General features: G+C 75.3%; 48 protein-coding genes (2 of these 48 running past the window's edge). 30 read left to right on the forward strand and 18 right to left on the reverse strand.

Going from position 1 to position 56,587, the window contains the following annotated elements; all coding sequences use genetic code 11:
* Positions 1-109, forward strand: partial view of an SRPBCC family protein gene (locus tag HTZ77_RS11070; protein WP_175589417.1) — the final stretch only. Its footprint begins 410 nt before the window's first position; only the last 109 of its 519 coding nucleotides appear in the window; its start codon lies off the left edge, out of view; it ends in the stop codon at positions 107-109.
* 25 nt (positions 110-134) lie between these two features.
* Here the strand turns inward: HTZ77_RS11070 and HTZ77_RS11075 are convergent, their stop codons facing one another.
* On the reverse strand, positions 135-1,190 hold the full coding sequence (locus tag HTZ77_RS11075) for an ArsR/SmtB family transcription factor (protein WP_205302488.1): 1,056 nt from the start codon (positions 1,188-1,190) through the stop codon (positions 135-137).
* 227 nt (positions 1,191-1,417) lie between these two features.
* Here HTZ77_RS11075 and HTZ77_RS11080 point away from each other — a divergent pair, with 227 nt between their 5' ends.
* Complete coding sequence (locus HTZ77_RS11080) at positions 1,418-1,705, forward strand: hypothetical protein (RefSeq protein ID WP_175589419.1); 288 nt, start codon at positions 1,418-1,420, stop codon at positions 1,703-1,705.
* Between the two features lie 144 nt (positions 1,706-1,849).
* Here the strand turns inward: HTZ77_RS11080 and HTZ77_RS11085 are convergent, their stop codons facing one another.
* Positions 1,850-3,043, reverse strand: a complete 1,194-nt coding sequence (locus HTZ77_RS11085; protein WP_175589420.1) for an aminotransferase class I/II-fold pyridoxal phosphate-dependent enzyme — start codon at positions 3,041-3,043, stop codon at positions 1,850-1,852.
* 145 nt (positions 3,044-3,188) lie between these two features.
* Between HTZ77_RS11085 and HTZ77_RS48160 the strand changes: the two genes are divergently transcribed.
* Positions 3,189-7,199, forward strand: coding sequence for an AfsR/SARP family transcriptional regulator (locus HTZ77_RS48160; RefSeq protein WP_328808526.1), 4,011 nt, complete (start codon positions 3,189-3,191; stop codon positions 7,197-7,199).
* 221 nt (positions 7,200-7,420) lie between these two features.
* Here the strand turns inward: HTZ77_RS48160 and HTZ77_RS11095 are convergent, their stop codons facing one another.
* The gene (locus HTZ77_RS11095; RefSeq protein ID WP_175589421.1) at positions 7,421-9,715 is read right to left on the reverse strand and encodes a S9 family peptidase; all 2,295 of its coding nucleotides are present in this window, start codon (positions 9,713-9,715) and stop codon (positions 7,421-7,423) included.
* Positions 9,716-9,944: 229 nt separating this feature from the next.
* Between HTZ77_RS11095 and HTZ77_RS11100 the strand changes: the two genes are divergently transcribed.
* Entirely contained in the window at positions 9,945-10,838 is an 894-nt protein-coding gene (locus HTZ77_RS11100; protein WP_175589422.1) for an SDR family oxidoreductase, read from the forward strand.
* 65 nt (positions 10,839-10,903) lie between these two features.
* On the opposite strand, the gene HTZ77_RS11105 is transcribed toward HTZ77_RS11100, so the two are convergent.
* Positions 10,904-13,228 (reverse strand): ATP-binding cassette domain-containing protein, encoded by a 2,325-nt coding sequence (locus HTZ77_RS11105; protein WP_175589423.1) that lies wholly within the window; start codon positions 13,226-13,228, stop codon positions 10,904-10,906.
* 72 nt (positions 13,229-13,300) lie between these two features.
* Between HTZ77_RS11105 and HTZ77_RS11110 the strand changes: the two genes are divergently transcribed.
* Positions 13,301-14,050 (forward strand): MerR family transcriptional regulator, encoded by a 750-nt coding sequence (locus HTZ77_RS11110; RefSeq protein WP_328808527.1) that lies wholly within the window; start codon positions 13,301-13,303, stop codon positions 14,048-14,050.
* Here HTZ77_RS11110 and HTZ77_RS11115 read toward each other — a convergent pair.
* Entirely contained in the window at positions 14,040-14,492 is a 453-nt protein-coding gene (locus HTZ77_RS11115; protein WP_175589425.1) for a MarR family transcriptional regulator, read from the reverse strand. The genes HTZ77_RS11110 and HTZ77_RS11115 overlap by 11 nt on opposite strands.
* Positions 14,493-14,599: 107 nt before the next feature.
* On the opposite strand from HTZ77_RS11115, the gene HTZ77_RS11120 reads away from it, so the two are divergent.
* Positions 14,600-15,478: a sigma-70 family RNA polymerase sigma factor gene (locus HTZ77_RS11120; RefSeq protein ID WP_175589426.1), complete on the forward strand. Its 879-nt coding sequence runs from the start codon at positions 14,600-14,602 to the stop codon at positions 15,476-15,478.
* A gap of 23 nt (positions 15,479-15,501) precedes the next feature.
* Here HTZ77_RS11120 and HTZ77_RS11125 read toward each other — a convergent pair whose 3' ends face one another.
* On the reverse strand, positions 15,502-15,945 hold the full coding sequence (locus HTZ77_RS11125; protein ID WP_175589427.1) for an NAD(P)/FAD-dependent oxidoreductase: 444 nt from the start codon (positions 15,943-15,945) through the stop codon (positions 15,502-15,504).
* Positions 15,946-16,084: 139 nt separating this feature from the next.
* On the opposite strand from HTZ77_RS11125, the gene HTZ77_RS11130 reads away from it, so the two are divergent.
* The 5 genes from HTZ77_RS11130 (at position 16,085) to HTZ77_RS11150 (ending at position 24,782) form a co-directional block, all read left to right on the forward strand.
* Entirely contained in the window at positions 16,085-18,184 is a 2,100-nt protein-coding gene (locus HTZ77_RS11130; RefSeq protein ID WP_175589428.1) for an ATP-binding protein, read from the forward strand.
* Positions 18,181-20,697 (forward strand): ATP-binding protein, encoded by a 2,517-nt coding sequence (locus HTZ77_RS11135; RefSeq protein WP_175589429.1) that lies wholly within the window; start codon positions 18,181-18,183, stop codon positions 20,695-20,697. Before HTZ77_RS11130 ends, HTZ77_RS11135 begins: the two co-directional genes overlap by 4 nt.
* A 139-nt stretch (positions 20,698-20,836) precedes the next feature.
* Entirely contained in the window at positions 20,837-22,480 is a 1,644-nt protein-coding gene (locus tag HTZ77_RS11140; protein WP_205302490.1) for a sugar ABC transporter ATP-binding protein, read from the forward strand.
* A complete protein-coding gene (locus tag HTZ77_RS11145; RefSeq protein WP_175589430.1) occupies positions 22,480-23,652 on the forward strand; it encodes an ABC transporter permease in 1,173 nt (390 codons plus the stop codon). The genes HTZ77_RS11140 and HTZ77_RS11145 overlap by 1 nt, the downstream gene beginning before the upstream one ends.
* A complete protein-coding gene (locus HTZ77_RS11150; RefSeq protein ID WP_175589431.1) occupies positions 23,649-24,782 on the forward strand; it encodes a substrate-binding domain-containing protein in 1,134 nt (377 codons plus the stop codon). Before HTZ77_RS11145 ends, HTZ77_RS11150 begins: the two co-directional genes overlap by 4 nt.
* Before the next feature lie 24 nt (positions 24,783-24,806).
* Here HTZ77_RS11150 and HTZ77_RS11155 read toward each other — a convergent pair whose 3' ends face one another.
* A complete protein-coding gene (locus HTZ77_RS11155) occupies positions 24,807-25,649 on the reverse strand; it encodes a nitroreductase/quinone reductase family protein (RefSeq protein ID WP_175589432.1) in 843 nt (280 codons plus the stop codon).
* A 467-nt stretch (positions 25,650-26,116) separates the two neighbouring features.
* Between HTZ77_RS11155 and HTZ77_RS11160 the strand changes: the two genes are divergently transcribed.
* Both HTZ77_RS11160 and HTZ77_RS11165 read left to right on the forward strand, forming a co-directional pair.
* Complete coding sequence (locus HTZ77_RS11160; protein WP_175589433.1) at positions 26,117-26,461, forward strand: STAS domain-containing protein; 345 nt, start codon at positions 26,117-26,119, stop codon at positions 26,459-26,461.
* Positions 26,462-26,562: 101 nt separating this feature from the next.
* Positions 26,563-27,699, forward strand: a complete 1,137-nt coding sequence (locus HTZ77_RS11165) for a carboxylate-amine ligase (RefSeq protein WP_328808528.1) — start codon at positions 26,563-26,565, stop codon at positions 27,697-27,699.
* A gap of 54 nt (positions 27,700-27,753) precedes the next feature.
* On the opposite strand, the gene HTZ77_RS11170 is transcribed toward HTZ77_RS11165, so the two are convergent.
* The 3 genes from HTZ77_RS11170 to HTZ77_RS11180 form a co-directional block, all read right to left on the reverse strand.
* The gene (locus HTZ77_RS11170; protein ID WP_175589434.1) at positions 27,754-28,089 is read right to left on the reverse strand and encodes a hypothetical protein; all 336 of its coding nucleotides are present in this window, start codon (positions 28,087-28,089) and stop codon (positions 27,754-27,756) included.
* A 52-nt stretch (positions 28,090-28,141) separates the two neighbouring features.
* Complete coding sequence (locus HTZ77_RS11175) at positions 28,142-28,525, reverse strand: STAS domain-containing protein (protein WP_175589435.1); 384 nt, start codon at positions 28,523-28,525, stop codon at positions 28,142-28,144.
* A gap of 102 nt (positions 28,526-28,627) precedes the next feature.
* Positions 28,628-30,007 (reverse strand): sensor histidine kinase, encoded by a 1,380-nt coding sequence (locus HTZ77_RS11180; protein WP_175589436.1) that lies wholly within the window; start codon positions 30,005-30,007, stop codon positions 28,628-28,630.
* 128 nt (positions 30,008-30,135) lie between these two features.
* On the opposite strand from HTZ77_RS11180, the gene HTZ77_RS11185 reads away from it, so the two are divergent.
* The 3 genes from HTZ77_RS11185 to HTZ77_RS11195 all read left to right on the forward strand — a co-directional run bounded on the left by HTZ77_RS11185 (position 30,136) and on the right by HTZ77_RS11195 (position 32,548).
* Positions 30,136-30,810, forward strand: coding sequence for a response regulator transcription factor (locus HTZ77_RS11185; RefSeq protein ID WP_175589437.1), 675 nt, complete (start codon positions 30,136-30,138; stop codon positions 30,808-30,810).
* Positions 30,811-30,936: 126 nt separating this feature from the next.
* Positions 30,937-31,776: an ABC transporter ATP-binding protein gene (locus HTZ77_RS11190; RefSeq protein WP_175589438.1), complete on the forward strand. Its 840-nt coding sequence runs from the start codon at positions 30,937-30,939 to the stop codon at positions 31,774-31,776.
* Positions 31,733-32,548, forward strand: coding sequence for an ABC transporter permease (locus tag HTZ77_RS11195; RefSeq protein WP_175589439.1), 816 nt, complete (start codon positions 31,733-31,735; stop codon positions 32,546-32,548). Before HTZ77_RS11190 ends, HTZ77_RS11195 begins: the two co-directional genes overlap by 44 nt.
* Before the next feature lie 35 nt (positions 32,549-32,583).
* On the opposite strand, the gene HTZ77_RS11200 is transcribed toward HTZ77_RS11195, so the two are convergent.
* Positions 32,584-33,429, reverse strand: coding sequence for a universal stress protein (locus HTZ77_RS11200; protein ID WP_175589440.1), 846 nt, complete (start codon positions 33,427-33,429; stop codon positions 32,584-32,586).
* Positions 33,430-33,724: 295 nt separating this feature from the next.
* Positions 33,725-34,516 (reverse strand): carbon-nitrogen hydrolase family protein, encoded by a 792-nt coding sequence (locus HTZ77_RS11205; RefSeq protein WP_175589441.1) that lies wholly within the window; start codon positions 34,514-34,516, stop codon positions 33,725-33,727.
* A 235-nt stretch (positions 34,517-34,751) separates the two neighbouring features.
* On the opposite strand from HTZ77_RS11205, the gene HTZ77_RS11210 reads away from it, so the two are divergent.
* The 3 genes from HTZ77_RS11210 to HTZ77_RS11220 all read left to right on the forward strand — a co-directional run bounded on the left by HTZ77_RS11210 (position 34,752) and on the right by HTZ77_RS11220 (position 37,204).
* Complete coding sequence (locus HTZ77_RS11210) at positions 34,752-35,939, forward strand: RCC1 domain-containing protein (RefSeq protein ID WP_175589442.1); 1,188 nt, start codon at positions 34,752-34,754, stop codon at positions 35,937-35,939.
* A 145-nt stretch (positions 35,940-36,084) separates the two neighbouring features.
* On the forward strand, positions 36,085-36,627 hold the full coding sequence (locus HTZ77_RS11215; RefSeq protein WP_175589443.1) for a hypothetical protein: 543 nt from the start codon (positions 36,085-36,087) through the stop codon (positions 36,625-36,627).
* Between the two features lie 25 nt (positions 36,628-36,652).
* Positions 36,653-37,204, forward strand: a complete 552-nt coding sequence (locus tag HTZ77_RS11220) for a signal peptidase I (RefSeq protein WP_175589444.1) — start codon at positions 36,653-36,655, stop codon at positions 37,202-37,204.
* 3 nt (positions 37,205-37,207) lie between these two features.
* Here HTZ77_RS11220 and HTZ77_RS11225 read toward each other — a convergent pair whose 3' ends face one another.
* Together HTZ77_RS11225 and HTZ77_RS11230 are read right to left on the reverse strand one after the other, a co-directional pair.
* Complete coding sequence (locus HTZ77_RS11225) at positions 37,208-38,881, reverse strand: serine hydrolase (RefSeq protein ID WP_175589445.1); 1,674 nt, start codon at positions 38,879-38,881, stop codon at positions 37,208-37,210.
* Positions 38,882-38,965: 84 nt separating this feature from the next.
* A complete protein-coding gene (locus HTZ77_RS11230) occupies positions 38,966-39,391 on the reverse strand; it encodes a VOC family protein (protein ID WP_175589446.1) in 426 nt (141 codons plus the stop codon).
* 117 nt (positions 39,392-39,508) lie between these two features.
* On the opposite strand from HTZ77_RS11230, the gene HTZ77_RS11235 reads away from it, so the two are divergent.
* Together HTZ77_RS11235 and HTZ77_RS11240 are read left to right on the forward strand one after the other, a co-directional pair.
* The gene (locus HTZ77_RS11235; protein ID WP_175589447.1) at positions 39,509-40,522 is read left to right on the forward strand and encodes a helix-turn-helix transcriptional regulator; all 1,014 of its coding nucleotides are present in this window, start codon (positions 39,509-39,511) and stop codon (positions 40,520-40,522) included.
* A 38-nt stretch (positions 40,523-40,560) separates the two neighbouring features.
* Complete coding sequence (locus HTZ77_RS11240; RefSeq protein WP_175589448.1) at positions 40,561-41,004, forward strand: amino acid-binding protein; 444 nt, start codon at positions 40,561-40,563, stop codon at positions 41,002-41,004.
* 39 nt (positions 41,005-41,043) lie between these two features.
* Here the strand turns inward: HTZ77_RS11240 and HTZ77_RS11245 are convergent, their stop codons facing one another.
* Complete coding sequence (locus HTZ77_RS11245) at positions 41,044-41,799, reverse strand: nucleotidyltransferase domain-containing protein (protein WP_175589449.1); 756 nt, start codon at positions 41,797-41,799, stop codon at positions 41,044-41,046.
* Positions 41,800-42,174: 375 nt separating this feature from the next.
* On the opposite strand from HTZ77_RS11245, the gene HTZ77_RS11250 reads away from it, so the two are divergent.
* Genes HTZ77_RS11250 through HTZ77_RS11260 form a run of 3 tightly spaced genes read left to right on the forward strand, consistent with a single transcriptional unit; the run spans position 42,175 to position 47,080 of the window.
* A complete protein-coding gene (locus HTZ77_RS11250) occupies positions 42,175-42,411 on the forward strand; it encodes an ABC transporter permease family protein (protein WP_175589450.1) in 237 nt (78 codons plus the stop codon).
* On the forward strand, positions 42,408-43,214 hold the full coding sequence (locus HTZ77_RS11255; RefSeq protein WP_175589451.1) for a DeoR/GlpR family DNA-binding transcription regulator: 807 nt from the start codon (positions 42,408-42,410) through the stop codon (positions 43,212-43,214). The genes HTZ77_RS11250 and HTZ77_RS11255 overlap by 4 nt, the downstream gene beginning before the upstream one ends.
* The gene (locus HTZ77_RS11260) at positions 43,211-47,080 is read left to right on the forward strand and encodes a glycosylhydrolase-like jelly roll fold domain-containing protein (RefSeq protein ID WP_175589452.1); all 3,870 of its coding nucleotides are present in this window, start codon (positions 43,211-43,213) and stop codon (positions 47,078-47,080) included. Before HTZ77_RS11255 ends, HTZ77_RS11260 begins: the two co-directional genes overlap by 4 nt.
* A gap of 8 nt (positions 47,081-47,088) precedes the next feature.
* Here HTZ77_RS11260 and HTZ77_RS11265 read toward each other — a convergent pair whose 3' ends face one another.
* Both HTZ77_RS11265 and HTZ77_RS11270 read right to left on the reverse strand, forming a co-directional pair.
* Positions 47,089-47,637, reverse strand: coding sequence for a TetR/AcrR family transcriptional regulator (locus HTZ77_RS11265; protein ID WP_205302491.1), 549 nt, complete (start codon positions 47,635-47,637; stop codon positions 47,089-47,091).
* Positions 47,634-47,957: a DMT family transporter gene (locus HTZ77_RS11270; RefSeq protein ID WP_175589453.1), complete on the reverse strand. Its 324-nt coding sequence runs from the start codon at positions 47,955-47,957 to the stop codon at positions 47,634-47,636. Before HTZ77_RS11270 ends, HTZ77_RS11265 begins: the two co-directional genes overlap by 4 nt.
* Before the next feature lie 145 nt (positions 47,958-48,102).
* Here HTZ77_RS11270 and rbsD point away from each other — a divergent pair, with 145 nt between their 5' ends.
* From rbsD to HTZ77_RS11295, 5 genes are all read left to right on the forward strand, one after another.
* Positions 48,103-48,492, forward strand: a complete 390-nt coding sequence (gene rbsD / locus HTZ77_RS11275) for a D-ribose pyranase (RefSeq protein ID WP_175589454.1) — start codon at positions 48,103-48,105, stop codon at positions 48,490-48,492.
* Between the two features lie 49 nt (positions 48,493-48,541).
* Positions 48,542-48,931: a PPOX class F420-dependent oxidoreductase gene (locus tag HTZ77_RS11280; protein ID WP_175589455.1), complete on the forward strand. Its 390-nt coding sequence runs from the start codon at positions 48,542-48,544 to the stop codon at positions 48,929-48,931.
* 114 nt (positions 48,932-49,045) lie between these two features.
* Positions 49,046-51,307 carry an NACHT domain-containing protein gene (locus HTZ77_RS11285; RefSeq protein WP_175589456.1) on the forward strand — a complete coding sequence of 754 codons (2,262 nt, stop codon included), beginning with the start codon at positions 49,046-49,048 and terminating at the stop codon, positions 51,305-51,307.
* 210 nt (positions 51,308-51,517) lie between these two features.
* Positions 51,518-51,988: a GbsR/MarR family transcriptional regulator gene (locus HTZ77_RS11290; protein WP_175589457.1), complete on the forward strand. Its 471-nt coding sequence runs from the start codon at positions 51,518-51,520 to the stop codon at positions 51,986-51,988.
* 228 nt (positions 51,989-52,216) lie between these two features.
* Positions 52,217-53,215, forward strand: coding sequence for an ArsR/SmtB family transcription factor (locus HTZ77_RS11295; RefSeq protein WP_175589458.1), 999 nt, complete (start codon positions 52,217-52,219; stop codon positions 53,213-53,215).
* 51 nt (positions 53,216-53,266) lie between these two features.
* Here the strand turns inward: HTZ77_RS11295 and HTZ77_RS11300 are convergent, their stop codons facing one another.
* Positions 53,267-54,160 (reverse strand): AraC family transcriptional regulator, encoded by an 894-nt coding sequence (locus HTZ77_RS11300; protein ID WP_175589459.1) that lies wholly within the window; start codon positions 54,158-54,160, stop codon positions 53,267-53,269.
* Between the two features lie 279 nt (positions 54,161-54,439).
* Here HTZ77_RS11300 and HTZ77_RS11305 point away from each other — a divergent pair, with 279 nt between their 5' ends.
* Positions 54,440-56,587: the 5' portion of an alpha-L-rhamnosidase gene (locus HTZ77_RS11305; protein ID WP_205302493.1), read on the forward strand. 549 nt of this gene lie beyond the right edge of the window; only the first 2,148 of its 2,697 coding nucleotides appear in the window; the start codon lies at positions 54,440-54,442; the stop codon falls past the right edge of the window.

Consider the following 56,587-nt stretch of genomic DNA (forward strand, 5'->3'; position numbering starts at 1 on the left):
GCTCGGGCTGTTCTTCGGCGAGGCCAAGCTGCGGGCGGCGCTGACGTCCTGGGCGGCCGGCATCAGGCGAGCCGCGGAGGACCTCGGCGGCCCCGGCATCGCCTCCTGACCGCGGGACCGGCTTCCCGGCAGCTCTACAGCCCCCCGTTCTCCGTCCCCCCGTTCTCCGTCCCCCCGTGCCGGTCCGCGCCGGCGGGCCCGCCGGTGGAGCCTTGCGGGAGCGAGCCCTGCAGGAGCGCCGTCCCCAGGCGGGTGAGGGTGTGCAGGACCGCGTTGCCGTCGCGGCGGGTGTCGACCAGCCCGGCCTCGCGCAGCGCGGTGGCGTGGCGGCTGGCCGCGGTGGCCGAGATCCCGAGCATGCGGGCGAGCTGCGTGGTCGTGGCGCTGCGGCCGAGCGCGTGCAGCACGGCCGACCGGTTCGCGCCCATCAGCGCGTCGAGGCCGGCACGGCGGTTCACCGCCGGCCGCCACCGGTGCCGTTGCTCGATCGGGTAGATCAGTACGGGTGGCAGCTCGGGGTCGGCCAGTGTCAGCGGCGCCCGCTGGCAGAAGTACGACGGCACCAGCCGCAGGCCGCGCCCGCCGAGCACCAGGTCCTGGTCGACGACGTACTCCGTTTCCAGGACCGGCGGTGACCAGCGCATGAGCGGCGCGAACCCGGCGAACAGCCCTTCGACGCCGCCGCGGAGGAGGGCGCGGGTACGGCAGGCACGGTCGGCGTCGACGGCGGCGCCGACCAGCTCCCGGAACGGGGCGATGGCCGTCTCGTGGTAGTCGCGCAGCGCGGCTCCCAGGTGCTCGAGCGCGAGCGCGTTCCCCTCGGCGATGGGCCGTACCCAGCGCGGCAGTGTCCGGTGCCGGGCCAGCAGGCGCAGCTCGGCGGCCAGCCGCCGCTTGGGGGTGCGCAGCAACGCCGCCAGGCCGCTGTCCAGTCCGCGGAGCCCTTCGTACGGGGTGAGGAAGTCGGGGAAGTACGGCCCGGCCGGGACCAGCACGTCGAGCACGTGTGCTCCGCGCCGCATCCCGGCCGTTCTCGCCGGTTCGCGCACCTCCTCGAACCAGGGCCGGAAGGTCAGCGAGCGCACCCGGTCCCGGAAGCGGAAACGCGTGAAGATCATTTCCCACAGGGGGTCGGGCTCGTCGGCGAGCGTGACGCGCGTCAGGTCTTCGGCATCGAAATGGATTCTCAAGGTGCCCATTCCGCCCCCGGATCTTCGACGCCCCTGCAATCCGACACGACACCACGGCCGGAATCTACGGTCAAGGCGAATTGCGGCATTTGTCGTTTTTGCGGTAGGGCGCAAAGGCCCTTTCGGCCATCTCCCCCAGCGGTGACCATGGGGGCGTTCTCGTCCCGCTTCTGATCACGCGATGTCCGCCCACGAGAAAGGCCCCGACCATGCAGCACGGCACGATCATGACCAGACTCGCGGCGGCGGCTGTCCTCGCCGGCGCGCTGCTCGTGGCCCCAGCCGCTTCCGCCGCGTCCCCCTCGACCGTGCTCGGGTGCGGCGCGTACGAGGGAGCGGTGAAGAAGGACGTCATCTACTGGTACGCCCGGGTCTACAACGCGTGCGGTTCGGCGAGGAAGATGCGCGCGGTGGTGGACCTCTGGCCGGACGGCCCCTGCGAATGGGTGGGCGCCTATTCGCGGGCGGACCTCTACGCCGGAGTCCAGATCCCGAGCGGCACCGCCGACTGCTGACCGGAGGAATTCCGCTTCGGGGGCGGGCGTCCGGCAGGCAGGCGGCCCGCGCCCGCCTGCCGGACGTTCCTTTTCTCCCGCCCCTTCTTTCCCGCCCTTTTCTCTCGTCGCGACCTCGCGGTGCGATCGGGACGTGAGCGGCGGCTACGTCACGGGAGCGAGCCGCAGCCGGCGGCCGGCGGCGGCGAACGCCGACGCGATCCGGTCGAGCTGGGCCTCGGTGTGGGCGGCGGTGACGCTGACCCGGATGAGGGCCTGGCCGGGCGGGACGCCGGGCGCGACCATGGCGGTGGTGAACACCCCCTCGTCGAACAGTTCCCGCCACAGCCGGAAGCACAGCAGGTCGTCGCCCACCGGCACCGCCATGACCGGCCGGTCGGAGGGGGCGACCGCGTACCCCAGCGCCGCCAGTTCCCCGCTCAGCCGTTCGGCCGACGCCCGCAGGCGACGGCGGCGCTCCGGCTCGGCGGCGACGATTCCCAGGGCGGCCAGCGCGGCCGCGGCGCACCCGGGGGACAGCGCGGCCGTGAACACCATGGACCGCGCGTAGTGCCGCAGGTAGGTGATGATCTCCTCGGGTCCGGCCACCGCGCCCCCGAGGGTGCCCAGCGCCTTGGAGAAGGTCATGGTCTGCACGTCGACCGCGTCCTCCAGCCCGTGCTGCTCGGCCGCGCCACGCCCGGACGGGCCGAGCAGGCCGACGTCGTGGGCGCTGTCCATGACGACCCGGGCGCCGTGGACGCGGGCGAGCCGCGCGATGCCCGGCAGGTCGCACACGCTGCCGGAGGTGGAGAACATGCCCTCGGTGACGATCAGCCGCCCGGCGCCGGGATCGCCGGCGTCGAGCAGCCGTTCCAGATGCCCCATGTCGTTGTGCCGGTAGCGCCGTAATCGCGCTCCGCCCAGGCGCACGGCGTCGATCAGGCAGGCGTGGATCAGCCGGTCGCCGATCACCGTATCGGCGGGCCCGACGAGCGCCCCGAGGGCGAGGTTGGCCAGGTAGCCGGCGCTGGTCACCATGACCGCCGCTCGCCCGAGGAAGACCGCCAGCCGGGCTTCGAGCTCCTCGTGCAGGGCGAGCGAGCCGTTGCTGAGGCGCGAGCCGCCGCCACCGGTGCCCAGCCGGCGCGTCGCGGCTACCGCCGCCTCCTTCACGCGCTCGTCGCCCGACAGGCCCAGGTAGTCGTTGGAGCCCGCCTGGACGAGCACCCGCCCGTCGATCATCACCTCGGCCCCGGCCGAACGCTCCTCGATCGCCTGGTAGTAGGGATAGACGCCGAGGTCCTTGACGAACTGGTACGTCGCGGGCAGCCGGCATTTCGCGAACACATCGGCCATGGATTTCCGCCCTCCGCGGTGGAGCCCGTGTACGACCTTTCGCGATGAAGTCTGCTCGATCAGCCCGGGGGGTGCCGGGCATGCGCGCCTCCACCCGGTGGAGGCGCGCCCGCCGGGCGGAGCGCGGGGACGGCAGAATCGGGGCGTGCGGATCGGGTTGCTGGGGCCGTTGGAGGTCAGGTCGGACGACGGGGCCCTCGTCGAGGTGGGCGGGGCGCGCCTGCGGGCCGCGCTGGCCGTCCTGGCGCTCGACGCCGGGCGGGTGGTGCCCGTGACCCGGCTGGTGGACGGGGTGTGGGGCGAGCGTCCGCCCGCGCAGGCGCTCAACGCGGCGCAGGCGCTGGTGTCGCGGCTGCGCCGGGCGCTGCCGCCGGTCCCCGTCCCGATCGAGTCGCATCCTGCCGGGTACCGCCTGAACGCCGGGCCGGACGACGTGGACGTCCTGCGGTTCGAGCGGCTGGCCGCGGCGGGGCGTTCGGCGATGGCCGCGGACCCGGTGCGCGGGGCGCGGCTCCTGCGGGAGGCCCTGGCCCTGTGGCGGGGGCCGGCACTGGCGGACGTGGCGGGGACGGACTTCTTCGCCGCGCCGGTCGCCCGGCTGTCGGAGCTGCGGCTGTCGGTGCTGGAGGACCGGCTGGAGGCGGACCTGCGCGCGCTGCCGTCCGGAGCCGCGTGGTCGGCAGCCGCTTGGTCCGGAGCGGCGGGATCCGGAGCAGCGGGATCCGGAGCGGCCTGGTCTAGAACGGCGGGGTCAGGAGCGGCGGGAGCAGGAGCGGCGGGAGCAGGAGCGGCGGGAGCAGGAGCGGCGGGAGCAGGAGCGGCGGGAGCAGGAGCGGCTTCGTCCGGCGCGGACTGGCGGGAGGCGGGGGCCGGGGCGGGGCTCGGGGCCGCGCTGGTCGTCGAGCTGACGGCGCTGGTGGCCGAGCATCCGCTGCGTGAACGGCCCGCGGGGACGCTGATGCGCGCCCTGTGCGCGACCGGGCGGCGGGCGGAGGCGCTCGCGGTCTACGAGCGGGTACGGCTGGCTCTCGCCGAGGCCCTGGGCGCCGACCCGTCACCTGAGCTGTCCGCCCTGCACACCGCGATCCTGCGCGGCGACGACCCCGGCCACATGCGCGGCGACGCCCCTGGCCACGCGCGCGGCGTCGACCTCGGCCGCGTCACCGTTCCCCGGGATGAGCGTGCTTCCGCGCGCCGAGGAGAGGCCGATGGCGGCGCAGGAGGAGAGGCAGACCACGGCACCGGAGGAGAAGCGGACGGCGGCGCAAGAGGAGGAGCGGACGGCGGCACCGGACGAGGAACAGACGGCGGCACAAGAGGAGAGGCCGATGGCGGCGCAGGAGGAGAGGCCGACGACGGCACCGGACGAGGAGCGGACGGCGGCGGTCCGGTTCCGGGCGCCGCGGCCCGGACGAATCTGCGCGCGCCGCTGACCGGCCTCGTCGGGCGGGAGAACGACCTGCGGCGGGTCGGCGAGCTGCTCGGCGAACATCGGCTGACCACGCTGATCGGGCCGGGCGGTTCCGGCAAGACGCGGCTGGCCGGAGAGGCGGCGCGCGCGTTCCTCGGCCGGAGCCCCGGCGGCGTGTGGCTGGTGGAGCTGGCGCCGCTCCGTGAGGAGAGCGAGGTCGCGCGGGCGGTGCTGGCGGCTCTGCGCATCAGGGAACAGGCGTGGGGCGGCCCCGCCCCCGAGGACGATCCGGCCGACCGGCTCGCGGCGGCCCTGCGCGGCCGCGACATGCTGCTGGTCCTCGACAACTGCGAGCACCTGGCCGACGCCGTCGCCGCGCTCGCCGACCGGCTGCTCGGCGAGTGTCCGGACCTGCGCGTCCTGGCCACGAGCCGCGAACCCCTGGGCCTCACCGGCGAGGCCCTGTGGCCGGTGGAGCCCCTCCCCCTGCCCCCGGAGGGCGCGGGGGCCGCCGAGGCGATGGCGTACCCGGCGGTGCGGCTGCTGAGCGAGCGGGCGCGGGCGGCGAATCCCGGGTTCGAGGTGAACGAGAGCACGGCCGCGGCCGTGGTGCGCATCTGCCGGGCCCTGGACGGCATGCCGCTGGCCATCGAGCTGGCGGCGGCACGGCTGCGCGCCATGACCCCGCAACGGCTGGCCGAGCGGCTGGGCGACCGGTTCGCGCTGCTGACCGGCGGCAGCCGGGTGGCGCTGCCCCGGCACCGTACCCTGCGCGCGGTCGTCGACTGGAGCTGGGAGCTGCTGTCGGAGGAGGAGCGGACGCTGCTGCGGCGGATGGCCGTCTTCTCCGGCGGCGCGATGCCGGAGGCGGCGGAGCACGTCTGCGCGGACGTCCCCGCGCGGCCCGCCGGCCCTGCGGCCCCGGGCGCGGGTGAGCGCGTGCTCGGGCTGCTGTTCGGGCTGGCCGACAAGTCGCTGCTGGTCGTCTCCGACGACGAGGGGCCCCGGTTCGGGATGCTGGAGACGATCCGGGAGTACACCCTGGAGCGGCTGCGCGAGGCGGGTGAGCTGGAGCGGGTGCGCCGGGCGCACGCGGACTGGTTCGCCGCGCTCGCCGAGACCGCCGACCCGGAGCTGCGCCGCGCCGGCCAGGCGGTGTGGCTGCGCCGGCTGGCCCACGAGCGCGCGAACGTGGACTCCGCCGTACGCGACGCCCTCGCGGCGGGCGACTCCGGGGTGGCGGTGCGGCTGGTGGCGGCGATGGGCTGGTGCTGGTTCCTCGAATGGGCGCTGGGCGGCCACAAGGCGGAGGGCGCACGGCTGGCGGCCGACGTGCTGGCCATGCCGGGTGTGCCAGATGTGCCAGACGTGTCCGGCGTGTCAGATGTGTCTCATGTGTCAGGCGCGTCCGACACGTCAGACATGTCTCACGTGTCAGGCGCGTCCGGCGCGCCTGGCGTGTCCGGCGTGTCCGGCGTGTCTCGCGTGCCAGGCGCTGCCAGCGTGTCGGGCGTGTCGGGCGTGTCGGGGAGTACGGCGGAAGACGACCAGGTGCGGGCGGCGGCGTGCGCGGTTGCCGCGCTGTTCGAGCTCAACGGGCACGGCGACGAGCGGCGGGCCGGGGAGTGGATCCGCACGGCGGAGCGGATCGCCGCGCGGACGTGGTGCCCCCACCCGCTGGCCCGGCTCATCGGCCCGCTGAGCCGCATGCCGGGCACCTCTCCCGACTCGGGCGGCGAGCGTGGTCCGGACACATCAGGCGCGGGGCGCGGACCAGACGAGCCCGCCCTCGGCGACCCGACCATGCACGCGACCGGACCAGGAGACGCCGCCGCGTCCGAGGACGACGTGCTCGCTCCGCTGCTCGCCGACGAGGACCCCTGGGTGCGGGCGATGGCGCGCATGAACCGGGCTCTCACCTGGATCGAGGCCGGTCGCCGGCACGACTGGGCGGAGGCCGTCCTGGAGGAGGCCCTGGCCGGGTTCCGGGCCCTGGGCGAGCGATGGGGCGTCTCCTCCGCGCTAACCGCGCTCGGCGGGCTGGCCGCCTGGCGGGGCGACCTGGCGGCGGCGGCCGGCCGCCACGAGGAGGCGATCGCCGTCGTCACCGAGGTGGTGCCGGCCGAGGACGCATGGCAACTGCGGCTCAGACTGGCCCAGTACCGCTGGCTGGGCGGTGACCGGGACGGCTGCGCGGCGGCCATGGACGAGGCCGAGCGGGACACCGAGCGGATCGGGCTGCCCGCGGGCCGGGTGGCGGTCGCCTACGCCCGGGCGGAGCTGGCCCGGTGGGCCGGTGATCCCGGCGCGGCCCGGGCCCACCTCGCCCGGGCCGAGGAGCTGGCCCGGGGCATGCCGCTGAACTGGGGGTTCCGGGCGATGGTGCTCGACACGCTGGGATACCTCGACGCGCTGGCCGGGGATCTGGAGGCGGCGAGGGCCCATCGCGCCGCCGCGCTGCCCTGGGCGTCGCGTTCCATGAGCGCCCCGGCGGTCGGGCTGCTGCTCGTGGGCATCGCGGACCTCGCACTGCGGCGCGGCCGGCCGCGTGAGGCGGCGCGACTGCTGGCGGCGAGCAGCGCCGTGCGGGGCACGCCGGACCTCTCGCAGCCCGACGCGGCGCGCGTGGAGGCGGCCGTCCGGGGACTGCTCGGCGACGAGGAGTACGCCGAGGCCGCGCGGCTCGGCCGGGACGCGACGCTCGCGACGGTGAACGAGATCGTCGCGCCCACTCTGAGCCCATGACCACGCGCCGCCCTCCCCGTCGGGCGGCACGTGGGCACCGGCCGCCAGATGACCGGCGGCACCACGCGAGCGCCTGGCCAATTCGACGGGCGGCCCGGGCGGACGGGGCGGGCGTGGCGGTCCAAGCGGGCCAGGCGATCCCGGCGGGCCCGGAGGTCCCAGCGGGCGCGACGGTCCAGGCAGGCCGGGCGATCCCGGCGGGCCGGGCGGGCCGGGGTCGGTTACATGCCGGGTGGTACCGGGGTGAGGTGGTAGTCCTCCGGCGGCTCCATTCCCAGCAGGTGCCGTACCAGGAAGTCCCACTTGCGGCGGTTGACGTAGTGCTCGTACCCGGCGAACACGTGCTCCGCCCCCGGCACGATCAGCATGTCGAAGTCCTTGCCCGCGGCGATGAGCCGTTCGGCCAGCCGCAGCGTCAGGTGCGGCGAGACCTGGGTGTCGCGGCCGCCGTGGACGAGCAGCAACCGCCCCTCCAGCCGGTCGGCGCGGTCCACGTTGGACGTGGCGGCGTACGTCTCCTCGTCGTACGGCCCGTTGTACGCCTCCGCCGTGCCCGGGTCCCCGTACCGGAGGTCGTGCATGCCCGCCTCGGCCACCCCCACCGTGAAGACGTCCGGGTGGTCGAGCATCGCCCGGACGGTGGCCTGGCCGCCCGCGGAGATGCCGAAGATCCCCACCCGCCCGAGGTCCATCCACGGCCGGGTGGAGCCGAGCTGTTCGAGCGCGGCGACGTGGTCGGCCAGCCCGGCCTCGCCGAGCCGCCGGTACGACGCGTCGTGGAACTCCTTGTCCCGCCCCGGCGTCCCCCGCCCGTCCAGGGCCACCACGACGAACCCGAGCGCCGCCACCGCCTCGGCGTCGTAACCGTGCCAGCCGGGGTCGAACGACGGGCTCACCCGCGTCACGGCCGGGAAGGGGTACACGTGGTCGAGCACCGGGTAGCGGCGGCCGGGGTCGAACCCGTGCGGCCGGTGGAGGACCCCGTACACGTCGGTCCGCCCGTCGGCCGCCTTGACGCGGAACCGCTCGGGCGCGCTCCAGCCGGTCGCGACGAGCCCCGAGACGTCGGCGCGACCCAGCTCCATGATCACCTGTCCGTCCGGCCCGAGGAGGCTGGTCACGGGCGGGGTGCCGGTGGTGGAGGCGGTGTCGACGACATACCCGCCGCAGGGCGGCACGACGGCCGCGTGGTCGAGGTCGTCCCGGGTGATCCGCTCCACCCCGCCGCCGTCGAGCCCGGCCCGGCACACCTGGCGGCGGTACGGGTCGCCGGGGACGAGCCCGGAGGCGGTGAAGGTGACGACCCGGCGCTCCTCGTCCACGTGCAGGATCTCCTGGACGGCCCACTCCCCCGACGTCACCTGGCGGCGCGGCTCGCCGGCGCCGGCGTCGTACAGGGAGTCGTACAGGTACAGGTGGCCCCAGCCGTCGCGCTGCGAGTACCACAGCACCTCCCGCCCCGACAGGACGCGCACCAGGGGCGGCCGGTCGAGCCGCTGCGACGGCTCCACCCGGGTCTCCCCCGCCTCCTCCACCAGGGTCGTCACCTCGCCCGTGGCCGGGTCGAGCCGGCGCAGCCGCAGGGTGCGCGCGTCACGCGAACGGCTCAGGTAGTGGACGGCCGAGCCGTCCTCCGCCCACCACGCCCACCCCAGCAGGACGGGCGAGAACGTCGGCATCGCCTCCGGCTCCGCCCGCGCGGTCACGACGGCGCCCGTGGCCACGTCCAGCACCACCAGCTCGGCCGCCGGGAGCCGCTCGTCCCCCGGGTACGGCTGGCGCAGCGTCACCAGCCGCGGCTCGCCGCCGTCGGCCGGCAGGGCGTCGACCAGGTGCGTCAGCCGCACCCCCTCCTGGAGGGTGCGGTGCGTGAGCACGCGGGAGGAGTCGGGCGACCAGGCGGCGGCCGGGGGCGCGTGCGGCAGTCCCAGGCGTTGGAGGAGGGGCGAGTACATGAAGAAGTCGGGGCTCGCCCCGCAGTCGTGGTCGGCGTCGCCGCCGGTGGTCAGCGGCCGTTCGGCGCCGTCCTCCAGGGCGCGCAGCCACAGGTCGTGGCCGCGGCGGAACACCGCGAGCCGCCCGTCGGGCGAGCGCACCTCCAGCGGGCCGGCGGGCGGCGGGCCGGGGACGCGCTCGCACGCCGAGCCGTCGGCCGCGCACCGCCAGTGGGCCCCGAACGCGGCGAACTCGACCGCCTCCACCGTCCCGCCCGCCGTGCCGGTGATCAGGTGGACGGCGGCGAACGGCAGGGCGCGGGCGTCCACCGGCTGCCCGGCCGTCTCCGCGAGCGCCGCCGCGACCTTCTCGTGGTCGAACGCGGGCTCCCGCGTCCCGGCGGCCGGATCCACGAGGACGAAGCTCACACCGCCGGGGGTGTCCGCCGCGTACCAGAAGCGGGCGCCGCCCTCGATCCAGTGCGGCGTGACCTCGCCCCCTCGGACGAGGCGGCGGCGGTTGTGGCGGAGCAACTGCTCGGCGGTCCGGTACGCGGAGGCGTCGAGGCGGGGCGTGGTCATCGGCGGAGTTCCTCTCCAGCGGAGTCGAAGGGCGGTCCGGGGGCTTCCGGGGACGCCTGGTCGCCCTGAGACTGGCGGAGAGCGGCGACAGCGGCTTGAGCGATCGCTGACAGATCGCTGACACGCCCGCGATCGCCGCCGCACGCGGATCCCGCGGAGCCCGTACCGGCCTGACGCCGGTGGCGTGCGATCCTGGCGGCAGGGAGACCCAGCGCACCGGGAGCCGGACATGACCCAGGACTCGGACGACTCGAAGGGGACGCACGCCCCGGACGGGACCACGATCGCCGTGACCGGCGCCACCGGGTACATCGGCGGCGGTGTCGCGCGCCGCCTGGCCGCGGCCGGCGTGCCGCAGCGGCTGCTGGTCCGCGACCCCGGCCGGGCGCCCCGCCTGCCGGGCGCGTCCGTGGCGCGGGCGCCGTTCGGGGACCGCGCCGCGGTGCGCGAGGCGCTGCGGGGCGCCGGTCCGGTCCTCATGGTGTCGGCGTCCGAGACGCCCGACCGGGTCGAGCAGCACCGCGCGTTCGTGGACGCCGCCGCCGAGGCCGGCGTGCCGCACCTGGTGTACGTGTCGTTCTACGGGGCCGCGCCGGACGCCACGTTCACCCTGGCCCGCGACCACTGGGCGACCGAGGAGCACATCCGCGCCTCCGGCCTGGCGTTCACGTTCCTGCGCGACAACCTGTACGCCGACTTCCTGCCCGCCATGGCGGGCGACGACGGCGTCATCCGGGGGCCCGCCGGGCGAGGACGCGTGGCCGTGGTCGCCCGGGACGACGTCGCGGACGCCGCGGTCGCCGTGCTGGCCGACCCGGACGAGCACGCCGGGCGCACGTACGACCTGACCGGCCCGGAGGCGCTCACGCTGGACGAGGTCGCCGCCGTGCTGTCCGAGGCGACCGGCCGGCCGGTCGCCTACCACGACGAGACCGTGGAGGAGGCGTACCGCTCGCGCGCCTCCTACGGCGCGCCCGACTGGCAGGTGGACGCCTGGGTGTCCACCTACACGGCGATCCGCGCCGGGGAGCTGGCGGGGGTCAGCGGCGACGTGCCGCGCCTGACCGGTCACCCCGCCACCGCGCTCGCGGACCTCGTCCGCCGCTCCCCCGCCCAGCCGTGACCCACCCGGCCGTCGCCGGGCTGCTCGCCGCCGCCCTCTGGTGAGCCGCCGCCACGGGCGGGGGCTCACGCCACGTACTGCCTCAGGTGCTGCGCCGTCAGGGACGTGCCCGTGGCGACCAGCTCGGACGGGGTGCCGGAGAAGACGACCCGGCCGCCGTCGTGGCCGGCCCCCGGCCCCAGGTCGATGATCCAGTCGGCGTGCGCCATGACGGCCTGGTGGTGCTCGATGACGATGACCGTGTTGCCGTCGTCCACCAGCCGGTCCAGCAGCCCGAGCAACTGGTCCACGTCCGCGAGGTGCAGGCCGGTGGTGGGCTCGTCCAGGACGTACGTGGTGCCGTTGCGCGCCATGTTGACGGCCAGCTTGAGCCGCTGCCGCTCGCCGCCCGACAGGGTGGTGAGCGGCTGCCCGAGCGTGAGGTAGCCGAGGCCGACGGCGGCGAGCCGGTCGAGGACGGCCCGCGCCTGGCCGGAGGCGAAGAACTCCCGCGCCTCCGCCACCGGCATGGCCAGCACCTCGCTGATGTCGCGACCCCGCAGCCGGTACGTGAGCACCTCGGGGGTGAACCGCCGCCCCTCGCACTCCTCGCACACCGACGCCACCTCGGCCATCATCGCCAGGTCGGTGTAGACGAGCCCGATGCCCTTGCAGGCCGGGCACGCGCCCTCGGAGTTGGCGCTGAACAGGCTCGCCTTCACCCCGTTGGCCTTGGCGAACGCCGCCCGGATCGGGTCGAGCAGGCCGGTGTAGGTGGCCGGGTTGCTGCGCCGCGACCCGCGGATCGGCGACTGGTCGGCGACCACGACGCCCTCGCGCCCCGCGACGTACCCGTGGATGAGCGAGCTCTTGCCCGAGCCGGCGACGCCGGTCACGACCGTGAGCACGCCGAGCGGGATGTCGGCGCTGACGTCACGCAGGTTGTGCAGCGTGGCGCCGCGCACGGCGAGGTGGCCGGTGGGAGGGCGGACGTCGGCGCGGAGCTTGGCGCGGTGGTCGAGGTAGCGGCCGGTGAGCGTGCCGGAGGCGCGCAGCCCGGCCAGGTCGCCGGTGTAGCAGATCCGGCCGCCCTGGGTGCCGGCGCCGGGGCCGAGGTCCACGACGTGGTCGGCGATAGCGATGGTCTCCGGCTTGTGCTCGACGACGAGCACCGTGTTGCCCTTGTCGCGCAGCCGCAGCAGCAGGCCGTTCATGCGCTGGATGTCGTGCGGGTGCAGCCCGGCGGTCGGCTCGTCGAAGACGTAGGTGACGTCGCTGAGGCTGGAGGTGAGGTGGCGCACCATCTTGACGCGCTGCGCCTCGCCGCCGGACAGGGTGGAGGACTCCCGGTCGAGGCTGAGGTAGCCGAGGCCGATCTCGACGAGCGAGTCGAGCGTCTCCAGCAGGGTGTCGATGAGCGGCTTGACCGAGGCGTCCTCGACGCCGCGGACGAACGCGGCGAGCTCGTCGATCTGCATGGCCGAGCAGTCGGTGATGCTGCGGCCGGCGATGAGGCTGGAGCGGGCGGTCTCGTTGAGCCGGGTGCCGGCGCAGGCCCCGCACGGGGCGAGCTTGACCGCCCGGTCGGCGAAGGCGCGCGCCCCCGGCTGCATCGACTCGCGGTCCTTGGCCAGGTAGAGCCGCCGGACCTTGGTGACGAGCCCTTCGTAGGTGAACGTGTTGGAACCCATTTTGATCTTGGTGGCGGGCTTGTGGAGGAAGTCCTCCCACTGCTCCGGGGTGTAGTCGCGCAGCCTGACGCCGGGGTCGAACAGGCCGGAGCCGGCCATGAGCTGCCAGTACCACGTGTCCTTGGCGAAGCCCGGCACCTTGATCGCTCCGTCGTCCAGGGACAGGTCGCGGTCCACCAGCTCGTCCACGTCGATCTCGGACGCCTTGCCGAGGCCCTCGCAGGCGGGGCACATGCCCTCGGCCCGGTTGAAGCTGAAGGCGAAGGGCGGCCCGGCGTGCGGGACGCCGAGGCGGCTGAACATGATCCGCAGCATGGTGTGGCAGTCGGTGGCGGTGCCGACGGTGGAGCGGACGTTGGCGCCCATCCGCTCCTGGTCCACGATGATCGCCGCGCTGAGGTTGCGCAGCGCGTCGACGTCCGGCCGGGCCTGGGAGGGCATGAAGTTCTGGATGAACGCGGTGTAGGTCTCGTTGATGAGCCGGCGCGACTCCGCCGCGATGGTGTCGAAGACGAGCGAGGACTTGCCGGAGCCCGAGACGCCGGTGAAGACGGTCAGACGCCGCTTGGGGATGTCGAGCGAGACACCCGCCAGGTTGTTCTCCCTGGCGCCGCGCACCTGGATGACGTCGTGGCTGTCGGCGGCCTGGTGGCCGGGCGCCTCGTGCCCGTCGGGAACGAGGACGGCACCGGCCTGCGTGCTGAGGAGGGGGGAATGCATGGCTTCAAGTGTGTCATTGATGTGCCGGTTGATAGTTTTGGCGCGATCATCCCCCAGCAGGAGGAGGGACGCGTGGCCAACCCTCAAACGCTACGTAACACGCCCGGTGACGGCGGGACGTTGCGGCCGGTCGACCTGGCGCGCCTCGTGGGGCTGTCCACGCAGCAGATCCGCAACTACGCCGACGCGGGCGTCCTGCCGCCGGCCCCGCGGACGGAGGCGGGCTACCGCCGCTTCGGCCCGCGCCACCGGGAGGCGCTGCTGACCTACCGGGCGCTGGCGGCGGGCCACAGCTGGGAGCGCGCGGGCGAGATCCTGGGGGCGGTGAACGCGGGCGACGCGGCGTCGGCCCTGGCGCTGGTGGACGCGGGTCACGCCGCGCTGCACGAGCAGCGGGTGTCGCTCCAGGCCATCGGCGCGGCCCTGGAGGAGGTGGCGGTCGGCGACCCGGACGCCTTCGCGACGCCCCGGCCGGGGCTGCGCGTGGGCGAGGTGGCGGCCCGCCTCGGGGTGCGGACGTCGGCGCTGCGGCTGTGGGAGGCGAGCGGGCTGATCAGGCCCGGCCGTGACCGGGTGACGGGCTACCGGACGTTCGGGCCGGACGACGTGCGCGACGCGCAGATGGTGCGGATGCTGCGGGAGGCGCGCCATCCCCTGCCGCGGATCCGGCTCATCCTCGACGCGCTGCGCCGCACCGGCAGCACCGACGCGCTGCGCGCCGCCCTCGCCGAGCGACGGGCCGAGCTCGAACGGCGGGCGACGGCCATGCTGGAGGGCGCCGCCCTGCTCCACCGGTACGTCACCGGCGACCTCAGGGCTTGAGGCGGGTGAGCGCGTCGGGGCCGAGGCGGGCGGCGAGGGCCTCCAGCAGGGCCGTGACCTCGGCGACCGCGCCGGCGTCGGCGCCGCCCAGCGCGGCGGCCAGGGCGTCCTCGACGGGCGCCGAGCGGGCCGCGGCGACCCGCTCGGAGATCTGCGGCGCATGCCTGATCACGGTCCTGCGCCGGTCGCGGGCGTCGGGCTCGGTGACCACGGCGCCCGCCTCGCGCAGGCGGGCCACCGCACCCGACACGGCGCTCTGCGGCAGCCCGGTGCGGGCGACGATCTCGCTGACCGAGGTCTCCGGATGGCCCCGGACGTCGCTCACGACGATGAGGACGGTGCGCACGCTCGTCGTCTGGGGGCCGATGCCCTCGGTCGGCATGGCCTCCTCGCCGATCTTCATCAGCGTCCGCCCCAGCAGGAACAGGTCCACCGCGTTCATGCCGCCGATAATACATCAGAACAGATGCATCCGGCTTGATGCGTCTGTCACATCGGCGGGGCCCCGCACGTCATGCCGGTGAGCGAACGTGATGGAGGATGTGACCGATGAACGACCACGATTTCCTGGCCGGCCGGTTCGAGGAGCACCGCACGCACCTGAAGGCCGTGGCCTACCGGATGCTCGGTTCCCTGAGCGAGGCCGACGACGCCGTCCAGGAGGCGTGGCTGCGGCTGAGCCGTTCCGGCGCCGACGGCGTGGACAACCTGGGCGGCTGGCTGACCACCGTCGTCGGCCGGGTCTGCCTCGACATGCTGCGCTCGCGCCGGGCACGCCGCGAGGACGGGATGGGGGCGCACCTGCCGGACCCGGTGGTGAGCGCCGCCGCCGGCGGCGACCCCGAGCACGAGGCGCTGGTGGCCGACTCGGTGGGGCTGGCGCTGCTGGTCGTGCTGCAGTCCCTGGCGCCGGCCGAGCGGCTGGCGTTCGTGCTGCACGACATGTTCGGCGTGCCGTTCGAGGAGATCGGCCCGCTGGTGGAGCGCACGCCGGCGGCGGCCCGGCAGCTCGCCAGCCGGGCGCGCCGCCGCGTGCGGGGCGGCGCGCCGCGGCCCGAACCGGACCTGGCGCGCCAGCGGCGGGTGGTGGAGGCGTTCCAGGCGGCGGCGCGCGACGGCGACTTCGAGGCGCTGGTCGCCGTGCTCCACCCGGACGTCGTGGCGCGCGCCGACACGGGCGCGCCGGGCGGCGTCGTCGAGGTGCGGGGCGCGGCGAACGTCGCCAAGGGGGCGCTGTCCTACCGGCGGGTGGGCCAGGACGGGCGGCACGTGCTGGTCAACGGCTCGGCGGGGTACGTCAACGTGGTCGGCGGCCGCGCCGTGTCGGTGCACAGCTTCACGATCGTCGACGGCCTCGTCACCGCCATCGACATCCTCGCCGACCCGGAGCGGCTGGAGGCCCTCGACCTGACGGCCCCGGCCGGCTGAGCCCCCCGGCGAGGGCCCGCGTTTCAGGGCGCGGTCGTGCGCGCGCCCCGCGGCGGGTCGATGCCGAGCTGCTCCGCCCGGACGAGTCCCGCCGCCGCGTCCGGCACCAGGCCGAGGCTCACGGTGTTCCGGCCCAGCAGCGCGTTGAGCGTCCAGTCGGCGGCCACGCGCAGCCGGTTGCCCGCCCCGGGCAGGGCGTACAGGTGGTAACCGCCGGTCACCGCCTTGGCCGCCGCGCCGGTGACGGGCAGGCCGAGGGGCGCGGCGACGGCCTGGGCGGCGCCGAGGTCGGCGACGGTTCCGAGGTCGCGGTGCCGGTACGGGCGGGCCGTGCCGTGGCCGAGTCCGGCGGCGACGTTGCGGGCCACGGCCCGGCCCTGCCGCATGGCGTGCTGCGCGGTCCGCGGGCAGAGCGCGCCGGCGCGGCCGAGGTCGGGCACCGCGGCGGCGTCCCCGAGCGCGAACACCTCGGGGCTGCGGCCGCCGCGGAGGGGTGGCGGCGGGCGATCACGGCCGGGCGGGGCCTAGGCTAGGGTTCATCGGGCTGTTTCCGCAGGTCGTGAGGCGCGAGGGGGCGCCGACCGGGTCACGGCCGGTGGAGCAGGCATGGCCATGGTGTGCGAGTCCACGTTCGTCGGCCGCCGGCACGAGGTGGCCGCGGCCCGCAAGGCGCTGGCCCGGGCGCGGCTGCTCACGCTGACCGGCACGGGCGGCGTCGGCAAGAGCCGTCTGGCGCTGCGGGTGGCCGACGCGGTGCGCGGCGCGTACCGCGACGGCGTCGAGGTCGTCGAGCTGGCCACGCTGGAGGCCGGTGAGCTGCTGGCGGCCAGCGTCGCGACCGATCTGGGGCTGCGCGACGGCGAGTCCGACCCCATGGCGCTGCTGGTGGACCACCTGGCCGAGCGGCGGATGCTGCTCGTGCTCGACAACTGCGAGCACCTGCTGGAGGAGTGCGCCCGGTTCGTGTCCCGGCTGCTGCGCGAGGCGCCGAAGCTGCGCGTCCTCGCCACCAGCAGGCAGCGGCTCGGCGTGTACGGCGAGCAGGTGCTCACCGTGCAGTCGCTGCCGGTTCCGGACCCGGGCCTGCCGCCGCACGTCATCGCCCGGCACGACGCGGTGCGGCTGTTCGCCGACCGCGCGGCCGGCGCGTCGCGCGGGTTCGAGCTGACCCGGGAGAACGCGGCGGACGTCGCGTGGCTGGCGCGGCGCCTCGACGGACTGCCGCTGGCGATCGAGCTGGCGGCGGCCCGGCTGCGCGCGGTGCCGCTGGAACGGCTGGTGAGCGAGCTGGACGACCCCCTCCGCGACGGGGCCCTCACCTCCGGGGCGCCGCCGCCCGCGCTCCCGCCCCGCCAGCGCACGCTGGGCGCCACCATGGAGTGGAGCTACCACCTGTGCTCGCCGGGCGAGCAGCGGCTCTGGGCCCGGCTGGCGATGTTCCCCGGAGGGGCCGGGCTGGAGACGGCCGAGGCGGTGTGCTCCGGCGGCGAGGTGGACCGGGCCGAGGTGCTCGACCTGGTCGCGGGGCTGGTGGACAAGTCGATCCTGCTCGGCGAGCGGGCCGAGGGCGGCGTCAGGTACCGCATGCTCGACACCATCCGCGCGTACGGCTACGACCGGCTGACCGGCGCGGAGGAACGGGAGCTGCGCGAGCGCTTCATCGCCTGGCACCACGACCTCGTGATCCGCAACCGCATCCACGAGACGGTCCCCGACCAGCTCGAACGCTACCGGCTGCTGCGCCGGGAGCTGCCCAACGTGCGCGCCGCGATCGAGCTGTGCCTGGGCGGGGCGGGGCCGCCCGCCGTGGGGCTGGAGATGGCGGCGGAGCTGTGGTCGTTCTGGCTGCTGTCCGGGGCGGCGACCGAGGGCCGCTACTGGCTGGAACGCGGCCTGGAACGGATGCCCGCGCCGAGCCGCGACCGGGCGACGGCGCTGTGGGTGTACAGCATGCTGGCGCTGCGCCAGGGCGACCCCGCCGCGGCGGCGCCCCGGCTGTCGGAGTGCCGCGCCCTGAGCCGGCGCGAGGAGCTCGCCGACGTGCTGCCGTACGCCGTCCGGACCTCCGGCGTGGCGGCGTACTCCACCGGCGAGCCCGAGCGCGGGCTCGCCCTGCTGGAGGAGGCGCTGGCCCTGCACCGGTCCGCGGCCGACCTCGACGGGGTGGTGTTCAGCCTGTACTACGCGGCGGCGTACGGCGCGAACCAGAACCCGGAGCTGGCGGCGGCGTACGGCGCGGAGATGCTGGAGCTGTGCGAGGCGCATCGGGCGCCCGTGACCCGCGGGTACGCCCAGCTCGTGCTCGGCATCGCGCTGTGGAACCTCGGCGACCTGCGCCGGGCCGAGACGCTGGTGGGCGAGGCGGCCGGCTTCACCTGCGACATCGACGACAAATGGTGCCTGACGCAGTGCGTGGAGGTGCTGGCGTGGGCGGCCGGCGCGCACGGCGACCACGAGCGGGCCGCCGGCCTGCTGGGCGCCGCGCACGCCCTCTGGCAGGCCGTGGACGCCTCGCCGAACCGGCTGTCGTACCACGCGCCGTGGCACGAGCGGTGCGCGGCGCGGGCCCGCCGGGCGCTCGGCGTCCGGGCGTACGAGGCGGCGTTCCGCGAGGGCGCCCGGCTGGGCCTCGATCCGCGGCTGCTCGCGGCCGCGCACCGGGCGGGCTCCGCGCGGGTGCGCGAGGGCATGGGGCGGCCGGGATGACCGCGGGGGCGACGACGCGCCGGACCGAGGGGAACCTGCCGGCCGAGCTGACCAGCTTCGTGGGACGCCGCCAGGAGCTGGCCGAGGCGAGACGGCTGCTGTCCGCCGGCCGGCTGCTGACCTTGACCGGTGTGGGCGGGGTCGGCAAGACGAGGCTGGCGCTGCGGCTGGCCGCGGAGGTGGCGCGCGGCCAGCCCCACGGGGTGTGGCTGACCGACCTCGCCCCCCTCACGACCGGGGAGCTGCTCGCGGGGACGGTGGCGCAGACCATCGGGTGCCACCGGCACGATCTGGAGGGGCTGCGCGAGCATCTGCGCGGCAGGCGGATGCTCCTGGTGCTCGACAACTGCGAGCACCTGGTGCCGGCGTGCGCGGCCCTGGTGACCGAGCTGCTCGCCGCCGGGCGCGGCGTGCGGATCGTCGCCACCAGCCGGCAGCCGCTGCACGTGCCGGGCGAGAGCCTGCTGGAGGTCCCGCCGCTGGCGGTGCCGGCCGAGCCGGGGGGCGGATCCGGGGCCGCGTCCGGGCCCGGGTCCGGTTCGGGGGGCGGGCCCGGGACCGGGGCTGGGGCGGCCGACGGGCTGGTGCCCGCCCAGGCGGACCCCGCGTCGCGCCCGGCGCCGGATCCCGCGACCCCGTCCGTGCCGGGCCGGGCGGCGGGTGCGGGCCGGGAGAGGCCCCTGGAGGTGGGCTCGGAGGCGGTCAGCCTGTTCGCCGACCGGGTGGCGGCCGTGGTGCCGGGCTTCACGGTCGACGCGGGCAACAGTGTGGCGGTGACCCGGCTGTGCCGGCGGCTCGACGGGATCCCGCTGGCCATCGAGCTGGCGGCGGTGCGGATGCGGGCGCTTTCGGTCGAGCAGATCCTGGACCGGATCGACGACCGGTTCCGGCTGCTCACGCAGGGCGTGCGGGTGACGATGCCGCGTCAGCGGACGCTGCGCGCGCTGGTCGACTGGAGCTACGACCTGTGCTCGCCCGAGGAGCGCGCCCTGTGGCGGCGGCTGTCGGTCTTCTCCGGCGGCTGGGACCCGGAGGCGGCGGCCGAGGTGTGCTGCTCGGCCGAGCTGCCTCGGGAGGCCGTTCCGGATGTCCTGGACGCGCTGGTCGACAAGTCGGTCGTGCTGCGCAGGGAGGACGGGTGGGGCGTCCGGTACGAGATGCTGGAGACGCTGCGCCAGTACGGCGAGGAGCGGCTGGCCGAGTCGGGCGGGCGCGCGGCGCTGCGGGCGCGCCACCGCGACTGGTGCCGCGGGCTGGCCGCGAGGGCCGAGGACGAGTGGTTCGGCGCGAACCAGATGCGGTGGCTGGGCCGGCTGCGCAACGAGCAGGCGAACGTGCGGGCCGCGCTGGAGTTCTGCCTGAGCGAGCCGGGTGAGGCGTGGGCCGCGCTGGAGATCGGCGCCGCGATGTGGAGCCACCGGCTGTCGTGGACGTCGCCGAGCGAGGGACACCACTGGCTGGAGCGGGCGCTGGCGGCCGGCACGGCGCCGGGGGCAGGGCAGGCGTCCGCGACCGGCGCGGCGGAGGGTTCGGCGCGGGCCAAGGCGCTGTGGGTGGACGCCTGGCTCGTGCTGCTGCGGGGCGACGCGGGCGCCGCGCGGCCCCTGCTGGAGGAGTGCCGGGCGCTTTCGGAGCGGCTCGGCGACGAGGCGCAGCTCGCGGGGGCGGTGCACATCTCCGGGTTCGCGGCGCTGCTGGCGGGCGACTTCCCCCGCGCCTTCGCCCTGCTGGAGGAGGCGCTGGAGCGGCGGCGGGCGCTGGGCTTCCGGGGGCCCGCCTGGGTCACGCTGTTCCAGCTCGCGATGGCCGCGGTGTTCATGGACGACCCGCGCGCGCCGGGCCTGTGCGAGGAGGTGCTGGAGACCGCCAGGCGCGAGCGCGCCGAGTGGTCGGTGTCGTACGGGTTGTGGATCGTGGCCCTGGACCGGTGGCGGCGCGGCGACGCGGAGGCCGCCGTCGCCATGATGCGCGACGCGATCCGGGTGAAGGTGCGCTGCCACGACCACCTCGGGCTCGCCCAGTGCCTGGAGGGGCTGGCCTGGATCCTGGCCGGCCAGGGCAGGCGGGCGCGCGCCGCCGAACTGCTCGGCGCGGCCCACATGGTGTGGCGCTCGATCGGGACGTCGCTGTCGGGCCTCGGCCACCTGGCCCGCTTCCACGACCGGTGCGAGGAGGAGCTGCGGCACGACCTGGGCGACGAGGGGTTCGCCGCGGGCTTCCGGCGCGGCTCGGAGCTCACGCTGGACGCCGCCGCGGCGTACGCGCTGGAGGAGAGCCCGGTGGCCGTCGCGGGGGACGCCGAGCAGGACCCGGGGCTCGCCGCGCTGCTCACCCGCAGGGAACGGGAGATCGCCGAGCTGGTGGCGAGGGGGCTGAGCAACCGGCAGATCGCGGAGGAGCTGGTGATCGCGCAGCGCACCGCCGAGAACCACGTGGAGAACATCCTGCGCAAGCTCGGCTTCACCTCACGGGAGCAGATCATCCGCGCCTGGAGCCCGCGTCAAGCCGGCTGACACGCCTTTGACCTTCGGTTCTGTACGATGAACGGAGCATCGGACGGGCCGCTGCACGGCGTGCCCGCGGCAGGACCTGCGCCGCGTGGCCGCCGCATCGTGCTCGCCCGCCGGGCGATCGAGCCCCGCGGAGGGGCCAGTGCACGACCACGCCAGCCACGATCTCGGCAGGGGCCGTCCCGGCAGGTCCGGGCCGGAGCCGCTGGTGTGTGTCCGCGGGGTGCGCAAGCGGTTCGGCGGCACTCCGGCCCTCGACGGCGTCGACCTCGACCTGGCCCCCGGTAGCGTCCTGGCGCTGGTGGGGCGGAACGGCGCGGGCAAGTCCACCCTGATCAGGATCCTTGCGGGCGTCCACCGCGCCGACGCCGGGCAGGTGACGGTCGCGGGGCACCCGCTCGGCGGGCGGGAGGCGGCCGGCCGGATGTCGTTCGTCCACCAGGACCCGGCGCTGGTCGAGTGGATGAGCGTCGCCGAGAACGTCGCGCTCGGCGCCGGCTACCCGCGGCGCGGCGGCCTGATCTCGTGGCGGGCGGCGCGCCGGCGCTGCGCGGAGGCGCTCGACGCGGTCGGCGCCCGGATCGACCCCGGCGAGCGGGCCGGCGACCTCACCCGGGCCGAGCGGTCGCTGGTCGCCGTGGCCCGGGCGCTGGCCCGCGACACCGAGGTGATCGTGCTGGACGAGCCGACCGCGAGCCTGGGCACGGCCGACCGGGAGCGGCTGTTCGCGGTGCTGCGGGAGTTGCGCGGGCGCGGGCGCGGCATCGTGTACGTGAGCCACCGGCTGGGCGAGGTGCGCGAGCTGGCCGACAGCGTCGCCGTGCTGCGCGACGGCCGCGTCGTCCGGCACGGCCCCCTCGACGACGGCGGCAGCCAGAGTGACGACGGCGGCGGGCATGGCCGCAGCGATGCTCGTGACGGCGGCGCGAGTGACGGTAGCGGCGGCGCGAGTGACGGTAGCGGGCGGGAAGACGGCGGCGGCGGGGGTGATGAGCTGGTGCGCGCGATCGTCGGCGGCGAGCCGGCCGTCCATCGGCGCGCCCGGCGCGAGGCGGGTGAGGTCGTGCTGAGCGTGCGCGCCTTGCTCACCGAGCTGGCCGGGCCGGTGGGCTTCGACCTGCGGGCCGGGGAGGCGATCGGCCTGACGGGGCTCGCCGGCGCCGGGCACGTCGACGTGGGGCGGGCGCTGGCCGGCGTGCGGCCCGTGGCGGGCGGCCGGGTGCTGCTCGACGGGCGGCCCTTCCGGCCGCGCTCGGCACCGGAGGCGGTCGCGGCGGGGGTCGGGATCGTCGCGGGCGACCGGATGGAGGAGGGCGCCGCGCCCGACCTCAGCGTCCGGGAGAACGTGCTGGCCAACCCCCGGCTGCACGGCTGCTCGCCGCCGGCCTGGCTGGGGCCGCGCCGGGAGCGGGAGCGGGCCGCGGCGCTGCTGGCGCGCCTCGGGGTGCGCCCGCCCGGCACCGAGCTGCCGTTCACGGCCCTGTCGGGCGGCAACCAGCAGAAGGCGCTGGTCGGGCGCTGGCTGTGGACCGGGCGGCGGGTGCTGGTCCTGGAGGAGCCGACGGCGGGGGTGGACGTCGCCGCCCGCCCGGAGATCTACCGGCTCCTCGACGCCGCCCTCCGCGACGGCCTGGCGCTCGTGCTGGTCTCGGCCGACGCCGAGGAGATCGCGCACGTCTGCGACCGGGCGCTCGTCCTCGCGGACGGCTCGGTGACCGCCGAGCTGGCCGGGGACGCCCTGACCGTCACCGGCGTCACCCGCGCCGTCACGGGGGCGGGCCGCTGATGGCCGCCGGGGGCCGCGTCCGCCCGCGCCGCTCGGCGCCGGGCCGTCTCGTCGGCGCCTACGGGCTGCTGGCGCTGGCGGTCCTGCTGTTCGTGGTCTTCTCGCTGGCGCTGCCCGCGACCTTCCCGACGGCCGCCAACCTGCGGCTGGTCCTGTCCACGAACGCGGTCATCGCGATCCTGGCGCTGGGGGCGATGGTCCCGATCGTCACGGGGAAGTTCGACCTGTCCATCGGGTACGGGCTCGGCCTGTGGCACGTCGTGACGCTGGAGCTGATCGTGACCGGCGGCTGGCCGTGGCCGCCGGCCTGCCTCGGTGTCCTGGTGGGCGGGGCGCTGGCGGGGGTGGTCAACGGGCTGCTCGTGGAGTTCGCCCGGATCGACTCGTTCATCGCCACCCTCGGCACCGGCAGCGTGCTGTACGCGATCACGGGGTGGGTGACCGGGGGCGCCAGGGTCGTACCGGGGCCCGAGGGGCTGCCGGCCGCCTTCTCCAGCCTGACCGACGCGACGGTGCTGGGCCTGCCGGCGCCCGCGCTGTACGTCGCGGCGCTGACGGCCGTGCTGTGGGTGGCGCTCGAACGGCTCCCCCTCGGCCGCCACCTGTACGTCATCGGCTCCAACCCGCGCGCCGCCGAGCTGGTCGGCATCCCCACCCGCCGCTACGTGTGCGCCGCGTTCACCGCCTCGGGGCTGGTCACGGGCTTCGCGGGCGTCCTGCTGGCCGCCCAGAACCAGATCGGCAACCCGAGCGTCGGCCTGGACTACCTGCTGCCCGCGTTCACCGCCGCCCTGCTCGGCTCGTCCGTGATCAGGCCCGGCCGGCCGAACCCGCTCGGCACGGTGATCGCGGTGGGCGTCCTCGCGGTCGGCCTGTCGGGGCTCGGCCAGCTCGGCGCGGACTTCTGGGTGACGCCGCTGTTCAACGGGCTGACGCTGCTGGCGGCCGTCGGCCTGGTCGGCTACTCGGCCCGGCGGCGGCTGCGCGCCCGTCCCCCGGCGCCCGGGACGACGGCCCCTCCGCCGACCGCCGCCTCCGCCGCCTCGGCGGCCTCCGCCTCCGCGGCCTCCCCCGCCTCCTCGGCTTCCTCGTCTCCGGACGCGCCGCCGGGGACGGCGCGGGAGGCGGCGGCGAGCGAGCGTCCCGAACCGGAGTCCCGGGAAGAGCCATGAGCCTCGCCCGACTCTCCGGCGCCGCGGCGGCGCTGGCGCTCGCCGCCGCGCTGACCTGCGGCTGCGCGCCCGGCTCGGACCCGGACCCCGCGTCCGGCCGGGCGCCGCGGCCGTGCCCGGCCGTGCTGGCGGACGCGCGGCGGGCCGTCGGCCGGGCGCAGCGCGTCACCCCGTGGGACGGGCCGAGGACCGGCCCCCGGGCGGTGCCCGGCAGAAGCATCGTGTACGTCGCCGCCACCATGACCAACCCCGGCGTCGCCGGCACGGCCTCCGCCGTCGCCGCGGCGGCCCGCGGGATCGGCTGGAACGTCCGGGTGATCGACGGGCAGGGCACTCCGGCGGGCGTGCGCGCGGCCTTCGGGCAGGCCGTCGCGCTGCGCCCGTCCGGGATCGTGATCGGCGGGTTCGACCCCGGCTCCGTGGCCCAGCAGGTGCGCGAGGCGAACCGGGCGGGCATCACGCTGGTCGGCTGGCACGCCACCCGGGCGCCCGGGCCGAGCGCGAACCCGAGACTGTTCGCCAACGTCACCACCCGGGTCGAGGACGTCGCCCGGATCGCCGCGTACTGGATCATCGCGAGGTCGGGCGGCGCGGCGGGGGTCGTGCTGTTCACCGACTCCTCGATCCCGTTCGCCGAGCACAAGGCCCGGCTGATCCAGCGGACGCTGCTCGGCTGCTCCGGCGTGACGCTGCTCTCGTACGAGAACATCCCGCTGCCCGACGCGGGCACCCGCACCCCGCAGGAGGCGTCCTCGCTGCTGTCGCGCTTCGGCGGGCGGTGGACGTACTCGGCCGCCATCAACGACCTCTACTTCGCCGACGCCGCGCCCGCGCTGCGGGCCGCCGAGCTCCCGGGCGGCGGGCCGCCGTACGCGGTCGGCGCGGGCGACGGCGACCCGTCGGCGTTCGAGCGGGTCCGCACCCGCCAGTACCAGGCGGCGACGGTCCCCGAGCCGCTGAACGCGCAGGGCTACCAGATCGTGGACGAGCTGAACCGGGCGTTCGCCGGCGCGCCGCCGAGCGGGTACGTGCCGCCGGTCCACCTGACGACGACGGACAACGTGGACGGCGCCTCGTCGTGGGACCCGCCCGGCTACCGCGCCGCCTACGAGCGGATCTGGCGGCCCTGACCCGTCGGCGGCGGGAGGGGCCGGTCAGGCGGTGGCGGCGCCGTCCAGGACGGGGATGAGCTGCTCCTCCTCGTACGTCAGGTGCGCCTCCAGCTCCTCCACCAGCCGGTCCACCTCGGCCAGCACCGCGGCGGGCTCGGCCCCCTCGGCCGAGACGACCTCCCGCAGCCGGGCGACGAGCCCGGCGATCCGCCGGTGCTCCTCGCCGAGCCGCTCGATGACCGGCGCCAGCTCGGGACGCCGCCCGGCCAGCGACGGGAACATCCCCGAGTCCTCCATCACGTGATGGTGGTGCAGGTTGCCGCAGACGCTCAGGCAGTTGACCCGGAGCTGCGTGCCGAGCCCCGGCCCGGAGGTGGCGATCTCCTGGCGGATCAGCCCCAGCTCGTGCCGGAACGCGTCGTGGACCGCCTTGAGCATCTGGCCGAACGACGAGGCGGTGTGCGTGGGCATGACGCCCGGCACCTGTTCCAGGGCCACCACCGGCAGGACGCGGCCCGACCTGGACGCGTAGGCGGCCCAGCCGGGGTCGGTCTCGACGGCCCGCGCGAACGCCGCGTCGCGTTCGGCGCCCTCCAGGACGACGGCCCGCGCCTGGAAGGTGAAGACGCCGTTCTCGACCGTCACCTCGGGGTCGGCCACGAGGTTGAGGTACCAGTGCGGGTGGCGCGGCGAGCCGCCGGCCGAGGCGATGACGAGGACCCGGTCGCCGTCGGGCAGGTAGGCGAGCGGCGTCGTGTGCGCGGCGCCGGTCCGGGCGCCGGTGGTGGTCAGGAGCAGCAGCCGACCTCCCTCGAACGGGCCTCCGACACGGCCGCCGTTCGCCCGGAACTCCTCGATGACCTGCTGGTTGAAATCGTTGGGCATGCTCTGCTTTCTTCTCCGGAATCGTGCTCCCGCGAGCCGGGCGGCGGCATGACGGAGGCCGCCCGGAGGCGTGCGGGAGGTGGGGCCACGGGTCCGCGCCCGGCGGTGCTCGCCGGTGGATCGCGCGGTGCGGAGGGAAGGGGCGGGGCTCTCGCCCGCCCGCCGGTCACGCCCTGGCCGGGCGCCCGACTCGCTCGTGGCCCATGGCCGACCCGGCAGTCACATCCGGCACCCTAACCTCCTCCGCATCTCGCCGCAAACCTCGCGAACAGGGGTCAGCGGCGCCGTCCGCGCAGGGCCGGTACGTCCGATTCACCGGCCCAGCAGGGCTTTCGGGCGGAGTGTCGGCCAACGGAGGCCAGGATTTTACGGATCCGAGGGCGACACCTGGGAGGCCAATATGGTGGCGTTGCGATGCAACGCGGCTTTTGTGGAGTCTGCGTTGGCCGATCCATCTGGAGGATGCGATGGAGTCGCTGAACGTCACCGTGGAAACCGAGCCAAGGCGCGCCGTCGCGCACCTGCGGGGAGAGATCGATCTCGCCACCGCCGAGCTTCTGAAGACCAGCCTCGACACCATGATCGAGGGTCCCTCCGTGTCCGCGCTCGAACTCGATCTCAGCCAGGTGTCGTTCATCGACTGCTCCGGGCTGCGCGTCCTGCTGGCGGTCAAACGATCGTTGCAGCGCAGGGGCGGGACCCTCAGCCTGGCCCACCTGTCCCCCTCGGCCGAGCGGCTGCTCACGGCCGCCGGACTGGACGACCACCTCGTGGAGTGCGCCCGGGGCCGCGGCCCGCTCGCGCCGGCCTGACGGCCGGAGGGCGCCGGGCGCGCCGGAGGAGGTGCGAAGGCCGCCATTTCGGGGAGGTGATCGGCGCAACGACATGCCGACCTTCCCCGGGAGTGGCCCCAGTGACGAGTTCTACGCCTGCGATTTCCACGCCTGCGATCGCCGTCGGAGTCGAGGAGGAGTTCCACATCGTCGACTCCGGCACACGGCACCTGGTCTCCCGATCGGGCGCCCTGCTGGAAAGGCTGCCGAAGGAGCGGTTCACCCAGGAACTGCAACGATCGGCGGTCGAGGCCAACAGCAAGCCGTTCACGAGCCTCGAGGACCTGGCGCGCGACCTCGTGGCCCTGCGCGGCACCCTCACGGACGTCGCCGACGAGCTGGGTGTGGGCGTCGTCGCGGCGGGCAGCGTGCCGCTGGGCGACGCGGACACCATGAAGGTCTCCCCCGACCCCCGCTACGAGCAGATGCTCGACGACTACCAGCTCCTGACCCGCGAGCAGCTCATCTGCGGCACGCAGGTGCACGCCGAGGTGGCCGACCGCGACCTGGCCGTGCTGGTGTCGCACCTGGTGACGCCGTGGCTGCCGCCGCTGCTCGCGCTGAGCTGCAGCTCGCCGTACTGGCTGGGCTCCGACACGGGATACGCGAGCTACCGCACGATGGTGTGGCAGCGCTGGCCCACCTCCGGCCCGATGGGCCGCTACGGCTCCGCCGCCGACTACGAACGCATGGTGGACGACCTGGTGCGGTCCGGGGTGATCAGCGACCCCGGGATGATCTACTTCGACGTGCGGCCGTCGGCGCACGTGCCCACGGTCGAGCTGCGGGTCTGCGACGCGTGCCCGCGCGTGGACGACATCGTGCTGATCGCGGGGCTGTTCCGGGCGCTGGTGGCGCGCGAGCTGGAGAGCGCCCGGCGGGACCCGGAGCGCGAGGTCCAGCTCGAACCGGTGCGGGCGGCGGCCTGGCAGGCGGCCCGCTCCGGCCTGGAGGGCGAGCTGGTGGACCCGGAGGAGGGCACCCCCGCGCCGGCCGGGGAGGTGGTGCTGCGGCTGGTGAACGGCCTGCGGCCGTACCTGGAGGCGGCGGGCGACTGGGACCTCGTGTCGGGCCTGGCGCGCGAGGCGCTGGCGCGCGGCAGCTCGGCCGAGCGCCAGCGCCGGGTCCTCGACCGGCGGGGGCGGATGGAGGACGTCGTGGACTTCCTCGTGGCGGAGACGCGGGCCGGCACGGCCGCGCTGAAGGCGGGCGCCTGACCGCCTTCGCGGGCCGGCCCCCGGCCGCCGGCCCGCGCCGGGACGGGCCCGCCGTCAGCGCACGACGCGGCAGACCAGGGCGTCGGACGCGCCGCGCGAGGCGCTCATGACGACGTCGGTCGTCAAGTACTTGCAGGCGAGGTACGAGTCGCCGGAGCCCGCGTACTGCAGGGCTCCGCCCATGCCGCCGGCGTAGCAGCGCAGCCCTCCGGACTCGTAGAAGCCGATCCAGGACGACGAGCTGACGCGCGCGTGGCAGTAGTCGCCGATGGACGTCGGACCGAACGTGACGTCCACGACGGCCGCCTGGGCCGGCGTGGCGGTGACGAGGGCGGCGGTGACGGCGGTGGCGAGGGCGGCGGTGGCGAGGGTCAGGCCACGACGGACCATGGGCGCTCCTGGGAGTGGGGGGTCGACTCCCAGGAGTATCTTTTAGGAAACTTTACTGTGCAAGAGGTTCGGGGTCGGTGAGGACGGGCGGCCGGGCGGCGGCCGCGCACAGGGCGTCCTCGACCGTGGCGTGCACGGGCACCAGGGCGTCGGCGTGGGGGAGCCGGACGAGCCGCAGCGGGCCGGGGGGCAGCGCCGCCAGCCGGGCGACGCCGCCGTCGCGGCGGACGTCGTCCCCGACCTCCAGCAGGGCCCGCAGGCCGTGGCACGAGAGGAACGTGGTCGCGGTCAGGTCGACGACCAGGTGCTGACCGGGGCGGCGGACCCGGCCGGCGAAGGCGCCGAACCGGCCCGCGGTCAGGATGTCGAGCTCGCCGCCCACCGCGACGAGGATCACGCCGGGCAGGCGCCGGCGCCGGAGGCTGAGGGCGTCCATGTGTCCTTGGTCCTCCCGAAGGTCGTGATCGGCTCCAAGGTGTCGGGGGCGCTCTCATCATGAGGTCGTGACGATGAGAGGGCGATGAGAGCGAGCCCCGGGTCAGGGGTGAACGGGGAGGCGGATGGTGACCACGGCGCCGCCGAGCGGGAGCCCGTTGCGCACGGTCATCGTGCCCCCGTGGGCGGCGACCACGGCGCGGGCGATCGGCAGGCCGAGCCCCGCGCCGGACCGGCCCCGGGTGCGGGCGTCGTCGCCGCGCGTGAAGCGCTCCATCGCCGACTCCAGCAGCCCGGGCGCGAAGCCCGGCCCGTCGTCGGCGAACTCCACCACATGCCACTCCCGCCCCGCGTCCACCCGGACGCTCAGCGTGGTGGCCCCGGCCGCGGCGCTGTTGGCCATCAGGTTGACGGCCACCTGGCGGAGCCGGTCGGCGTCGGCGGGCACCACCAGCGGGTCGCCCGTGACCTCCACGCGCAGCCCCAGCAGCGGCCGGAGCGTGTCCGCCTCCTCGCGCACCACGGCGGGCACGTCCACCGGCGCGGCCCGGGCGGGGAGGGAGCCGGCGCGGGCCAGCAGCAGCAGGTTCTCGGCCAGCCGCGACAGCCGCTCGGTCTCCCCCAGCGCCCCGCGCAGCGACCTGTCCACCTCGCCGAGCCGATCGTGCGGCGCGCCGGCGTCGTCGGCCGTGCGGGCGTCGGCCAGGGCCGACAGGGCGAGCTCGATCTCGCCGCGCAGCACCGCGATGGGCGTGCGCAGCTCGTGGCTCGCGTCGTCCACGAACGCCCGCTCGTGGTCGAACGCGACCCGCAGCCGGGCGAGCATCCCGTCGAGGGTGCGGGCGAGCCGGGCGATCTCGTCGTCCCCGGGCACGCTCGGCATCCGCCGCCCGTTCTCCAGGGACGAGATGGCCGCCGCCTCGCGGGTCAGCGCGTCCACGGGCCGCAGCGCCGCCCGTACGACGGCCCAGGCCGCGGCCGAGACGAGCAGGACGAGCGGCGGCACGGCCAGCACGAGGGCCGCGAGCAACCGGTCGCGGGCGTGCTGGAGCGGGGCCGCCCGGATCCCCACGGCCAGGACCCGCCCGTCGGCCAGGCGCCGCGCCAGCACGCGGACCTCCTCGGGCGCGCCGCCCCGCCGACCGGGCAGCGACGCGGCGGTGAACAGCTGCGTCCGCAGGGCGCGTACCCGTGCCGGCGTCAGGAGCAGCCCGCCGTCCAGGACGGGCGACGCGGCGACCGGCCGCCCGCCGGAGTCGTAGAGCTGGGCCATGGGGTCGAGGGGGACGACGTCCGGCGCGCCCGCGCTCACGGCGGCGGCCACGTCACCGGCCCGGCGGCTCAGGTCGGCGTCGAACGCGGCCCGAAGCTGCCGGTCGAGCACCGTGTACAGCAGGCCCAGGCAGAGCACGAGCGCGACGGAGGCGCCGACCGCGGTCACCAGCACCAGCCGGACACGAAGCGAACGCGGTACCAGCCGCACGGCCCCACCTCCGGATCCCTGCCATCCTCTCACGCGCCCCGCCGCCGCCCCCGCCCCGGCGCTCCGGGGGCTCCCGCCCCCTCCACCCGGCCCGGCCTGGAGGAATGGTGCGTTCTAGGCTGGCCCGCATGAGGGTGCTCGTCGTCGAGGACGACGCCGCCATGGCCGACGTGCTGGCGCGCGGCCTGCGGCGGGAGAGCTACGCCGTGGACGTGGCCACGAGCGGCGAGGACGCCCTGTGGAGCGTCATGGAGCACGACTACGACGCCGTGGTGCTCGACGCGATGATCCCCCCGCCCGACGGGTACGAGGTGTGCCGGCGGATGCGCGAGCGCGGCCGGTGGGCGCCGGTCATCATGCTGACCGCCCGCGACACCGTCAACGACCGGGTGCGCGGCCTCGACGCGGGCGCCGACGACTACCTGACGAAGCCGTTCGCGCTGGCCGAGCTGTACGCGCGGCTACGCGCCCTGACCCGCCGCGACCAGGTGCGCCGCCCCGCCGTGCTGCGGGCGGGCGACCTCAGCCTCGACCCGGGCACGAGGACGGTCCGGCGCGGCGAGACAGAGATCCACCTGTCGGCCAAGGAGTTCGCGCTGCTGCACGAGCTGATGCGCCGGCCGGACGAGATCCTCAGCCGGTCGTACCTCATCGAGCACGTCTGGGACTTCGCCTACGACGGCGGCTCGAACGTCGTCGACGTGTACGTGCGCTACCTGCGGGAGAAGGTGGACCGCCCGTTCGGCCGCGACACGATCCAGACCGTGCGCGGCGCCGGATACCGCCTGTCCACCGACCGCTGACGCCCTTCCGCCGGGCCCCGCACCCGCCGGGGCTCTCATCGTCGTCTCATCGGCGGCGACGCACAGTGGGGCCGTCCGACGGGAGAGGGGTGGCGCGCGGTGCGACCGTCGTGGGAAGAGGGGACGGTGTCGGAGGAACCGGCCGCCGAGGGGGGAACCGCCCCGGCCGTGGAGATCTCCGGCCTGCGGTACGCGTTCGGGGCCAGGGCCGCCGTGGACGGGATCGACCTGCGGGTGGCGGCCGGTGAGGTGTTCGGGCTGCTCGGGCCGAACGGCGCAGGCAAGACCACCACCATCCGGCTCATCGTCACGCTGCTGCCCTGCCCGCCGGGGTCGGTGCGGGTGTTCGGCCTGGACGCGGCGCGCGAGCGCATGGCCGTGCGCAGGTGCGTCGGGTACGTGCCGCAGCAGCTCTCGGCGGACGGCGCGCTGACCGGGCGGCAGAACGTCGCCCTGTTCGCCCGCCTGTACGGCGTGCCCCGCGCCGAGCGGGAGGAGCGGGTCGCGCGGTCCCTGTCCGCCATGGGGCTGGAGGAGGCGGCCGACCGGCTGGCGGGCACGTACTCGGGCGGGATGATGCGCCGCCTGGAGCTGGCCCAGGCCCTGATCAACCGGCCGCGCCTGCTGGTGCTGGACGAGCCGACCATCGGCCTGGACCCGATGGCGCGGGCCGTTGTGTGGGAGCGGATCGGGGCGCTGCGCGCCGAGACCGGCATGACCGTGCTGGTCACCACCCACTACATGGACGAGGCCGAGCAGCACTGCGACCGGGTGGCGCTGATGAGCCTCGGCCGGATCCGGGCGCTCGGCGTGCCCGCGGAGCTGACGGCCGGGCTGGGGCCGGAGGCGTCGCTGGAGGACGTCTTCCGCGCCTGCGCCGGCGACTCCCTGAGCTTCCTCGACGCCGCGGGAGGTGACGCGCGTGACATCAGAAGCACCCGCCGCACGGCGAGCCGGCTCGGCTGAGCGCATCCGCTGGCGCCTCGGCGTGGGCCCGGTGTGGGCGTTGTGCCTGGTCGAGCTGCAGAAGGTACGCCACGACCGCACGGAGCTGCTGACCCGGGCGATCCAGCCGGCCCTGTGGCTGCTGGTGTTCGGCGTGACGTTCACCCGCATCCACGCCATACCGACGGGCGACCTGCCGTACCTCGACTACCTGGCGCCCGGCATCCTCGCCCAGTCGGCGCTGTTCATCGCGATCTTCTACGGCATCCAGATCATCTGGGAGCGTGACGCGGGCGTCCTGGCCAAGCTGCTGGTCACGCCGGCGCCCCGGGTGGCGCTGGTGACGGGCAAGGCGTTCGCGGCGGGGGTGCGGGCGGTGATCCAGGGCGTCGTCATCCTGGCTTTGTCGGCCGTGCTGGGCGTCTCCCTCACCGCGAACCCGCTGCGCATCGGCGCCACGTTGGTCGTCCTGGTGCTGGGCGCGGGGTTCTTCTCGTGCCTGTCCATCGTGATCGCGGGGCTGGTGCTGAGCCGGGAGCGGGTCATGGGCATCGGGCAGGCGCTGACGATGCCGCTGTTCTTCGCCTCGAACGCGCTCTACCCGGTGGCGCTGATGCCGGCCTGGCTGCAGGCCGTCAACCGGGTGAACCCCCTCGGGTACGAGGTGGACGCGCTGCGCGGCCTCCTGCTGGGCACGCCCGCCCACCTGGCGCTGGACGTGATGGTGCTGCTGGTGGCGCTGGCCGTGGGGGTGACGGTCGCCGCGGCCCTGCTGCCCCGCCTCACCCGGTGACCGCCCGTACCGGCCTCGTACGGGCGGGCGGCCGTTCAGGCGTGGCGGACGACGGCGACGGCGCAGTGCGCGTGGTGCAGGACGCCCCGGCTGACGGAGCCGAGCAGCGCCGCGCCGACCGCGCCCCGCCCGTGCGAGCCGACGACCAGCAGGTCGGCGCCGGCCGACGCGGCGGTCAGCGCGTCCACCGGCTGACCGCACGGGGTTTCCTCGACGACTACTACCTCGGGGTAGCGCCGCTCGAACGCCGCCAGCCTGCCGACGACGGCCTCGTGCTGGGCGGTGCGGACCTGGTCCATCTCGTACGAGATCTCCGGCGCGAACGCGTGGACCGGAAGCTGCCAGGCGTGGACGACGCGCAGGGTGGCGCCCCGGAGCCGGGCCTGCGCGAACGCGTACTCCAGGGCGGACTCGCACTCGGGCGAGCCGTCGACGCCGACCGCGACCTCGCCGCGCACGGGATGCCGCTCACCGCGCACGGCCACGACGGGGCAGGCGACCTTGCCGGCGAGCTGCGCGCTGACGGAGCCGAGCAGCGCCCCGGTCAGGCCGCCGAGACCGCGGCTGCCGACGACGAGCTCGTCGGCGCGGGCCGCCTCCTCGCGCAGCACGACGGCCGGCGCCCCTTCGACCAGGGCGGTGCCGACCTCCACGCCGGGCTGCCGCTCGCGGGCCAGCGCCAGCGCCTCGTCCAGGGCCCGCCGCCCCTCCCGGGTCAGCGCGTCGGGCCGGTCGGCGGGCCCGAACCGGTCGATCTGGTACGGCGAGCGGTCCACGGCGTGCACGATGCGCAGGGGCACGTGCGCGCGGAGCGCGTCGTTGGCCGCCCACTCCACCGCGGCCCGGGCCGCCATCGAACCGTCGACACCCACAACGATCATGATCGTCCCTCCTTCGTCCCTTCCATCGCACCGCGGCGGGGCGGCGGTCCGGCAGGGCCGGAGGTCCCGCACCACAGGGCCCAACGGTCATCCGGCCAGGACGATCGTCCGGTCAGGAGGACCCTTCGGTCAGGGTGACGGTCCGGCCAGGAAGGCCGCCCGGTCGCGACGGCCGCCCGTTCAGGAAGGCCTCCCGGTCGCGACGGCCGTTCGGCCAGGAGGGCCGCCGGTCAGGAGGGCCGCCGGGTCACGACGGCCGCCTGGTCAGGAGAGCCGTCCGCTGAGGGGTGTTCGGTCAGGAGGGGGTCGTGGAGGAGGGGTTCGTGGAGGAGGGCTTGGCCGCGGGCGTCGTGGCGGGCTTCGCCGTGAGCTGCGCCGTAGGCTTCGCGGTGAGCGTCGTCGTGAGGAGCGCGCCGGTCTCCGGGCCGGTCTGGTCCACCGGGTCGCCGCCGGGCGCCCAGACCCCGGAGCGGCCCGCCGTCTCGGCGAAGCCGCCCCCCGTCGGCCCGGCGAAGCTGGCCACCGCCACCCAGACCCCGTGCCCCGCGGCGATGCGCCGGGCGCGCTCGGCCTGGAGCTCCGCCTCGTGGGCGTGCTTCACCGTGCCGGCCACGTACGCGTCGATCCCGAGGCCGGCCGTCGCCGCGGCGTGCTCGGGGACGCCGGTGTCCTTGCAGACGGCGAGGCCGAGCCGCCAGCCGTCCACCTCCAGCACGCGCGGCCGCGCGCCGGGCGCGAACCGGAGGGCCTCCTCGGCGCCGAGGTACATCTTGCGGTAGGCGACGGTGACGCCGCTCCCGCCGACGGCCAGCATCGCGATGTGCGGCCCGTCGTCGCCGTCCACGGGCGCGCCGGCCAGCGCCACGGCCCCCGTCTCGGCGCACGCGGCCACCAGCGGCTCCAGCCGCGCGTCGCCGGGGGCGACGGTCCCGGCGTCCAGCTCGTACCCGGTCAGCGACAGCTCGGGGAACACGACGACCCGTGCCGCCGCGGACCGCACGGCGCGGGCGTGCGCGACGGCGTTGGCCGCGACGTCGTACGGGACCGACAGGGGCTGGGCGACCGCGATCGTCAACGTCTCCGGCACGCGACCTCCTCGGAACGGGCCTCGCGGACGTCCCCGAGGCAGAGCCCATCGTAGACAGGTCCCTCGAACGGCACCGCGCCTCCCCCGAGAGCGCGATATTTCCGCAATTCACGAGAGAAACGGATGACACGCCGCATTCCCGGGTGCGGGGTTTTCTGTCCCGTCTCCGAAATGACGAACCGCTACCATGATCACGCAATTGCCGGGTCCTTCTCACGATGCGGAGTGCTCACCCATGGTCCGCGGTCACTGGTGGCGCGCGAGCATGTCCGGCTGCCTGTTTCTGACGGCCGTCATCCGGGCGGATGCGGCGTTCGCGGACTTCTCCGACCGTACGTCGACGGCCGGCACGTGGGCCGCCGTCACCACGTTCCCCACCGGCAACCTGCTGGCGTGGGGCCGCAACCGCGACGGTCAGCTCGGCGTCGGCAACGCCTACGGCGCATGGTCCCCCGTCCGGGCCGGCAACGCCACCACCTGGTCGGCCGCGGCCTCCGGGGGGCGGTTCAGCTGCGCGGCGCGCGCCGACGGCACACTGTGGTGCTGGGGCGACAACTCCTCCGGCCAGCTCGGCCTCGGCGACACCGTCAACCGCACCACACCCGTCCAGGTCGGGAGCAACACCACCTGGACCGCCGTCTCCGCGGGAGACAAGCACGCCTGCGCGCTGCGGTCGGACGGCACCGCGTGGTGCTGGGGCGACAACTCCTCCGGCCAGCTCGGCCTCGGCGACACCGTCAACCGCACCGCGCCGGTCCAGGTCGGGACGGCCACGAAGTGGACCATGGTCTCCGCCGGCGGATCGCACACGTGCGGCCGCCGGCTCGACAACACCGCCTGGTGCTGGGGCGCGAACGGCTCGGGACAGCTCGGCGTCGGCGACACCGTCAACCGGCTCGCCCCCGTCCAGGTGAGCGGCCAGTGGACGGCGGTGACCGCCGGGACGGCGCACAGTTGCAGCGTGCGGACCGACAACACGCTCTTCTGCTGGGGCGCGAACGCCTCCGGACAGCTCGGCGTCGGCGACACCGCCGGCCGCACCGTGCCGGTGCAGGCCGGCACGGACAACTCCTGGGCGGAGGTGTCCGGCGGACGGTCGCACACCTGCGGCCGGTGGCGCACCGGCACGCTGTGGTGCTGGGGCGCCAACGGATCCGGGCAGCTCGGCCTCGGCGACACCGCCGACCGGCTCAGCCCCCTCCGGGTCGGCACGTCCACAGCGTGGCTGTCGATGACCACGGGCCTGGCCCACACCTGCGGCCGGCGCGGCGGCGGCGCGGTGTGGTGCTGGGGCGCCAACGGCTCGGGACAGCTCGGCCTCGGCGACACCGCCGACCGGCTCGGCCCGGTCCAGGTACCCGGCGTCACCGCGACCTCGGTGGCGGCCGGACCGGATTCTTCCACGACCCTGGCCAGTGCTTAATCCACTTTTACCCGCATGCCGGATTCGGCGTTGATCACCCAAGGGAAGATCGGCCTACGACAACACCACGCTTCACCTTAAGAAAGGCCCCGGCATGGCCAGGAAAATCTCTATAGGCGGAATGTCGCAATTTTTGGCGATACCCGTGGGGCTCCTGCTGAGCGGGGTCCTGGTCTGGCAGGCCTCGAACGCCGCGTTCGTCGGTGTCACCAGCAACGCCAACAACAGCTGGTCGGCGGGCACGGTCAACCTGACCAACGACAGCGGCGGCACGCCGATGTTCCATGTGACGCAGATGGTGCCCGGCCAGTCGGGCAGCCGCTGCATCGAGATCACCTCGGCCTCCAGCGTCCCGGTCGACGTCAAGTTCTACACCGACGTCACCGCCCTCCCGGTGGACGACATCAGGCCGTACATCGACATCACGGTGGAGGACGGCACCGGCGGCACGTTCGCGAGCTGCGCCGGCTTCACCCCCAGCGGCGGCACGGAGTTCACCGGCACCCTGCAGAACCTGACCACCACCCGCACCACCTACGCCAACGGGCTCGGGCCGTGGGCGCTGGACGGCACGCCGCCGGACAAGCTCAGCTTCCGGATCTCGTGGCAGTTCCACGCCGACGCCCCGCCCGTCGCGCAGGCCGGCTCCACGCCGAACGTGGCGTTCATCTGGGAAGCGCAGAGCTGACCGCCGGCGCATGAACCCGGACGTCATGCCGCGCACACGCCCGCGGGCCCGCCTGGGCCCGCGCGGCTCGTGGCTCCGGGGGCCGCGCACGGCCGCGATGCTCGCCGCGCGGACGGTCATGGCGACCCTCTCCGGGCTGCTGATCTGGTCGCAGGCCCCCGCCCTGCTGCCCGGCTGGCGCAGCTCCGTCGTCGTCACCGGCTCGATGGCCCCGCGGATCGTGCCCGGCGACGTCGTGCTGTTCCAGGAACGGCCGGCCCACGCCGTCCGCCCCGGGACCGTGGTCCTGTTCCGCCATCCGGATCATCCCGAACGGCTGCTGTCCCACCGCGTCCACGAGGTGCGCGAGGACGGGCAGGTCATCACCGCCGGGGACGCCAACGCCCGCCCCGACGCGGCGCCCGTCCATCCCCGCGACATCCTCGGGCACGGCCGGCTGCGCGTTCCCTGGATCGGCATGCCGGAGGTGTGGTGGCTGCGTGGCGAGCGCCACCACCTCGTCCTCACCGCCCTGGCCTTCCTGGCAGCGGCGGCCCTGGCCGTTCCCTGGCGCGCCTTCGGCTCCCACGCCTCCTGAGCGTCAGGAGGCGCCGCGGGTGAACGTGCCGAGGCCGGTGTGGTCGAGGCCGGCCACGGTGACCTTCGCGGCCCGGCCGTCCGCGCCCACGGTGAAGCGGACGCCCTCCAGGCCCACGGAGTTCTCCCCAGGGGTGCGGTAGGAGAAGGTGTCGCCGGCGTAGTGGCGCAGCGGCAGCCGGAGGGGCTTCGGCCCGAGCCGCATGACGAGCCCGCCGCCCTCCTCGGCGACGGTGAGCGGGCCGTAGTGGGCGTTGGCGTACACGCCCGTGTAGGCGCGCGCCGGCCGGGCGGGCGCGGCGTGCGCGGGCGGCCTGCCGTAGTCGGTCGCCGGCCGCTCGTCGCGCTCCATCCGGGCGAACGCCGCGCCGGTCAGCCGCAGCCAGTCCACGGTCGGGCGGCCGTGGCGGGCGACGTCCAGGAACGTCAGGGCCACGGCCTCGGCGGCGCCGACCGGCTCGCCGTTGGTGAGCACCACGATGCCGAGCCCTTCCGACGGAAGCATCGTCACGTTCGTCGCCGCGCCGAGCCGGAACGCGCCGGAGTGGCCGAGCTGGAGCCGGCCGAGGTCGTCGTAGGTCACGTTCCAGCCGAGGCCGTAGAAGCCGGGCCGGCCGTACGGGGCCGAGGGCGGGGCGGACAGGATGTGCGGCAGGTACGTCCGGTCGAGCGCGGACCGCTCGATGAGCCGCCTGCCCGCGTACACGCCGCCCGCGAGCTGGAGGCGCAGCCAGGAGCCGAGGTCGCGGGCCGTGGAGCTGGCGCCTCCCGCCGGCGACTGGGCCTGCGGGTCGCGGACGTGGCGGGCCTCCCAGCGCCCGCCCACCCGTACGTGGAGGGCGGCGCGGTCGGGCGCCCGGGCGTAGGCGGCGAAGGAGGAGCTGGTGGAGCGCATGCCCAGCGGCTCGTACAGCAGCGTCCGCGACAGCTCCTCCCAGGAGAGCCCGCGGGTCCTCGCCACGGCGAGCGCCGCCTCGGTGAAGCCGAAGTTGGTGTAGGCGTACTGGACGCGGAACGGGCCGAGGGGCTCGTCGCGCAGGTGCTCCAGGATGTAGCGGCGGTCGTGACCGAGGTCCTCCATCAGGTCGCCCGCGTGGTCGGGCAGGCCGCTGCGGTGGGAGAACAGGTCGGCCAGCGTCACGTGCCGGGTCACCCAGGGGTCCTTGAGCGCGAACCCGGGGTCGTGCCGGACGACCGGGTCGTCCCAGCCGACGGCGCGCGGCCCGCCGGCGTGCTGCCCGACCGCCCGCGCGACCACGGTGGTGGCCAGCGGCTTGGAGACGGACGCGAGCTGGAAGACCGTGTCCGGGCCGACGGCCCCGGGGCTCCCGGCGCGGCGCACCCCGTACCCCTTGAGGTGGACCACCCGGTCCCGGTACACGACGGTGACGGCCATGCCGGGCACTCCCGTCCGGCTCATCACGTCGCGCGCGATCCCGTCGAGCCGATCCACGGCGGCGTCCACGGCGGCCGGGCCGAGGGCGGGCGGCGGCTGCGCGGGCGGCGCCGCCGACAGCGTGGCCCGGGGGATGGCCGACGGCGTGGCCCGAGGGAAGGCCGACAGCGTGCCCCGAGGGGAGGTCGTCGTGCCCGGGGGCGCGGCACCCGTGCCGCACCCGCACAGCAGCGCCGCCGCCGTCACGGCGCCCACCAGCGACGTCGCGCTCCCCCGCCTCATGACCGCAGGTTAAGCCCCTCCCCGGCGGCCGGCGGAGAGGGGCCGCCCCCGGCGGCGTGTCACCCCGTCCCCCTGCCCGCCGCCTCAGCCGCGCGCCCCGAGGACCTCCATGTAGTGCGGGTTGGTCATGATCCCGAGGACGTTCCCGAACGGGTCCACCACGGACGCCGTCACGAACCCGTTGCCCCCGCGGTCCACGACGCCCTGGTGCTCCTTGGCGCCGAGCTCGAACAGCCGCTCCAGCGTGGCCGCCACGTCGTCGACCGCCCAGTACAGGACCACGCCGGAGGGCCCCGCGGCCCCGGCGCCCGGGCCGTGGGGACCGAACGCGCCGCGCACGATGCCCAGCTCGTGCTGGTAGTCCCCCACCCGGAACTCGACGTACGCCGGTCGGCCGTCCGGTCCGGGCACCTCGAAGTACGGCTGGACGCCGAGCAGCTCGGTGTACCAGTCGCGGGCGGCGGCTAGGTCGTCGGCGAACAGGTTGACGGTGGCGAATCCACGCAGCATGCGAACGCTCCCTCGGTTGCCCGGCAGGACCGTCCTGCCCGGTGTGTCGCGGTATGGAAGTAACAGTAGGAGCCCTTGAGGAACCTCCGGTTCCTCAAGGGCTGCCACACTCAAGGAATGCTGGAAACTTCTGTGCGGCTGCTGCGCCTGCTGTCACTGCTTCAGGCGCGGCCCGGCTGGGCCGGGGCGGAGCTGGCGGAGCGGCTGGACGTGACGACGCGGACCGTGCGCAACGACGTGGAGCGGCTGCGGATCCTCGGCTACGAGATCCACTCGGTCACCGGCACCGCGGGCGGCTACCGGCTCGGCGCGGGCACCGCCATGCCGCCGCTGCTGCTGGACGACGAGGAGGCCGTGGCGGTCGCGGTCAGCCTGCACGCCGCCGCGTCCGGCTCGGTCACGGGGATCGAGGAGACGTCGCTGCGGGCGCTGACCAAGGTGCAGCGGATGCTGCCGTCGCGGCTGCGGCACCGCATCGAGGCGATGCGCGCGGCGACCGTGTCCGTGGCCGGGCGGGGGCCGACCGTGGACGCCGGGACGCTCACCACGATCGCCGCCGCCATCCGCGACCACGAGCGGCTGCGTTTCGACTACGCGGGCCACGACGGCACCGCGTCGGTCCGCGTCGTCGAGCCGCATCGCCTCGTCTACACCGGGCGGCGCTGGTACCTGCTGGCCTGGGACGGCGACCGGGACGACTGGCGGACGTTCCGCGCCGACCGCGTAAGGCCGCGCACCCCCAACGGGCCGCGCTTCACCCCGCGCACGCCGCCGGGCGGCGACGCGGCCGCCCACGTCATGCGGGGCGCAGCCTCGACGGCCTACCGCCATGCGGCCCGGGTGCGGCTGCACGCGCCCGCGGAGGCGGTGGCCGACCGGATCCCGCCGGCGGCCGGCCTGCTGACCCCCCTGGACCCCGGCGACGGGGAGGCCGGGTGCCTGCTGGAGACGGGCAGCGAGTCGCTGCACGACCTGGCCGGCTTCCTCGGGAGCCTCGGCGTGCCGTTCACCGTCCTGGATCCGCCGGCGCTGCGCGCGCATCTGCGCGAGCTGTCCGCCCGCTACGCCGCCGCGGCGGCCCAGGTCGAGCCGACGGAGAACGCGGAGGAGGCCGAGAAGGCACCCCACTGAATGTCCGATATGTGACTGAATGCGAAAATGAAGGGGTCATGCCGACCAACCTCACCGTGATCCTGAACGACCGGCCCGGAGAGCTGGCCCGCCTGGGGGAGCTCACCGGCGAGGCCGGCGTGAACATCGCGGGCCTGGCCGCCTTCACGGGCGACGGCAAGGGCGTGATCCACGTCCTGGTCGCGGACGGCGACGCCGCGCGCTGCCGGCGCGCGCTGGAGGACGGCGGCATGGGGATCGCCGACGAGCGGCCGGTACTGGTGATCAACATCGAGGACCGGCCGGGCACGCTGGGCGAGCTGACCCGCCAGCTCGCGGACGCGAACGTGAACATCGACCTGGCGTACACGGCCTTCGGCGGCGTGAAGGTGGTCATCGCGACCGAGGACTTCGAGAACGCGACGGCGGCGCTGGAGGGCCCGTCGGCCTCGCGCCTGGACGAGGTGGCGGGCGCCCGCAGCATCTGGGACCAGCCCGCCTGACGCGCACGACGACGCCCCGGGCACCCCCTGGCCTGCGGGTCATCGCCGGGAGGCGGCCTCGAAGAGCCGCTCGGCCTCGGTGATCGCCTGGGCCAGGGCGGAGGGCTCCGGTCGCAGCCCGGCGACGATCGCGTCGAGGTCGCGCAGGCCGGCACGCCGCAGGAGCCGCTTCTCGTTGGTGACCCACTCGCCGCGCGCCGCCAGCACCGCGTGCGCCATGTTCATGGCGGCGGTGGCCAGCGCCCCGGCGACCTCCGCGACCTGGCCGCGCCGGACGTAGGCGGCTCTGGCGTACTGGAGGGTCATGTCCGCGCGCCCGCGCCACACCGGCGGGGCGGCCTCCCGCAGCGCCGGCGGGTAGTCGGGGCGGGGCAGGGAACCGCGCAGCACCTGGTTGACGGCCAGCTCGGCGACCACCAGGTAGCTGGGGACGCCCGCGAGGTGGAACATCAACGGCTCCCAGCGGAAGCGGCCCCGCCGGGCCTCGGCGAGCTCGTGCTCGACGACGTCGAGGTCGCGGTAGTGGACGTCGACGCGCCGGTCGTCGATCGTGAACCACGCTCCGCCGTTGAAGACCCCTCCGCCCCAGCCACCGATCTCGGAGATCTCGCCGTGCCAGCCGGTGGCGCGCAGCGTGTCCGGGTCGAAGCGGCCCCGGTAGTAGATCGCGAGGTCCCAGTCGCTGTCGGGAGTGTGGGTGCCCTCGGCGCGCGAGCCGCCGAGGGTGACGGCCCGCACGGCGGGAAGGGCGGCGAGCCGGTCGGCTACAGGGTCGAGAAACACGTCGTCAGTCACGACGCTCCCATCACGTGAAGGAGGCGGGCACACGGATCGAACGCTGGAGGAGAACTCGGACAGCGTCACGGGGATTCGATGCGACAGGCCATCACTTCATGGCGTCGATCATACCGTCCGAACCGCGGGCGCGGGATATATCAAACGCTCTGTGAGAAATAACAGGCGGCGGCTCCGCGATCTCCCCTCATCAGGCACTTCCAGCAGCTCCGAGCCCTGCCGGCGGGTAGCTGGTTCGCAGCTTTTAACACTGGACACCGTGATCTATCACATGCCAGTGTTAATGCCCGCGTCGACGACGCGGGACACCCCCTGGAGATACACCATGACCACTCGTTCGCCCTGGCCCGGTGGAAGCGCGGCCTCGGCTACGGCGTGTTCCTGCTGTTCGTGCTCGGGCTCGTCATCCCGCTGCAGCTCGGCATGATCCCGCTGTACCAGCTCATGCGGGACGCCGGGCTGCCCAGGACGTACACCTCGCTGATCGTCTTCTACACCGGGCACGAGCTGCCGCGGGCCTCCGAGGAGGCGGCCCACGTGGACGGCGCCACGGCGTTCCAGGGGTTCCGGCGGCACATCATCAAGGGCTTCGCGGGCGGGCTCAAGGGATGAGCGAAGGCGGCGGCACGCGGCTGGGCCCGGCGAGGCGGCAGGAGGCCATCGCCGAGCAGATCCTCGCCCGCGGCGACATCACGGCGGGCCAGCTGGCCGAGCTGTTCCAGGTCAGCCTGATGACGATCCACCGGGATCTGAACGAGCTGGAACGGCAGGGCCTCGTCCGCAAGCTGCGCGGCGGCGTGACCGCGCAGCCGTCCGGCGTCTTCGAGAGCAACGTCTCCTTCCGCGAGCGGTCGATGCGCGCGGAGAAGGAGGCGATCGCCGCGCGGGCGGCCGAGCTGGTGGAGCCGGGCATGGCGGTCATGCTCGACGACTCCACCACCAGCCTGGCCCTCGCGCGGCGGCTGGAGGCGCTGGCGCCGCTGACCGTCGTCACCAACTTCCTCACCACGATCGAGCTGGTCGCGGGCATGCCCGGGATCCGGCTCATCGCGCTGGGCGGCGACTACGACGTGCTGCACAACTCCTTCCTCGGCGTCACCTGCACCGACGCCATCGCCGCCCTGCAGGCCGACCTGTGCTTCGTGTCGCCCTCGGCGGTGACCGGCGGTCACGCCTACCACCAGGAGCAGCACATCGTGCCGATCAAGCGCGCCATGCTGGGCTCGGCCACGCGCAGCGTGCTGCTGGTCGACCACACCAAGCTGACCCGGACCGCGCTGTACCGTGTGGCGCGGCTCCAGGCGTTCGACCGCGTCATCGTGGACGCCGGGGCAGCGCCCGAGGCCCTGCAGGACCTCGACCAGCTCACCCGGTCCCTCGACGTTGCCGCCCTGCTCCCTCCGGAGGCGTCATGACCCCGCCGTCCCTTCCCGGCTCCCTCTCTTCGTGGCCGTCCTTTCCGCCCGCGCTCGCCCGGGTGCTGGCCGAGCCGCCGCGGGCCTACTCGCCCGCGGCGATCTGGTGGTGGAGCGGGGAGCCGCTGCGCCGCGACCGGCTGCGATGGCAGCTCGAACGGTTCGCCGAGGGCGGCGTGTGGAACCTCGTCATCCTCAACCTGGCGCCGTCCGGGCCGATGTTCGGCTCCGACGCCGACGACCCGCCGTTCTTCTCCGAGGCGTGGTGGACGCTGCTGGAGCAGGTGTGCGACGACGCCGAGGAGCTGGGGATCTCCCTGTGGTTCTACGACCAGCTCGGCTTCTCCGGCGCGGACCTCCAGGCGCGGCTGGTGGACGAGGAGCCGCGCTTCGCGGGGCGCTGGCTGGCGCCGGACGGCTCCGTCACGACCCGCGGCTTCGACTACCTGTCGAAGGAGGCGTGCGCGGCGCTCATCGACCGCGTCCACGGCGAGTTCGAGCGCCGGCTCGGGTCCCGGCTGGGCGGCGTGATCGCGGGCTCGTTCCAGGACGAGCTGCCGTCGATCCCGACCTGGTCGGACGGCTTCGCGGAGGAGTTCGCCCGGCGGCGCGGCTACGACCTCGCGCCGCACCTGCCCGCGCTGTGGCGCGAGGGCGAGGAGACCCCGGGCGCGGGCGCGCGGCGGGACGGAGGGGACGGGCCGGACGCCGGGCGGGTGCGGCGCGACTACCACCGGACGCGGGCCGAACTGGCCGAGGAGGCGTTCTTCCGGCCGCTGGCCGCCTGGCACGAGCGGCACGGCCTGGTGAGCGGCTGCGACCAGCAGGACCCGGCCCGCGCCGGCCACCCCGTGGAGGGCGTGCAGCTCTACGCCGACTACGCCCGCACGCACCGCTGGTTCGGCGCGCCGGGCTCCGACCACCACGGGGACGCGCGGATCCACTCCTCGCTCGCCCACCTGTACGGCCGTCCCCGCACCTGGATCGAGGCGTTCCACTCCAGCGGCTGGGGCGGCACGCTGGAGGAGACCTTCGACTGGCTGCTGCCCTGGCTGCGCGCCGGCGCCACGCTCTACAACCCGCACGCCGTGTACTACACGACCAAGGGCGGCTGGTGGGAGTGGGCGCCCCCGGCCACCGACTGGCGGCAGCCGTACTGGCGGCACCACCGCGTCTTCGCCGACGCCGTCACGCGGCTGTGCGCGGCCCTGTCGCTGGGGCGGCACTCGTGCGAGGTGGCGGTGCTGCTGCCCACCGCCACCGCCCAGGCGTTCACGGGCCTCGACGGCGCCGGCGCGGAGGCCGGTCGGGCGCAGGAGGTGTACCGGCGGCTCGTCGGCGACATGGCGTGGTTCCGGATGGTGCCCGGGGTGCTGGACGAGCTGGGGCTGGACGCGGACGTCATCGACGACGACTCGCTCCAGCGCGCCACCGTCCGGCCCGCCACCGCCACCGCCAGAACCGGGGCCGGGGCCGGGGCCGGGGCCGGGGCCGGGGTGAAGGACCTGGCGCGGCTGGAGGTGGCCGGGGAGTCGTACGCGGCTGTCGTCCTGCCCGCCTGCGCGGTGCTGGAGCCGGACACCGAGCGGGCGCTGGTCGCGTTCGCGGAGCGGGGCGGCCTGGTGGTGGCCGTGGAGACGGTCCCCGGCGGGCCGTTGCGCGACCTCGTCCGGTTCGCGCCGTCGGTGGAGGCGCTGGGGCCGCTGCTGTCGCCGCTGCGCCGGGTGGAGGCCCCCGTGCCGCCGCTGGTGCGCGAGGTGGACGGCGCGACGCTGGTCTACCTGCAGGCCGCCTTCCCCATGGCCAGCCGCGTGGCGGTGGAGCACCCCGACGCCCGGGGCGCCGACCAGGGCTGGGACTCGGCCACGATCGACTTCGACCCGTCCCGGTACGCGGCCGACATGCCGGTCCGGGTGCGGGGCGTCGCGGGGACGCCGCTGCTGGTGGACCCGTTCACCGGCGGGGCGCGCGTGCTGCCGTGCGCGGTGGACGGGGACGGCGTGGAGGTGGTGGTGCCGTTCGACGCGGGCCCGGCGGCGCTGCTGGTGTTCACGGGGCACGAGGCGCCGCCGCCCCCGCCCGCCGTACCGGCCGGGTCGCGCGAGGTGGACCTCGGGCCGGGCTGGGAGATGGAGCCGGTGCCCACCCTGGACGACACCTGGGGCGACCTCGGGCATGACGGGCCCGTGCTGCGCCGGTGGGAGGTGGAGCACCGCCTCGACGGGGAGGACGCCTGGCGGCCCGCGCACGCCACGTTCGGCCCGCACGGGGTCTGGCACCTCACGCCGGACGACGTGACCGCCCCCGCCCCCGCGACCGACCGGCCGGTCACGGACAGGCCGGCCGCGCACGCGGGCGAGCGGCGGGCCGCGGTGTTCTCGGTGTCGCGCGGGATCCGCAAGGACCCGATCCACCGGGTCACCCTCGGCCCCAAGGGGCACGTCCCGGAGGAGTTCCTGGACTTCGGCCGGGTGCCCGCGGGCCACGCCGCGTGGTTCCGGTGCGGGCTGACCGTCCCGGCGTCCGGCGACGCGGGGAGCCCGGCGTACCTCGCGGTGGGGGCGGCGGCGGCCAAGGCCGCCTGGATCGACGGCGTCGCGGTCCCCCTCGGCGACCGCGGTTACCTCGCCGTGGCCCGCGAACCCCTCTCCCCCGGCACGTACGTGCTGGACCTGCGGCTCGCCCCGGACGAGGCGGACGAGGCGGACGAGGCGGACGAGGGGGACGCGCCGCTGCGCGCCCACGTCGCGGTCGTGACGGACCCGGAGGCGTACCTGCGGCCCGAGTGGGTCGCCGGTCCCGAGGGGCCCGCCGAGCTGACCGCGACGTTCGTCCCGCGCGGGACCACGCTCCAGGTGGCCTCGACCGCGGCCTGCCGGGTCCTCGTGAACGGCGTCGAGCTGGGCCGCCAGGGCGGCTTCGACCCGTACGCGGACAAGCGCAAGCCCCGCGTGCGCCGCTACGACGCGGCCGGGGAGCTGCGGCCGGGGACGAACGTGGTCACGGTGCGGGTGGATGACGGCTCCGAGCCGGTCCTGGTGGACGGCTGCGCGACGTCGGGACCCGGCTGGGAGGCGGTCCAGGACGGCGTGCGGACACCGGCCCGCGTGCGCCGGTCCCAGTACCTCGACCCGGCGGCCCTCCACCTCCCGCGCCGCCCGCATCCTCTGCCGGACACCTCCTGGCTGTCGGGCGCCGGCGGGGATCCCGTGGTGCTGCGCGCCGTGCTGGGCGAGGAGGGGGCCGCGGGGCGGGTGGAGTGGCTGCGCTTCCGGGTGCCGCCGGGCGCCACCGCCGTCCGGGTGCCGCTGCGCGGCAAGGCCGTTCTCCAGCTGGACGGCGACCCCGTGGTGGAGGACGCAGTCGTGGAGGGCACGGACCTCCTGGACGTGCCGCTCGACGGGCGGGCGGGGCCGCGCGTGGCGACGCTGCGGGTGGAGACCGAGGCCGGGCATGCCGGCGGGGCGATCCTGACCGGGCCGGTCGAGTTCGACGCCGGGCCGGGGCCGATCGAGCTGGGCGACTGGGAGCGGACCGGCCTGCCGGAGTACAGCGGAGGCGTCCGCTACCGCCGCACCGTCACGGTGCCCGCCACATCGCCCGGCTCGGGGGTGCTCGACCTGGGGCGGGTGCGCGGCACGGCCGAGGTGCGGGTCAACGGCCGCCCGTGCGGGGTGAGGGTCTGCTCGCCGTACCGGTTCGACGTGGGCGCGGCGCTGCGGTCCGGAGAGAACACGGTGGAGGTCGAGGTGTACGGCACGCTCGCCCCGCACCTGGACGCGGTGAGCCCCACGCACTTCGTCTTCCCCGGCCAGCGGGTGACGGGGCTGTTCGGCCCGGTCCGCCTCGTCCTGCCGGAGGAGTAGCGCGCGGCTCAGGCGGCGTCCATGCCCAGGAGCGCGGCCAGCGACCGTTCCAGCGACTCCGTGTCGAGGGGCTCGTCGTTGATGAGGGAGTACAGCAGGGCGCCGTCGACGAACACCGCGGCGGCCCGGGCCGCGCGCGCGCCCGCGTACCCGCTCAGGCTCCTGGTCAGGCCGTCGAGCCACAGGCGGGCCAGGGGCCGCAGCTCGGGCCGGTGGGCCGCCGCGGCGTAGAGCTCGTTCCAGGTCACCATCCGGTCGCGCTCGCGCAGGTAGTCGGCGGTGAGCGCGGCGAGGGTGGCGGGCACGTCCGCGCAGCGCTCCAGCTCCTCGCTCCACAGGCCCAGCCCCTCCTCGGTGACCTCGGCGGCGCGCGCGAGGGCGGCGGCGACCAGGTCGTCCAGGGAGGCGAAGTAGTACGTCGTCGCCCCCAGCGGGACGCCGGCGCGGGCGGCGACGAGCCGGTGCGTCAGGCCGTTCACCCCGACCTCGGGGATCAGCTCGCAGGCGGCCTCGATCATGCGGCGGCGGCGCTCGCCGGGGTTGCGGCGGCCGGTCAATGCGCACCCGCCAGATTGAGCGTGACGACGCCGGCCACCACCAGCACCACGCCGGCGACCTTCGCCGCGGTGAGCGGCTCGCCCAGGAAGAGCATCCCGATGATCACGATGAGCGTGGTGCCGAGACCCGACCACACGGCGTACGCGACGCCCACCTGCATGCCCCGTTCCAGGGCCTGCGTGAGCAGCAGGAAGGCGGCTCCGTACCCGGCCAGGCAGCCCAGCGTCGGCCAGAGCCGGGTGAACCCCTCGGTGGTCTTGAGCAGGCTCGTCGCCACGACCTCGGCGACGATGGCCAGGGCCAGGAACACGTACATCATGGCGGAGGACTCCAGAAGTAGTACATTCGTACATGTACAAGCGTACTACTCCGCGTACGTCAGGGAATGTCGAAGGGTGTCGCTCCGCGTCTCGTCCGGGCCGGCCGCGTACGGTCGTGCTCATGCGGACACTGCGGAGCGCTCCGTGAAGCGCGGCGGCATCCTCAACGCCGCCCTCGCGGGGGCCGTCGCGCGGCTCGGGCACACCGACCGGGTGCTGGTCTGCGACAGCGGCATGCCGCTGCGGCGCGGCGCCGAGATCGTGGACCTGGCCTTCCTGCCGGGGATCCCGGCGTTCGAGACGGTGCTGGCCGGCCTGCTCTCCGAGATCGTCGTGGAGGGCGCCACGGCAGCCGAGGAGGTGCGCGAGGCCAACCCTGCGTGCGACGCCCTGCTGCGCGCCCGGCTCCCCGGCCCGGCGTACGTGCCCCACGAGCGCCTCAAGGAGCTGGGCCGGGCCGCCGAGCTGGTGGTCCGCACGGGCGAGGCCCGTCCCTACGCCAACGTGATCCTGCACTGCGGCGTCCCCTTCTGAGCGTCCGGGGTTTGATTGACGCCGGTGTCAAGCTTGCATACTTGCCCGCATGATCCTCACGCAGGCAGAACTCGACTATCTGGCCGGGCAGCGCATCGGCCGCCTCGCCACCGTCTCCCCCGCCGGTGACGTGCAGAACAACCCCGTGAACTTCTTCGTGGACGCCGCGTCGGGCACGATCACCATCGGCGGGCACGCGCTGGGGGTGTCCAAGAAGTTCAAGAACGTCCAGCAGGGCAGCACCGTGTCCCTCGTCGTGGACGACCTGGCCTCGGTGGACCCGTGGGTGGTGCGCGGCATCGAGATCCGGGGTTCGGCGGTGGCCCTGACCGACGCCGAGCCGCCGGTGCCGTACTTCTCGCGGGAGATCATCACGATCTCCCCGAACAGGATCATCTCCTGGGGGCTCGACGGGCCCCGGACGAGCCGCAAGGTGTGACACCGGTCGGCGGGCGCGAGCTCGCCCGCCACACGGCGTCCCCTTCGCGCCCGCTGGGCACCGACTTTCCGGCATTCGCTGGCGGATGCCCCCGCCGGCGGCGACGATGGCGGCGTGAGCGGACGCGGGCCGGGCTGGCGGATCCTGGTGGCGGCACTGGCCACCGTCACCGTGACCGTGCTGGTGCTCAAGGTATGGCGCGCGTACACACCCGACGAGAAACCCAACCTGGCCGACGTCGTGGCCGTGGCGCTGACCGGGGCGACCGTCATCGCCGCGGTGGTGGCCTGGGTCCGGCGCGCGAACGGCACCGCCGCCAGGATCGACGCCGACGTGGAGGCCGCCGCCGAGGTGCTGGCCGGGCTGGTGGAACGGCAGTGGCGCACCGAGGCCCGGCACCGGCTCCTGGACGACCCCACGCCGATCCCCGTGCGCTGGCGGCTCACCGCCGACGCGTCGCTCATGAGCCATCCCGGCCTGATCACCGCCGGGCGGGATCCCGGCTTCACCGGCCGCAGCGACGACGTGGCGGCGCTGGCGCTGGCGTTCCGCGGGCTGACCCGCCGGCGGCTGGTCATCACCGGAGGCCCGGGGACGGGCAAGACGACCCTGGCGGTGCAACTGCTGCTGCAGCTGCTCGCCACCCGCAGGTCCGACCTTGCCGGCGCCGCCGGGGAGATCGTGCCGGTTCCGGTGCTGCTGCCGGTCTCCGGCTGGGACGTCGACGTGCACCCGCGCCTGCAGGACTGGCTGGCCGTCCGCCTGTTACGCGACCACCCCGCGCTGGCCGCGCCGCAGCTCGGTCCCGGCTCCGCCGCCGCGCTGGCCGAGGGCGGGCACGTCCTGCCGGTCCTGGACGGCCTGGACGAGATCCCCGAGCACGCCGCGGCCCGGCTCATCGACGCTCTCAACGCCTCGCTCGGCGCCCGGGACCAGCTCGTCCTCACCAGCCGGACAGCCGAGTTCGCCACCGCCGTCCGCCAGGCCGGCCGGCCGCTGACCGCCGCCGCGGTCATCTCCCCCCGGGCACTCACGCCCGACGCCGCCGCGGACTACCTGACCGCCTGTCTGCCCGCCTCCCCTCCTCCCGTCTGGCGGGAGATCCTGACCGCCCTGCGCGCCCGCGCCCTGCCCGGCCTCACGCAGCTCGCCGCCACCCCGCTCGGCCTGTGGCTGATCCGCACCGTCGCCATCGCTCCGGGCGCCGACCCCTCCTCGCTCACCGGGCCTCTCGGCGGCGACACCGCGGCGCTGCGCGCCCACCTGCTCGACCGGCTCATTCCGGCCCTCATCGCCGCCCGGCCGCCCGGCGCCGGCCCCGGGGACCCCTTCCGCCCACGCCGGCGGCTCGATCCGGGCGCCACCCGCCGCTACCTCACCTATCTGGCCCGCGCCTTCCCGCCCGCCACCGGCCGCGACCTCGCGTGGTGGCGCATCGCCGGCACCGTTCCCCGCCTTCAGGCGACGGTCAGCACCCTCGGGCTCACGGCCGGGCTCGCGAACGGCGTCGTGGTCGGGGTCCAGTCCACTCCCGCGGCCGGGCTCGTGGTCGGGCTCGTGCTCGGCCCGGTCATGCTCCTGCTGGCGCGCGGCGCCGCCGGATCCCTCGCCGCCGAGACCCCCGGCTACGCAGACCTGCGCCTGCGCGGGCGGACACGGTTGCTGCTCCGCTCGATCAGGGGCAGGTTCTGGGACGGGCTCATGACCGGGCTCTGGATCATGATCGGGGGCGTCTTCGCGTCCGTCGTCACGAGCGGCCTCGACGACTTCACCGACCTGCTCCTCGGCTCAGCCGTCATCAGCCTCCTGGCCGGGTTCGCGCTCACCCTGGCGTTCGGGCTGATCGCCTGGGGGGAACAGCCCACGCTCACCTCCACGAGCACGCCCCGCTCCAGTTGGCGGGCCGACCGGGGCCTCGTGCTGCTGCGCGTGCTCGCGAGCGGCGTCTCGGCCGGCCTCGTGTTCGGGTTCCTGGTCGGCTTCACGTCCGGCTGGTCCGACGGGCTCCTGACGGGCCTGTTCGCCGGGCTCGTGCTGGGGGTGGGCAGCGGGCTGACCATGGGCACCCACCGCGCGTGGCTGATCTGCGCCGTCGCCGTGGCTCAGGAGGCCCTGGCGCGCCGGCTCCCCTGGCGGATCATGGACTTCCTCGACGACGCCCACCGGCTGGGGCTGCTGCGCGCCGTCGGGCCGGTCTACCAGTTCCGCCACGCCGCCCTGCACGACCACCTCGCCGCCGACGGACCGCCTTCCGCGGAGGCGGGGCCGGCGGTCCCCGGCTCGGCCGACGAGCCGGCGGCCGCCCTGGAGGTGGTGCGGACGGCGGACGACGCTCAGGAGGTCGCGCCGCCCGGTGGCCGGCGTCCGAAGGAGTAACGCAGGACGCGGCCGCCCTGGCGGGACAGGGCGGTGCCGCGGGCCATGAGCCGCGTCAGGGCGCGCAGCGGCTGCGGGAACGCAGCCGCCTCGGGGACGCGGGTGAGCAGCAGCTCCTGCTCCAGGGTGAGGCCCGCGCCCCAGGTCTCCGGCTCGCAAGTGCGATATTTTGGCTGTGCCTGAAATCACTGGCATCGAGGATGGGTGGCCGTGGCGGACGACGAGCGGAACAAGCAGGTGCTCGCCTGGGTGGAGCGGGTGGCGACGTTCGTCTCCGAGGAGTGGGGACTGGCCCCGATCACGGGGCGCGTCCTCGGCTGGCTCATGGCCTGTGACCCGCCCGAGCAGACCGCCGGTGAGATCGCCGACGCCATCGGCGCGAGCCGCGCCTCCCTCACCACGAACATGCAGCTCCTCACGTCCATCCGGCTGGTGCGCCGCTTCCGCAAGCCGGGCGAGCGCACCGTCTACTACCAGATCGAGGACGACGCCTGGGCCAAGGTGATCCGCCAGAAGCTGGCCGCGTTCGCCGCCTTCGACGACCTGGCCCGGGAGGGGCTGGAGCTGGGCTGGGACGACGAGGCGCGGACGGCGCGCATCCGCTCGGCCAGGGCCGCCATCGCCGGCCTGGCCGGCCTCCTCGACCAGGCCGGGGGTCAGGCTCGGCCCGGTCAGGCGTAGACCGGGCCGCGCCGAGAACCGCACGACGGCGCGGCTCCTCGTGCGCGCCCCCCGCCGTCCCCCGTCTGACGCGCGGCCGGCGCCGCTCACCCTTCCCCCGATGCCCGCGCCCGTCGCGGCGAACCCGAGGGCGATCGTCGGCGTCGTAGGAGATGGTCCCGTCGGGGCGCACGAAGCCGGACAGGGGCGCGAAGGCCGGGTGCCGCGGCACGTCGAACGGGGGACTCCATGGTGCTGAGAATCCATTTCACGGGTGACGACCTCGCGCGGACGCGCATCGCCCCCGGCTGCGACGCCATGTGGGAGGTGATGCTCAGCCTCTACCGGTTACGCCGCCGCGAGGGGGCGATCGTCTTCACCCAGTGGAAGAGGGAGGCGCTGGCGCAGGCGCCCGCGGCGACCAGGATGCTGACGACCCTCGTGCCCACGCAGGGCTACGCCGTCGACTTCCTCACCCCGCGCACCGAGCCGGGCTCGATCGCGGCCGGAGCCGAGGCCCTGCGCCGGACCCCGCGCGAGCGGCTGCGCACGGACCTGGTCGAGCTGGCCTGGCGGCATCCCGGCAGGCGGCTGCCCGGATGGCTGGGCGGCCTCGCCGCGGGCGGCCCGCGGGCGCTGGACGCCGTCGCCGACGCGGCCGAGACCTACTTCGAGGCGTGCCTGTCGCCGTACTGGTCGCGCATCCGCGCGCAGGTGGCCCAGGAGCGCACCCGGCGCGGCCGCGTGCTCGTCGAGGGCGGCTGGGGGGCGGTGTTCTCCACGCTCCACCCGTCGGCGCGGTGGAGCTACCCGACGCTGGAGCTGTCCTATCCGGCCGACCACGACATCCATCTCAACGGCCGGGGGCTCGTGCTGCAGCCGTCCTTCTTCTGCCGGCGGACGCCGATCACCCTGCGCGACCCCGAGCTGCCCCCGGTGCTGGTCTACCCGATCGAGCACGACCCCGCCTGGGCGCACGGCGACGCGCACTCCCGGCGCCCGACGCTCACCGGCCTGCTGGGCCCGACCCGGGCGCACGTGCTGGAGACCATCGCCCACGGCGACTGCACCACCGGCGAGCTCGCGCGCCAGCTCGACATCCCCGGCTCGACCGCCAGCCGCCAGGCCACCACCCTGCGCGAGGCCGGCCTGGTGACCAGCCATCGTCTCGGCCAGGCGGTCGTCCACACCATCACCGACCTCGGCGTGGCCCTGCTCGACGGCCGCCGCCCCGGCCTGATCGCCTGACCGCTCGACCGGAGAACCGCCCGGTCGGTCCGATCGGGAGGCCGGGCGAGGTCACGGGACGCGCGTGCGGAAGCGGGTGCGGTAGGTCGTGGCGCTCAGCCCGTAGTAGCCCTTGAAGCGCCGCGCGAAGTGGCTCTGGTCGGCCCACCCCACCGCCTGGGCGATCGAGGTCACCGGCTCCTCGGTGCGCAACAGCAGGTCGGCCGCGGTCTCCACCCGCAGGCGCGCGAGGTAGGCCATCGGCGGCAGCCCCGTGGCCGACTTGAACAGCCGCACCAGGTACGCGGGGCTGAGCCCGACCGTCCCGGCCAGCTCCCCCAGGGTCCACTCCCGGGCCAGGTCGGCCTCCACCATCCGCACGACCCGCATGACCGTCGGGTGGGTCAGCGCGGCCTCCTCGCCGACCTCGTCCCGGACGGAACCGACCGTGCGGGACAGCAGGCCGAGGAAGAGCGACAGCCAGCCGATCACGTCGGCCCGGTGACGCCGGATGCTGCCTTCCCGCAGCCGGTCGAGCTGCTCCAGGTAGCCGACGGACCGGCCGAGGTCGGGCTCGTCCAGGTGGGCGGTGAGCACGCCCCGGCGCTGCAGGGAGTGCGGGCCGGTCCAGAGCAGGTAGCCGAGCAGGGCGTCCTCGCGGGTCCAGGACAGCTCGTTGCGCAGCAGGTCGGTGCCGACGCAGCAGTTGTACAGGTCGAGCCCGGCGCACCGCTCGTACCCGTGCCACACGCCCGGCCGCAGCAGCACGACGTCGCCGACGCCCAGCTCGTGCCGCCCGGACAGGGAGTGGTGGACGGCGGCGCCGCCCACGACGACGGCGATCTCGACGAAGCTGTGCGTGTGGACGGGCTCGTCGCCCTCGTGCCGGTAGCGGCGCGCGTAGGCGGGCGAGCCGTCGTCGAAGTGGAGCAGCCCGCGGGTCATCTTCAGCGGCGAACCCGTCACATCGGCCACCCTAGCCCCGCAGATCAGGTCAATTTCCTCCAAGTCAGATGTCTTTCGTGCTATCTGCGAAGCCTCCCCACCTCGGATGATGCTCATTGACACCCCGGACACGAGCCGGTCATATCCGCGGCCTCGGTACGACGGACCTCCGTCCGCGACCTCCTCGTCCCGCCCCGCGCTCCGGCGCACGAAGATCCGGCGAGGACCCGGGGCGGACCGGCGAGGCCCGGTGCCCAGGACCCGCACACTCCCGCATCACCAGGCAGAGGAAGGACGATCGTGCCCAGCCTGACCCCGTACGGCCTGACCTGCGAGCTCCTGGAGGAACCCCTCGGGCTCGGCGAGCCCCGCCCGCGCCTGTCGTGGCGGATGGCCTCCGGCGCGCGGGGCGAGGCCCCGGCGGCGTACCGGCTGCGGGTGGCGGCGCGGCCCGAGGACCTCGACGACCCCGCGCGGCTGCTGTGGGACACCGACCTGGTCGAACCGCCCGAGACCCCGTACGTCCGCTACGACGGCCCCCCGCTGCAGTCCGGCGCCCGCTACCACTGGCGGGTCTCGCTGTGGGACGCGACGGGCGCGCCGGCGGGCGAGGCCACGTCCTGGTTCGAGACCGGGCTGCTGCACGCCGACGACTGGAGCGCCGCCTGGATCGGCCCCGACCCCGCTCTCGTCGCGGTCGCCGACCCGCCGCGCGACGACGACCGCACCGAGCGCACCCGCCCGCTGGCGCCCTGTCCGCTGCTGCGCCGCGCGTTCCGGGTCGAGGGGGCGGTCGCGCGGGCCCGGGTGTACGTCACCGCGCGCGGCCTGTACGAGCTGTCGGTCAACGGCCGGCGGGTCGGCGACCACGAGCTCGCCCCCGGCTGGACCGACTACCACGAACGCCTCCCGTACCAGGTGCACGACGTGACGGAGCTGCTGCGCGAGGGCGAGAACGTGATCGGCGCGACCCTCGCCGACGGCTGGTGGAGCGGCTACGTCGGCTTCGACGCCCGCCGCCAGGCGCTGCACTACGGCACGGCCCCGCAGTTCCTCGCCCAGCTCGTCGTGGACCACGCCGACGGCTCGCGCCGCGTCGTCGCCACCGACGGCGCCTGGCGCACCGGGCAGGGCCCCGTCGTCTACAGCGACCTGCTCATGGGCGAGCGCCACGACGCGCGCCTGGCGGCGACGGGCTGGGACGCGCCCGGGTTCGACGACCGCGGCTGGGCCCCGGCCGCCGTCCTCGACCGCGACCTGTCGGCGCTGACCGCGGCCACCGACCGGCCGGTGCGCGTGGTGGCGGAGCTGCCCGCCGTGTCGGTCGCGCCGCGCGGCGACGACCGGCACATCGCCGACCTCGGCCAGAACATGGTGGGCCGGGTCCGCCTGACCCTGCGCGGGCTGCGCCGCGGCGCCTCGGTCAGGCTGCGGCACGCCGAGATGCTCGACGACGGCGAGCTGTACCTGGACAATCTGCGCACCGCCGAGGCCACCGACCACTACGTGGCGGCCGGGGAGCCGGTCGAGGTGTTCGAGCCGCGCTTCACCGTCCACGGGTTCCGGTACGTGGAGATCAGCGGCGTGCCCGGCCCGCTGCGCGCCGAGGACGTGACCGGGGTCGTGCTCATGAGCGACACGCCGGCCGCGGGCGAGTTCCACTGCTCGGACCCGATGGTGACGCAGCTCCAGGCGAACATCGTGTGGGGGCAGCGGGGCAACTTCGTCGCGGTGCCGACCGACTGCCCGCAGCGCGACGAACGGCTCGGCTGGCTGGCCGACGCCCAGGTGTTCCTGCCGACGGCCGCGCGCAACGCCGACGTCGCCGCGTTCTTCGCCCGCTGGATGCGGGACGTGGTCGGCGCCCAGGACGCCGACGGCGCGTTCCCGGACGTGGCCCCGAAGATCTGCGTCACCGACGAGGGCGCCCCCGCCTGGGGCGATGCCGGCGTCATCATCCCGTGGCAGCTCTACCGGCTGTACGGGGACGTGCGGGTGCTCGAACGCTCCTACGACGCGATGGCGGCCTGGGTGGAGCACGTCCGCAGGCACAACCCGGACCTGATCTGGCGCCACCGCGTGGGCAAGCACTACGGCGACTGGCTGCAGATCGGCGTGGAGACGCCCAGGGAGGTGCTGGCCACGGCCTACTTCGCCCGCTCCGCCCAGCTCACCGCGCAGGCGGCCGCCGTGCTCGGCCGCAAGGACGACGCCGCCGCCCACGCCGAGCTGCACCGCTCGATCCGGGAGGCGTTCGTCGAGGCGTTCGTCGAGCCGGACGGGCGGGTGGCCGGCGGCACCCAGACCGCCTACCTGCTCGCGCTGGCCTTCGACCTGCTGCCCGGCCACCTCGTGCCGGCCGCCGCCGGTCACCTGGCCGCCGACGTGGAGGCCCGCGGCCAGCACCTGACGACCGGCTTCCTCGGCGTGTCGCTGCTGTGCCCGGTG

The sequence above is a fragment of the Nonomuraea montanisoli genome, assembly GCF_013363975.1.
GTDB lineage: Bacteria > Actinomycetota > Actinomycetes > Streptosporangiales > Streptosporangiaceae > Nonomuraea > Nonomuraea montanisoli.

Bases quoted from the DNA above. Each gene is read 5' to 3' on its own strand.
- HTZ77_RS11220 (WP_175589444.1), top strand. From the start codon at position 36,653: ATGCCGCGCACACGCCCGCGGGCCCGCCTGGGCCCGCGCGGCTCGTGG.
- HTZ77_RS11240 (WP_175589448.1), top strand. From the start codon at position 40,561: ATGCCGACCAACCTCACCGTGATCCTGAACGACCGGCCCGGAGAGCTG.
- HTZ77_RS11085 (WP_175589420.1), bottom strand. From the start codon at position 3,043: ATGGCCGATGTGTTCGCGAAATGCCGGCTGCCCGCGACGTACCAGTTC.
- HTZ77_RS11115 (WP_175589425.1), bottom strand. From the start codon at position 14,492: ATGAACGCGGTGGACCTGTTCCTGCTGGGGCGGACGCTGATGAAGATC.
- HTZ77_RS11105 (WP_175589423.1), bottom strand. From the start codon at position 13,228: ATGCATTCCCCCCTCCTCAGCACGCAGGCCGGTGCCGTCCTCGTTCCC.
- HTZ77_RS11150 (WP_175589431.1), top strand. From the start codon at position 23,649: ATGAGCCTCGCCCGACTCTCCGGCGCCGCGGCGGCGCTGGCGCTCGCC.
- HTZ77_RS11295 (WP_175589458.1), top strand. From the start codon at position 52,217: ATGGTGCTGAGAATCCATTTCACGGGTGACGACCTCGCGCGGACGCGC.
- HTZ77_RS11185 (WP_175589437.1), top strand. From the start codon at position 30,136: ATGAGGGTGCTCGTCGTCGAGGACGACGCCGCCATGGCCGACGTGCTG.
- HTZ77_RS11135 (WP_175589429.1), top strand. From the start codon at position 18,181: ATGACCGCGGGGGCGACGACGCGCCGGACCGAGGGGAACCTGCCGGCC.
- HTZ77_RS11260 (WP_175589452.1), top strand. From the start codon at position 43,211: ATGACCCCGCCGTCCCTTCCCGGCTCCCTCTCTTCGTGGCCGTCCTTT.
- HTZ77_RS11230 (WP_175589446.1), bottom strand. From the start codon at position 39,391: ATGCTGCGTGGATTCGCCACCGTCAACCTGTTCGCCGACGACCTAGCC.
- HTZ77_RS11155 (WP_175589432.1), bottom strand. From the start codon at position 25,649: ATGCCCAACGATTTCAACCAGCAGGTCATCGAGGAGTTCCGGGCGAAC.
- HTZ77_RS11100 (WP_175589422.1), top strand. From the start codon at position 9,945: ATGACCCAGGACTCGGACGACTCGAAGGGGACGCACGCCCCGGACGGG.
- HTZ77_RS11225 (WP_175589445.1), bottom strand. From the start codon at position 38,881: ATGAGGCGGGGGAGCGCGACGTCGCTGGTGGGCGCCGTGACGGCGGCG.
- HTZ77_RS11170 (WP_175589434.1), bottom strand. From the start codon at position 28,089: ATGGTCCGTCGTGGCCTGACCCTCGCCACCGCCGCCCTCGCCACCGCC.
- HTZ77_RS11145 (WP_175589430.1), top strand. From the start codon at position 22,480: ATGGCCGCCGGGGGCCGCGTCCGCCCGCGCCGCTCGGCGCCGGGCCGT.
- HTZ77_RS11130 (WP_175589428.1), top strand. From the start codon at position 16,085: ATGGCCATGGTGTGCGAGTCCACGTTCGTCGGCCGCCGGCACGAGGTG.
- HTZ77_RS11080 (WP_175589419.1), top strand. From the start codon at position 1,418: ATGACCAGACTCGCGGCGGCGGCTGTCCTCGCCGGCGCGCTGCTCGTG.
- HTZ77_RS11095 (WP_175589421.1), bottom strand. From the start codon at position 9,715: ATGACCACGCCCCGCCTCGACGCCTCCGCGTACCGGACCGCCGAGCAG.
- HTZ77_RS11175 (WP_175589435.1), bottom strand. From the start codon at position 28,525: ATGGACGCCCTCAGCCTCCGGCGCCGGCGCCTGCCCGGCGTGATCCTC.
- HTZ77_RS11270 (WP_175589453.1), bottom strand. From the start codon at position 47,957: ATGATGTACGTGTTCCTGGCCCTGGCCATCGTCGCCGAGGTCGTGGCG.
- HTZ77_RS11210 (WP_175589442.1), top strand. From the start codon at position 34,752: ATGGTCCGCGGTCACTGGTGGCGCGCGAGCATGTCCGGCTGCCTGTTT.
- HTZ77_RS11160 (WP_175589433.1), top strand. From the start codon at position 26,117: ATGGAGTCGCTGAACGTCACCGTGGAAACCGAGCCAAGGCGCGCCGTC.
- HTZ77_RS11120 (WP_175589426.1), top strand. From the start codon at position 14,600: ATGAACGACCACGATTTCCTGGCCGGCCGGTTCGAGGAGCACCGCACG.
- HTZ77_RS11255 (WP_175589451.1), top strand. From the start codon at position 42,408: ATGAGCGAAGGCGGCGGCACGCGGCTGGGCCCGGCGAGGCGGCAGGAG.
- HTZ77_RS11235 (WP_175589447.1), top strand. From the start codon at position 39,509: ATGCTGGAAACTTCTGTGCGGCTGCTGCGCCTGCTGTCACTGCTTCAG.
- HTZ77_RS11200 (WP_175589440.1), bottom strand. From the start codon at position 33,429: ATGATCGTTGTGGGTGTCGACGGTTCGATGGCGGCCCGGGCCGCGGTG.
- HTZ77_RS11280 (WP_175589455.1), top strand. From the start codon at position 48,542: ATGATCCTCACGCAGGCAGAACTCGACTATCTGGCCGGGCAGCGCATC.